Origin of the sequence: Janthinobacterium sp. SUN206 (assembly GCF_030587305.1) — a bacterium.
Classification (GTDB): Bacteria; Pseudomonadota; Gammaproteobacteria; order Burkholderiales; family Burkholderiaceae_D; genus Janthinobacterium; species Janthinobacterium kumbetense.
In genome coordinates this window covers 1-56,151 of record NZ_JAPWIB010000001.1, presented here as the reverse complement: position 1 = coordinate 56,151, position 56,151 = coordinate 1, and the positions used below count along the sequence as shown (strand labels likewise).

Below are 56,151 nucleotides of genomic sequence, written 5' to 3'. Positions count from 1 at the left end.
GCAGGCATCGAATACATTCACCAACGTGCAGGATGTGAAAATCACGTTCACCCGCGCCATGAGTGCCGCCGAAGCGCCCGTCACGCTGACCGTCGCCACCGACAACTCCGGCACCGCCGCCAACGTGCAAGCGTTCGTCGATGCCTACAACAAGCTGAAAACCCTGATGGATGGCCTGGCAAGCCCCGGCAATCCGGAAAAGAACATCGCCGCGGGCATCTTCGCCCATGATTCCGGTCTGAATGCCTTGCGCAGCAGCATGGGCGACGCCCTGCGCCTGAACATCAATGGCGTCTCGCTCGTGTCCTACGGCATTACGGCCCAGCGCGACGGCACCATCAGCCTCAACGCCGCCAAGCTGACGGCCAAGCTGGCCGACAACCCGACGGGCCTGGACAAACTTTTTGGCAACAACAGCCTGTCCGCCCCGGCCGGCGTGCTCGGCAGCCTGGACAAGGTACTGGGCCAGTGGAGCAATGTCACCAAGGGCCAGATCACCCAGCGCCAGGCCGCCACGGACAAGCTGCAGAAAAGCCTGGTCAAGAGCGGCGAGCGCCTCACGGCCCAATATGACACGGCATACAAACGCTTCCTCGATCAATTTACGCGTCTGCAAGTATTGCAGGAGCAAATGAGCAAGACGTCCGATATGTTCGATGCCATGTTTAGCAACAATAAATCCTAAGGCGGATGCGCCTGCCGCGCCGCCACAGTTAACATAGCGAGAATACAATCATGTTAAACAATGAAGCTTACGGCAACTACCACGCCGTCAACCTGGATGCCCAGACCGCCCGTGCAACACCGGTCGAACTGGTACTGGTGCTGACGGACGGCCTGCTGGAAGAACTGGCGCGCGCGCGCGGGCATATCGTGGGCAAGCGCTACGAACAAAAGGCCATCAGCCTGGATAAATGCACGCAGATCATCAACGGTCTGTCGAGCTCGCTCGATTTCGACAATGGCGGCGAAGTGGTCGTCAACCTGGCGCGCCTGTACGACTATTGCGTGGCGCGCCTGTACACGGCCGGCATCAAGCTCGACCCGACCCTGATCGATGAAGTGACGACCTTGATGACCACCATCAAGCGCGGCTGGGTGGGCGTCCAGGCCAACAATGCCTAGGCGCGCCGCGCTGCAGCAGCTGAGCCGGCAATTGAGCGCGGCCATCGCGCAGCCGGACTGGGAGGCGATGGAAAAACTCTCGGCCAGCCTGGTGAAAAACATTCCGCTGCTGGCTGAACGGGGCGCATGGAATGCGCTGGAACAAACAGAATTGTTGCAATTGCGCAAAATTCACGCGCAAGCGGTTAAAATTTGCTCTGAGGAAAAAGAACGCCTGGGGTTACACCTGGGTGCATTACAGGCAAATAAGGAAGGTTGGGTCGCCTACGCCGCGCTCGGCGAATACGACTCGGACGGGAATCAAGCATGATCATGAACTTCAACACGGCGCCGGCCGCTCCGGCACCGGCAGCCTCCGCTGCATCCGCACCGGCGCCAGCGCCGGCACAGACCGCTGCCTTGCCCGGCACGCCGGGCTATGGCAGCAGCGGGACGGCGCCCTCCGCCCTGCCCCTGTTTGCGCAGGTGCTCGATGTGACCGCCGTGGAAGCGGCCGACGCCGGCACGCCCGCGCCTGCACCCGCCAAGGACGGCGACAGCGACACCCAGGCCGACAGCAGCCTGCCGGCCATGGCCGCCCCCGTCATCGGCTTGCCGGTGACGATGCTGCCGCCAACGGACGCGGCCGCAGCCGAGGCGCGCGCCGCAGCCCAGACACAAACACAGACACCGGTGCAGGCGAATGCGGCGCAAGCCAACCCTGCACTCAACATCAGCCTGCATCCCGCGGCCGTCACCCTCACCGCGTCCGCACCGGCAATGGCGCCAGCGCCAGGGCGCGACACGCGCGAACCGCTGGCCGCCGCCAACCCGGCGACCGCCGCCAAGGGCAGCGCGCCGGCACAGCCGTTCGAAGCGCTGCTGCAACAGGGCGCTCCCGTGACGGCCGCCGCCGCCCCTGCCGCGCGCGAGGGCGAACGCGGCGCCGCGACGCCGGCCCCCGCCACGCCCAACCTGGGCTTGACGGGCGCGGTCGGCAATACGGCCACGGCGGCTCCGTCCGGCGATACCATCAAGCTCAACGGCCCTGCCCAGCAATGGCAGGAACCGCTGCGCGAAGCGCTGGGCGAACGCCTGCAGACGCAGATCGGCCGCAACAGCGAGCACGCGACGATCCGCCTCGACCCGCCCATGCTGGGCCGCATTGAGATTTCCATCCGCCACACGGCTGGCGCGCTGCAGGTGAACGTCACGGCGTCGAACTCGGAAGTGTTGCGCCAGTTGCAAGGCATCGGCGAAAACATGCGCAGCGACCTGGCGCAGCGCCAGTACACCGAGGTGGCCGTGAATATCAGCGCCACCCCGCGCAGCCCCGCCGCCCAGGCGTTTGCCGAAGGCGATGCGCGCGGCCAGCGTCAACCGGGCCGCCAGAACGACGACGCGGAACCGGGGCGCGCCCTGTCCGACGGCAGCCCTGCCGGTACCACTTACGCCATGCATGAGCGAGAGACTGCCTGATGAATATGAAAATGAAACTGATAGGCGGCTTTGTCGCCGTGGCCGTGCTGGCCGCCGGCGCCGCTGGCGGCGCCATGTGGTACCTGGCCAAGCCGGTTGCCGGCCATGCCGAGGTGGCCGAAGCCAAGACCCCGCCGCCGGCCACAGGCAAGAAGGCGCGCAAGTTCCTCACGCTGGACAAGGTCATCGTGATGCTGCGGCGCGGCCCCGGCGAAGGTGAAACGCATTACCTGTCGGCCGACCTGGTGATCGCCACCACCGAGGAAAAGGAAAAGCTGACCAAGGACCACTTGCCGCTGATGCGTTCGATCGCCGTCAGCACCCTGTCGAGTTTCCCGATGGACAAGGCACAGACGATGACGGTGGAGCAATTTGCCGAACAGATCAACAAGGCCTTCAATGTCAGCTATGAACGCGAACAGATGGAAAAACCGTTCACCGAAGTCATGGTCGGCAAGCTGATCATTGAATAAGCCAACACGCCAGCCGACCTAGTGGGAGATCCCTTGGCCTATGTAGAGCAATACCAGGAAGCGTATGGCGCCGGCGAATATGCCGCCGCCAGCGCTTGCGCGGCAGTGCTCAGTGTTGCCGAAGAACAACAACATCTGGTGGCGTACTCCCCTTTGGTGAAACGCATCGTGCGCCAGCTCAATTCGCAGGTGTCGGGCGCCATCGACCGCGACGACATGGAACAGATCGGCCTGATGGGCTTGCTCGAAGCCTTGCGCCGCTACGGCGTGCCGGACCAGTCGTTCGGCAGCTATGCCAGCCTGCGCATCCGCGGCGCCATCCTCGATGAATTGCGGCGCCAGGACTGGCGTCCGCGCGCCGTGCGCCAGGAAAGCCACCGCCTGCGCGACAGCGTGCGCGCCCTGACCCGGCGCCTGGGGCGCGAGCCGCTGGAAGCGGAAATCATGGCGGCCCTGAAGCTGACGCCGGAAGCCTTCCAGGAGTACCAGCTGGCGGAAAACGCCGAGCTGATCGCCAGTTTTGATGAAGTGCTGCAGGAAAGCCTGGGACAAGCCGACAGCGCACCGAGCCCGGAAGAGCAATTGATGGTGCGGCGCAGCCTGGAACAGGCGCTGCGCACGCTGGACGAACGGGAACAGCGCGTGATCCAGATGTATTACGAATTCGAACTGAGCTATAAAGAAATTGCCGCCGTGCTAGACCTGAGCGACGCCCGCGTCTGCCAGTTGAACAAGACGGCGCTGGGCAAGATGAAAACCATGCTGCAAGACGCATAAGTTTCAGCACTATCCATCAAATTGACGCAGCACAATGACGCAGAAAGGCAGTTGACATGGTAATTATCGGTATCTTAATCGTGATGGGGTGTGTATTCGGAGGCTTCGCCCTGATGGGCGGCACCGTCCACGCGATCTGGCAACCGGTCGAGTTGATCATCATCATCGGCGCCGCCGTCGGCGCCCTGGTGCTGGGCAACCCCAAGCATGTACTCGGTGAAATGCTGCACCAGATGCGCAAGATCGTCACGCACAAGAAGCAAGGCTCGGAATTCCAGCGCCAGTTGCTGCTGCTGATGTATGAACTGCTGCAAACGGCCGCCGGCGGCCTGAAGGCGCTCGACGCCCACGTCGAGGCGCCGCGCGAAAGCGCCCTGTTCCAGCGCTATCCGCTGGTGCTGGAAGAGCCGAAACTGCTCGCCTTCATCGTCGACAACTTCCGTTTGATGGCGATGGGCAAGATCAACGCGCATGAGCTCGAAGGCGTGCTGGAGCAGGAACTGGAAGCCATCCACGACGAATTGCTGCAACCGTCGAAATCCTTGCACAAGATCGCCGAAGCCATGCCCGGCTTCGGTATTCTGGCCGCCGTTCTGGGCATCGTGATGGCCATGAATTCCGTGGCCGACGGCGCCGATGCGGCGGAAATCTCGGAAAAAGTGGGCGCCGCCATGGTCGGTACCTTCATCGGCATCTTCTTCTGCTACGGCGTGCTCGATCCGATGTGTAACATGATGAAACAGCTGGTGGGCGAGGAAGGCTCGACCATGGAATGCGTGAAGGTCGTGCTGGTCACGCACGTGGCGGGCAAACCGCCCCTGCTGGCCATCGATGCGGGCCGCCGCCTGGTGCAGCTGAACATCAAGCCTAGCTTCGCCCAGCTGGAAAGCTGGATCAATGCGCTGGAAGATGGCGGCGCCGAACAAGAGCAAGGCCAAGGCCGGGGAGGCCGCCGTGCTAAAGCCGCATGAGAAACATGAACAGGCCATCATCAAGCGTGCCGGCCGCAAGCACGACGACGATGGCCATGGCGGCGCCTGGAAAGTAGCGTTCGCCGACTTTTGCCTGGCCCTGCTGTCGCTGTTCCTCGTGCTGTGGCTGATGGCCGCGCGCGAGCAGCAGGCGATGAAGGAAATCATGATGGATGCGTCGGCAGGCAGCCGCCAGGGCGAAGGCCAGGGCGTCATGCCGGAACAGAAAGGCGGCCCGCGCGGCAGCCTGATCGAGCGCTTCCCCATGCCCCGCAAAGGCACGGGCGACACGCGCACGGAAGGCAAGCAGATGCAGGACGGCAAGGCCGGCACCGCGCCGCCCAACCAGACCAAGGTCAGCTACCAATCGCCGGAAGACTTGCTGAGCCTGTCGCGCGCGCTCGATAAGCTCAGCGATGAAGCGGGATTGAAGAGCAATTTGCAATCCGTGATCACGCCGTACGGCTTGCGCGTCATGCTGCACGACACGGACAAGCAAGGCATGTTCGTGCGCGGCAGCGCCGTGCCGACCGACCGTTTCCGCAAGCTGCTGCGCCAGATGGGCCCCGTGTTTGCGCAAATGGATAACCAGATGCTGATCGTCGGCCACACCGATTCGATGCAATACGCCAATACCGGCTATGAAGGCTTTTCGAACTGGACCCTGTCGGCCAACCGCGCCATGTCGGCGCGCGCGCAATTGTTGATCGGCAGCATGAGTCCGGACAGCGTGCTGCAAGTGGTGGGCATGGCCGACCGCGCGCCGCTGGACGTAAAAAACGCCAGCGCCGGCATCAACCGCCGCATCGAACTGTTAATATTGACGCGTGGCCAGGCTGACAGCATCGCCGCCATGTTCGGCATGGCCGGACAAAAGCCGCAGGGCGAAGAATTGCAAGTGGGCGAACCGGACTCGGGCACCTTGCAGCGCCTGCGCGAGAAACTGGGCTTGCCCGCAAAGAAGGAGCGGGATGAGCATGCAAATTAAGGGCAAGGGACAACGTATGAAAATCTCCTCCGGCAATACCGGTGCTGCCGTACGCAGCAGCGCCGTCGCGCCGGCCGAGGCGATCGCCGAGAACGCGGGCGCCGCCGGCGCCATGGGCGGCTCGTCGGCCGGGGCGGAACTGCAATCGGCCGTGCTGCAACCGGCCATGGCCGCCCTGCGCGCCATGCCCGAAATCGACCATGAGCGCGTGGCCATGCTGCGCGATGCGCTGGCCAAGGGCGAATTGCCGTTCGATCCGTCGAAACTGGCAGGCTTGATCCAGCGTTTCCACGGCGGCGAATCGTGACCGCGCCGCGCAAGGGCATCACGCGCCAGGAAGCCATGCGCCGCGTGCTGCAAGGCATGAAAGACGACAGCATCGGCTATGCCGCCCTGCAAACCGTGCTGGAAGAGCAATTCCAGGCGACCTTGCACCATCAGAGCGCGCAATTGACGGCACTGGCGGACCAGGTCATCGCCGCCGTCGAGCCCCTCGATGCGCGCCGCCGCCAGCGGGTCAGCCTCGTCACTGCCCTGCTGGGTCCGCAAGGCGATATGCCGCAATTGTTTGCGTTATTGCAAGATGACGCGCGCGTCACCGCCGAGCGCGACTGGGCTGCGCTCGAGCAGATGGTGCTCGAATGCAAGCGCCTGAATGCCCGCAACAGCGATTTGTTAACAGAGCAGTACAGCATCATGCAGCGCGTGCTGCATGGCGAGGAAGATACGTATGCACCAGGCTGATTTTTCACAGATGCGCGCCATGGCGGCCACGCCGTCGACGATGGCGACGAATGCCGTGCAAAGCAATATGCACGCAACCCCTGCCACGGCAGGCGCCGGCAGTTTCAGCAGCGTGTTCCGGCAAGTACAGGGCGAAGTGGCCCGCTTCATCGAACAGGGCGGCGGCAACGCCACCAGCCTGAACCCGCAAGGCCGCGCCTACCTGGAACAGAGCCAGCCCGTCAATGTGCTGGGCAGCATCAACCAGGGCGGCGAGATCGGCGAAACGCAGCAGCAATTCCTCGCCTCGATCAAGCCATGGACGCAGGAAACGGGCGCGCGCCTGGGCGTGGCGCCGGAAATCGTCGCCGCCCACGCGGCGCTGGAATCGGGCTGGGGCCAGCGTCCGCTGCGCCAGGGCACGGGCGCGGACACGAATAATCTGTTCGGCATCAAGGCCGGCGGCAAATGGCAAGGCGACGTGGCCAGCAATGTCACCACCGAATACGAGGCGGGCAGCGGCACGGCCCTGAAGAAAACGGAACGTTTCCGCAGTTATCCGGACCAGGCCAGCGCCTTCCGCGACTATGCGCAAGTATTGCTCGACAATCCACGCTACCGCGCCGCCCTGAACACGGGTGCCGACGCGGGCGCTTTCGCGCAAGGCCTCGCGCGCGGCGGCTATGCCACCGACCCCAACTACGCCGCCAAGCTGACCCAGCTGGCGACGCGTCTGCAGCGCACGGCCGCCGCCGAGTAGTTTCCTTAACGGCCGGGAAGTTCGGCCGGTTCCACCACGCCCGCATCGACCACCCTGGCACGTATCACCGTGCCGCTGGTGGCGTTGCGCACGCGAATCACCTCGCCCAGCGCGCCCGGATCCAGCGCTTCGCCGGCCATGCTCACTTCCACCTGCTCCTTGCGGGCCACGATATTCACCGCACTGCCCCGCTTGATCAACACGGGCGACGCCAGTTGCCCTTGCCGCAGCACTTCGCCGGCACGCAAGCTGCGCCGGCTCGACAGGCCTACGGCGCCGGGCAAGGAGGAAATACTGTCCGGCACCATCGTCACATCGCGCCGCGCCAGGGTCACGTCGCCCGCCTGCAACGGCGTATTCGCCGTCACGGGGGCGCTCGTCACCGCGACCTGGGCCGTGATGCTGCCGCGCGCCAGCATTTCATAGCGCCAACCGTTGCTTCCAGGACACACTGCCACGAAGCGCATGCGCTGCGCCGAACGGCTGTCCGCCGTTTCCAGCGCGACGGGCGCCGCGCACGCCGGCACGGGGCGCGTGCTTTTGACCACGGCCACTTGAAACTGCGGTTCCAGCAGTCCCGCCGAGGCTGCTTGCTGCACCAATTGCTCGCGCGCCAATTGTTCCACACGCGAAAATATATTGTCGGCTGGCAATTCTGCGCATCCTGCACTACTATATAGGCTGGTCAGTAAAAAGAGGCCCGGAAGCAGTATGTGACGACATTGCGCCTTGTTCCACATCACGGAATAGTTCTCAAAGTAAATCATTGCTAACCTTAATCAAAGATACTGAAGCGGCATGACCTTACCATGCGTCAACATGACCAGGCTGGGATTTTACCTCTGCACCACCTATTTTCTGGCCCGAACCGCAAAAAGCACGATCGAATTCAACACAAAGGATGACCATGGGGATTAATTTCAAGGATGCGCTGGGCGTGCACGCCGATGCACTCGCGCTGCGTGCCGACCGTACACGCGTACTGGCCGCCAACATCGCCAATGAAAACACGCCCGGCTTCCAGGCCATGGACATGGATTTCGGCAGCGCCCTGCAGCAGTTGCAGGACAACGAGGCGGGCCTGCTGTCGACCGATGACGATGCCAGCGCCCTGTACCGCGTCCCCTACCACCCCAGCCGCGACGGCAACACCGTCGAAATCGGCGTCGAGCAGGCGGCGTTCTCGCAGAATGCCACCGACTTCCAGACCAGCCTCACTTTCGTCAACATGAAACTGAAGGGTCTGTCCAAGGCCATTTCCGGACAATAAGGATCAGCATGAGCTTCCAGGACATTTCCAAGATCGCCGGTTCGGCGATGGCGGCGCAAACCGTGCGCCTCAATACCATCGCCAGCAACCTGGCCAATGCCGATTCCGTTGCCGGTTCCGAAGGCGAAACCTACCGCGCGCGCAAGCCCGTGTTTGCGGCCGTGATGGACGGTCCGGGCGCCAGCGGCGCCGGTGGAAGAGTACAGGTACTCGACGTGGTGCAAAGCGATGAGCCGCTGCGCAAGGTCTATGAACCGGGCCACCCGATGGCCAATGCCGATGGCATGGTGTTCTATCCCAACGTCAATCAGGTTGCCGAGATGACCGACATGATGTCGGCCTCGCGCGCGTTTGAAACAAATGTCGAAGTTCTGGGCCGCATCAAGTCGATGCAGCAATCGCTCCTCAAATTAGGTGAAGCATAATCCATGGAAACCAACCTCTTTACAAACAACACCAGCGGCAGCAATAGCAACAGCAATGCCGTCAAGTCGCAAAGCAATGCCACCCAGGATATGTTCACCAAGTTGCTGGTCGCACAGATCAAGAACCAGGATCCCCTCGCGCCGACCGATCCGAGCCAGTTCGTCAATCAATTGACGCAGCAGGCGCAGACGGAAGCGATGCAAAACCTGTCGGCGCTGACCAGCGCCAATGCCAGCGTGCTGCAATCGATGCAAGTGCTGGCCCTGGGCGCGCAAGTGGGCTCGGAAGTCATGGTCAACACTGAAACGGTCCAGCTCGACAAGAGCAAGGTCAGCGGCACCATCGCGCTGGCCGCCAGCACCACCAAGACCACCGTGACCCTGAAAGGGCTGGACGACAAGGAATACAAGATCGAACTGGGCGCCAAAGCGCCCGGCACGGTGCCGTTCACCATCGATCCCGTGGCCTTGGGCTTGCCTGCCGGCACCTACAGCATGACGGTCAGCACCAGCGGCGCCGAAAAACCAACGGTCGACATTGCAGGCAAGCTCAACAGCGTGCGCCTGTCGTCCAGCGGCAGCATGATTTTGAGCGTGTCGAACCTGGGCGAAGTCAACCCTGGCGCGATCACCGGCTTTAACGGCAAGACGGCCTGATCCGCTCGCCCCTTCGTTTCCTGCACACTAATCTCGTCCTTCACTAAAGGAAGTCAACATGAGTTTCGACATCGCCCTGTCCGGTATCCAGTCCATCAACCAACAGTTGAACAGCACCAGTAACAATATCGCCAATGCCGGCACCTACGGTTTCAAGAGCAGCCGCGCCAACTTTTCGGCCATGTACGCCGGTTCGCGCGCCACGGGCACGGAAGTGGGCTCGATCACGCAAAGCATGTCGCTCAATGGCGGCGTGCTGAACACGGGCCGCGCGCTCGACGCGGCCATCGATGGCCGCGGCTACTTCGTCACGCGCGATGCGCAAAACACCATGACCTACAGCCGCGTCGGCATCTTTTCGGCCAGCAATGAAGGCAAGCTGATCGATTCGAACGGCCGCCTGGTGCAGGGTTATGCCGCCGTCAAGGGCAGCACCACCCTGGGCACCATGGGCGACATGAACATTCCGACGGGCCAGATTCCCGCCGTGGCGTCGACCAAGCTGGCGTATGCCGCCAACATGTCGTCCGAATGGACCATCAAGACCCCGGCTTTCGACAAGACCAATGAATTGAGCTACAACAGCGCCAAGTCCTCGATCGTCTACGATTCGCTGGGCGCCAAGCACTCGGTGGGCCAGTACTTCGTCAAGACGGCAACGGGCGTGGACGTGCACTACACCCTCGACAACGCCGATCTGGGGACGGTGACGAGCATGACCTTCAATACCTCCGGCAAGCTGAACCTGACCGCGCCGGTCAACCTGGCGCTGGGCACGCCGACAGGCGCCGCGCCGCTGTCGATCGCCATCGACTACACGGGCACCACCCAGTTCGCCGGCGAAGCGACCACCTCGACCGACCGTGCCGACGGCTATGCCTCGGGCACCTACACGGGCGTGGAACTGGCCGATGACGGCTCCGTCGTGGCGAAATACACGAACGGCCAGAAGCAAAGCATCGGCGTGATCGCCCTGGCCACCTTCCCCGACGAAGGCGCATTGACGGCCGTCAACGATACCAGCTGGGTCGCCTCGACCACGTCCGGCACCGCCATGTATGACCGTCCGGGCGTCGGCATGGCCGGCAAACTGACGACGAGCTCGCTGGAACAGTCGAACGTCGACATCACCTCCGAACTGGTGGGCCTGATGACGTCGCAGCGTAACTACCAGGCGAACTCGAAGGTCATCTCGACCGAGAACGCCATGCTGCAATCGCTGATGCAAGCGCTGTAATCCACGATACGCAAAGGTAAAGAGCAATGGATGCGCTGATTTATACCGCCATGAGCGGGGCCGACCGTGCCCTGCGGGCACAGCAGGTACACGCCAACAACCTGGCCAACATCGAGACGGGCGGCTTTCGCGCCAACCTGGAAGTGTCCACTGCCCAGCCGTTGCAAAACGGCTATGGCTACGACGACCGCCACATGACGCAGACGCAGTCGAGCGCCGTCGGCACGCGCACGGGCGCCATCAAGGAAACGGGACGCGAACTCGACGTGGCCGTCACGGGCCCCGGCTTTCTTGCGGTGCAGTGGCAAAACGGCGAAGCCTACACGCGCGCCGGCGCCATGGATCTCGATGAAACGGGCGCGCTGACCATCAATGGCCGGCCCGTGCTGGGCGAAGGCGGCCCGATCACGATTCCCGAGCACACCAGCCTGTCGATCGGCAGCGATGGCACGATTTCCATCCAGGTGCCGGGCACCGCGCAAATGCAGACGGTCGACAAGCTCAAGCTGGTCAACGCCGAAGCGGGCGAGCTGACCAAGAACGAGGCGGGCCTGATCGTGGCGCGCAGCGGCGAAGACTTGCAGGCCGATCCGGCGGTACGCATCCGCGACCGCCACCTGGAAGGCAGCAACGTCTCGGCCGTCGAGGAAATGGTCGCCACCATGAGCCTGAACCGCAGTTTCGAGATGCAGATGAAAGTATTCAAGGCCAGCGATTCCATGACGGAATCGGGCAACCGCCTGCTGGGCGCCTGAGCCCCACGCCAATCTATTACTAGGAGCAACACATGAATCCAGCAATGTGGATCAGCAAGACCGGCGTGCAGGCACAAGATGCCAAACTGCAAGCCATCGCGAATAACCTGGCCAACGTCAACACCGTCGGTTTCAAGCGCGACCGCGTCGTCTTCGAAGACCTGTTTTACCAGGTCGAGCAGCAGCCGGGCACGCAGCGCGCCGACAACACCCTCTCGCCTTCGGGCGTACAGCTGGGTAACGGCACGCACATGGTCGGCACGCAAAAGGTGTTTACCACCGGCAGCCTGCAAACGACGAGCCGCGAATTCGACGTCGCCATCACCGGCAACGGCTTCCTGCAGGTGCTGCGCCCGAACGGCGAAGCGGCCTACACGCGCGCCGGCCAGCTGGGCATCAATGAAAACGGCGTGATGGTCAACGCCCAGGGCCTGCCCCTGGTGCCGCAGATCACCGTGCCGAACAACGCCACGGCCATCACCATCGGCGAAAACGGCATGGTCACGGCCACCGTGCCGGGCAATGTCAACGGCACCCAGCTGGGCCAGCTGAACCTCTCCAGCTTCGTCAACCCGACGGGCCTGCTGGCACTCGGTGAAAACCTGTTCCAGGAAACGGCATCGAGCGGCACGCCGACGGAAGGCCGTCCCGGCGAAGGCGCCCTGGGCAAGCTGAAGCAGTTCGCGCTGGAAGGCTCGAACGTGCAGGTGGTCGAAGAGATGGTCGACATGATCGCTGCCCAGCGCACCTATGAAATGAACACCAAGGTGCTGTCGGCCGCCGACAATATGCTGCAATACCTGGCGCAAGCGGCACGCTGATGACAGTCGCCATGAAAGCCACGGCAGCCATGCTGCTGGTATTGATGGCCGGTTGCGCCAGCCAGCCGGCCGCGCCGGTGGCACCGAGCTTTTCCGACACGCCGCTACCCGTGGCGCCGCGCAGCGCTGCGCGCGGCGGCGTGGCCGGCGGCGTGTTCAATCCCGACGCAAGCCTGGACCTGATCTCGGACAGCCGCGCCTTCCGCGTCGGCGACGTCGTCACGGTGGCGCTGCAGGAAACCACGCAGGCCAGCAAGAAGGCGGGCACCTCGTTCAACAAGGGCTCGTCCGTCGGCGTGAAGGCGGCCAATATCCTCGGCAAGACCCTCCCCAAGACGGGCGTCGACCTGTCGGCCGACCGCAACTTCGCCGGCGACTCGACCAGCACGCAGCAAAATGCGCTGTCCGGCGCCATCACCGTGATCGTGCAGGAAGTCCTGCCGAACGGCTTGCTGCGCGTACAGGGCGAGAAAACCCTGACCCTGAACCAGGGCGAGGAATTCGTGCGCCTGCGCGGCTACCTGCGCGCGGCCGACATCGATTCCAGCAACCAGGTCTCGTCCTTGCGCATTGCCAATGCACAGATCGCCTATTCCGGCCAGGGCACCCTGGCCGAAGCCAATACACCAGGCTGGCTGACGCGCTTCTTCGTCGGCCCATGGATGCCGTTTTAAGGTGACCTCATGAAATTTCGTTCCGCCCTGCCCCTGGCAGCCATGCTGGCCGCGCTCTCCGGCTTTGCCCTGCCCGCCAGCGCCGCGCAAGTGCTGCGCAACCTGGTCAGTATCGAGGGCGTGCGCGACAACCCGCTGGTCGGCTACGGCCTCGTCGTGGGCCTGAACGGCAGCGGCGACACCACCCAGGTGAAGTTTTCCAGCCAGTCCGTGGTCAACATGCTCAAGCAGTTCGGCGTGAAGATGCCGGACGGCGCCGAAGCGAAAAGCAAGAACGTCGCCACCGTCATGGTCAGCGCCGTGTTTCCACCAGGATACCGCCGTGGCCAGGCCATCGACGTCACCGTGTCGTCGCTGGGTGATGCGAAAAGCTTGCGCGGCGGCACCCTGCTGCTGACGCAATTGCGCGCGGCCGACAATGAAACGTATGCGCTGGCGCAAGGCAACGTCGTCGTCGGCGGCCTGAACGCCACCGGCAAGAGCGGCTCGTCCGTCACCGTCAACACGCCCACCTCGGGCCGCATTCCCAACGGCGCCAACATCGAGCGCGAGATTCTCAGCGATTTCTCGACCAAGCCGACCGTCACCCTGAACTTGCGCCACCCGCATTTCGAGACGGCCATCAATATCGTCGAAGCCGTCAACCGCCGCTTTGGCGCCGTCGCCACCACGCGCGACGCCACCAGCGTGGAAGTGCTGGCGCCGGAAAACCCGACCCAGCGCGTGGCCTTCATGGCCAAGCTGGAAGCCTTGAGCGTCGACGTCGGCGTCGATACGCCGAAAGTGGTCTTCAATTCGCGCACGGGCACCGTCGTCATCGCCGAAGGCTTGCGCGTGAAGGCGGCCGCCGTCACGCACGGCTCGCTCAAGGTCGTCATTTCCGAAAGCTCGGCCGTCAGCCAGCCGGCGCCGTTCGGCCGCGGCCAGACCACCGTCACGCCGCAATCGAAGGTGTCCGTCGACCAGGGCAACGGCAATATGTTCAAATGGCCGGCCGGCGCCAAGCTGCAATCGATCATCGACGTGGTCAACAGCCTGGGCGCTTCGCCCGATGACATCATGGCAATTTTACAAGCCCTCGACCAGGCTGGCGCCATCGAAGGCGAACTGGTGGTCATATGATGAATATCAACGACAGCAGCAGCGCCCTGCCCTCGGCGCTCGACGACCGCTCCCCTGCGGCCGCCACGCCGGCCGACCCGCGCTATGCGGCCAAAGCCACCGAGGCGGCCGTCAAGTTCGAAGCATTCTTCATCTCGCACATGCTGCGCCAGATGCGTTCGGGCACGCGCGAGATGGCGGGCGAAGACAGCGTCTTCAAGGACCCCATCAACAGCGACATGCTGGAAATGGCCGACAACCTGGTGGCCGACAAGATGGCCGGCCAGCGCGCCTTCGGCATCGCCGACGCCATCCTGCGCCAGCTGCTGCCTGCGGCCGGCGCCCCCGTGGCCGCCAAAAGCACTGTCAATACCGACAATATTGCGGCACCGCTTAATAAATCCGTCTGAAGCGTCGCCTGTACAAGGTAACAACGATTCAATGCTTGCCCACCCGCACGCGCCACACTCTTCACGAAAGAAACTTGCCCAATGAGCATCATCAGCAATGCATTGTCAGGCAGCATCGCCGCCCAGGCCGCACTCAATGCGGCCAGCCAGAACATCGCCAACCTGCAAACGGCGGGCTACACGCGCCAGGGTGTGTTGCTGTCATCGCTGGGCGCCACCGCCGGCGTACGCTCGGCCGGCAATGGCGTGGAAGTGTCCGCCTTGCTGCGCTTTGCCGATGCATATAAAAGCCAGCAAATGTGGCGCGCCGCGTCCGACCAGGGCGCCCGTTCGCAGACCCAGCCTTACCTGACCCAGCTCGAGCGCGTGATGGGCGACGATGCTTCCAGCATCAGCAACGGCATCGACGGCTTTTTCGCCGCCCTCAACGCCTCGGCCGTCGACCCGACGTCGACGCCGCTGCGCCAGCAGATCATCACCTCCGCCGACTCCATGGCGCAGCGCTTCAACAGCATCAGCACCGTGATGGGCAACCAGTTGCTGTCGTTGCAACAGCAACGGGCAGCGATCGTGCCGCAAGCCAATACCACCCTGGCCAATATCGCCGCGCTGAACCAGCGCATCAGCACTGCCACGGCCTCGGGCACGAACGTGTCCTCGCTGATGGATGCGCGCGACCAGCTGATCGACGGCCTGGCCTCGCAAATGGGCATCGACGTCCTCGACCAGCCGGACGGCTCGCGCAATATCGCGCTGAAATCGGGCCAGCCGCTGGTCATCGGCAGCCTGGCCGGCACCTTGACCAGCAGCATGACGAACACGGGCGACCAGGTCCTGAGCCTCGATTTCGCCAAGTCGTCGTACAACCTCGATCTGGTCGCCATCGGCGGCCAGATGGGTGGCCTGGGCGAATTCGAGAAAAATACCCTGAAACCGCTGCAGCAATCGCTGCAAGACATGGCCACCCAGCTGACCAGCAAGGTCAACGCGCAACTGGCCCTGGGCAAGACCATGGCTGGCACATCCGGCGGTCCCCTGCTGGCCTACGCGAATGGCAAGCTGAGCATTACCCCCGGCTTCAACGCCAAGGACCTGGCCCTGTCGTTGACAGGTGCGGCCGGCGACAGCGGCAATTTGCAGGAATTGATCAATATCAAGAATCAACCGATCAGCGTCAGCTGGGTGGGTTCGGTCCTGATGAGCGATGCGGACACGCAGCTCGTCGGCAAGCTGGCCATCTACAGCCAGCAGAACCAGGCCCTGCTGAAGACTTCCAACACGGTGCGCGCGCAAGCCATCGACGACTGGAAGTCCACCAGCGGCGTGAACAAGGACGAGGAAGCGATGAACCTCGTCGAATTCCAGAATATGTACCAGGCAAACATGAAAGTCATTTCCGTGGCGAATACCTTGTTTGATGCCACTTTGCAAATGATGGGTTAAGGAGAAGATCATGCGTGTCGCCAGCAGCCAGTACCAATCACTGATTAATATTTCTCTTCAGCAAAATCAAGAGCGCATCAATTACCTGACCCAGCAGATGGCCTCGGGCTTGCGCATCCAGCTGCCATCGGACGATCCGATCGGCAACGTGCGCATTTCGCGCCTGACGCGCGAGCAAGCCATGGTCACGCAATACCAGGACAATATCGCCACGGTGAAAGTGCGCCTGCTGAAAAACGAAAACTATCTGACCAGCATGGTCACCGACATGGGCCAGGCGCGCGACCTGCTGGTGTGGGCCGCCGACGGCGGCAATGCGCCGGATGACCTGAATGCGATGACGCAATCGCTGATCGCCATGCGCGACAGCGTGCTGTACACGGCCAACCTGAAGGACCAGGAAGGCCGCTACATGTTTTCCGGCACGGATACCGACAAGCCGGCCATCGCGTTCAATCCCGCTGCGGCCCCCGGCTCGCGCTACACGTACAACGGCAACACCGCCACGCAGACCGTGGTGGTGGGCAATGGCGTGACGCAGGCGGCCAACGTCGACGTGGACAAGCTGGAAGTGTGGCTGAACAAGATCGACCAGGCCATCGATACGCTGGGCAAGCCAGGCGTCAGCCCGAACGACCCGGCCGTACGCAGCGTGGTGGGCGCGGCGCTCGATGGCACCGATGACGGCATGGATTTACTCTCTGGCAAGATCGCCATCTTTGGCGGCGCGCAAAACATCCTGACCACGCTCTCCGGCAACCTGGCCAACGTCTCGTTGTCGAATGACATGGCCTTGTCCGACTTGAAGAAGACCGACATGGGCGCGGCCGCCATCGAGCTGAACGGCTACCAGACGGCCCTGCAGGCAACATACAAGGCGTACGCCAAGGTTGGCACCCTTTCCCTGTTTGATCTTCTCTGACCATCATGCAAATCGTTCAGACTTCCTCCTCGTCCGGCGTCAATGCCAAAGGCGCCGGCACAGCCCGCGTCGTCGATGACGCGTCCGCCGCGGTCAAAAGCGGCGCCAGCGCGCGCAGCGAGGCGCCGGCGGCGAGGAGTTCGACGGCGAGCCTGCAGCGTGGCCTGAGCAACTGGGACCACCAGCTGCAGGGAGAAATTTCTAACGCGCAACAAACCCTCGACTACCTGGACCGCAGCAGCAGCCAGTTGCAAGCGCTGAAGAGCGAACTGGCGGCCAAGCTGGCCGCGCGCCAGGGCCGCGAAGGACAAGTCGAGGCCAGGGTACGCCAGTTCAGCAATACCTGGCGCCAGCGCGCCAGCGCCTCGGGCGGCACGCTCGACGCACAGCTCAGCTATACGAGCCCGCAGGCGGCGCAACAGAACTTCAGCATCCGCGGCCTGACCATGGCCAGCCTGCAGGAAGGCCCGCAGGAAGTGCTGGCCTTTTCCGTCGGCGGCGCGAACCAGGCCTTGCGCTCGGTCAACATCGAACCTGGCTTGAGCCAGAGCGAAATCGTTTCCCGCTTCGACCGCGCACTGATGCCGTCCGGCATCGGCGTCAAGCTGGGCGAGAACGGCGAACTGGTGTTCAGCACCTCGGAAGCGGCCTGGGCCAACGTGCGCGACAGCCTGTCCGTGCGCGGCAGCGGCATCCGCTACCCGACCGGCCAGATGAGCCGCGTGCGCACGGATGCGGAACCGGCCGCCATCGCCCCGGAAGAATGGAATACCGGCGACACGGAAGCCCTGCGCGCCACCTTGCAGCAAGTAGTGCAGGCGCTGGCGCAGTTGCAGGCGGCGCGCAGCTCCGTCAGCCTGGCCCTGGCGCAAGCCACGGGACGGGTGGCCCGCGCGCAACCGGTACAAGTGCACGTCAGCATGGATACCTTGGCGGAAAACTTCATGGAAAAAGCCCGCCAGCCCGGCTATGAATCGCTGCTGGCGATCAGCTCCGCGCTGGTCGGTATCAGCCGCGAACGCGTCGTCGCGCTGCTGGGCCTGGATTAGAAGCGCCGGCCCGCGGCCAGCATTGCACTCAGCTGCTCCACAGGCACCGCGCCTGAAAATACATAACCCTGCGCATAATCGCAACCGGCGGCCCGCAGCAACTCACGCTGCGCGGCCGTTTCCACGCCTTCCGCCACCACTTTCAGGCCCAGCCCCTGCGCCAGGCTGATGATGGCCGCGCAGACGGCCAGCGCCGCGCCTCCCGCCCCCAGTTCCCGCACCAGCGAAGGGTCGAGCTTGAGTACCTCGAGATCGCCCCGCTTCAGGCAAGCCAGCGAAGTGTTGCCGGCGCCAAAGTCGTCGAGCGCCAGCGCCAGGCCCATGGCGCGGAACTGGCGCAGACGGTCGGCCACCGGGCGCGTCTCGTCGAGCAGCACGGCTTCCGGTGCCTCGATGACGATGGCGCCCGGCGCCAGGCCCGCCCGCGCCAGCGCATTGCCCCAGTCCTGGTAGAGCGCGGCATCGCAGCGAAATTCCACGGCCGACTTGTTGATACAGATCTGAAACACGGCGCCATGCGCTGCTTGCCACTGCCGCGCCTGGCTTACGACCTGGCGGAAGACCCACTCGCCGATATCAATGATCAGGCCGTTGGCCTCGGCGAAGGCGATGAAATCGGCGGGCAGCAGCAAGCCGCGCAGCGGATGGCGCCAGCGCAGCAGCGCCTCTGCCCGCTCGATGCTGCCATCGCACAGGCGGATGATGGGCTGGTAATGCACTTCGAACTGGTCCTGCGCCAGCGCCAGGCGCATCTCGCGCACCGTCGCGCGGCGCAGGTCGGCCGCCTGCTGCAAGGCCGGCGTGAAGTAGCTGTAGCCGTTGCGCCCCGCGCTCTTGGCCGCATACATGGCCTGGTCGGCATGCCGCAGCAAGCTGTCCGTTGCCTCCCCGTCGGCCGGATACAGCGCCACGCCCACGCTGGCCGACACGTGCGCCGTGTCGCCGTCGAGCACGAAAGGCAGGGCCAGCGCCGTCGTCAGCTCCTGCAGCACGCGCTCGATGCCGCCCAGCTGCCGCACGCCGGCCAGGATGACGGCAAATTCGTCGCCGCCCAGGCGCGCGACCGTATCGCTGGCGCGCACGCGCTCGCAGATGCGCAGCGCCGCCTGGCGCAGCAGCATGTCGCCCTTCTCCTGGCCCAGGCGGTCATTCACCAGCTTGAAATAGTCGAGGTCGATGAACAGCAAGGCCAGGCAACCGCCTTCGCGGCTGGCGTGGCGCACCTCGTGCTGCAAGCGGTCGAGCAACAGGTGGCGGTTCGGCAAGCCCGTCAAGGGGTCGAAATTGGCTTGCCGCCAGAGGCGCTCGGACGCCGTGCGCTGCAGCGTGATATCGCTGACCAGCGCCAGCGCCCCCAGGTAGGCGCCGCCGGAGTCGAAGATGGGATTGGTGACCAGGGTGGCCCACAAGGTGCTGCCGTCACGCCGCAGGAACTTGAATTCGTGGCGCTCGACGATGCCATCCTGACGCCGCGCAATGTTACGCTCCAGGATGGCGCGCCCCTCGTCATCCATGAAGGCGGCCAGCGGCTGGCCCAGCATATCCTCGATCTGGCAACCGAGCATCTGCGCCATCTTCGGATTGACAAAGCTGGTCAGCGCCTGCGCATCGATTTCCCAGATACCCTCCTCGGCGCTGTGCACGATGCGCCGGAAACGCTCTTCGCTGCGTTCCAGCGCGGCCAGCTTGCCTTCGGCCTGCTCCAGCACCAGGCGCAGCGCCTGGCCGTTCGGATCGGCGCTGCCCAGCAGGCTGACGGGCAAGCCGGCTTCGCGCGCGCCGGGACGCAGCCGCACCTGCAGCTGGATACGTTCGGGCTCGCTGCTATTGAGCACGCGCTGCACGAATTGCTCGAAATCGTGGCGGAACGCCTCGTGCACATACGAACGGAACAGCACGTGGCCAAGGCGCTCGCGCACCAGGCCGAACAATTCGGCCGCCACCAGGTTGACTTGCACGATCACGCCATCGAGACCGAGCACGAAATAGGCGACGGGCGCCAGCAGGTATAAATCGTTGAAATAGGCTTGCTCGCGCTCGGCCTTCACCCGTTCAGGGCTGAAGACGCCATCGTCAAGCAAGGGAGTGGCCGGCCACGGCACGGGGTCCTGGCCATGCAGGGAGGAATCAGGAGCTGAGACCGCATGCGGTGTATTGTCCATGGCTATCCTTTGCACCACCGCCCAGGCGATCAGGCGGATGCTGTCCCGAGACTAGCATGCGCAAGGCTCAGTGTCGAGCGATGCATGGCGGCAGCCGGCCCGGCGGCAGCCAGGACGGCTAGGCGCGCGGCGACGCTGGGCGCGAGCGGGCGTGCGTGAGCGCGTGCATGCCTGTACGCAAGGCAAGCAGGCAGGCATCGCCGAATAGCGCCGCGCCGCCGTTGATGCGCCGGCGCAATATCCGGGCCGCCATCCGGTAGCGGCCGGAGCGATACAGCTGCTTGATCAGCCCGCGCGCGGTTGGCGCATGCATTATGGCATCGTCGCACTTGCGCAGGTAATCTGTCAGTTCCGTGTCGTCCAGCACTTCGCCAAAGTTGAAAAAACCATGGAAACCGAACGTGGGACCGGCCGGCATGATGCCTTCGAAGGCAAAGCTGGAGGCCAGGCCCGCATCGGCGAACCGCACGCCGAACTCCTCGCGCAGCCGGTCGCCATGCAATTCGCAGATCGCATAATCTTCCGGGTGGGGTTGCGTGATGGCCAGCTGCGGCAAGATGTCATACAGGCGCCGCGAACGCAGCGAGAAGCCGCCATTGCCGACGGCTACCGGGCGATGCGACCACGGTGCGCCGATATAATCGCAGTCGAGGAAAGCGCTCTGCCATTGACGCGCATCAACGATGAAACTGTCCCACTGCATGACGAGCGCGTGCGTGCCGCTGAAATGGGCGCCCAGCTCATGCACCATGAATGCCGAATACGCTTCCACGCTCTCGATGGGGGCGATCAGCACCTGGCGTATATGCGGGGGCAAGTCATGCAGGCGGGAAGTGAACAGCAGGCATTCCTTGAAATCGGCGCCGGCAAGGCAGCGCTCGATGGCAAAACTGGCCAGCTCGGGATAACGCGTTTCCACGCACACCAGGCTGATGTCGCGGAGGTCCAGCTTGTCTTTGTGCATTACAGGCTTTTCATCGAATGTAGGCGGAAGGCATGCCAGGCGCGGGCATGGCATATTTTGCAACGTCCGCATGATACAGCGCAAACGGGAGCGGGACAAGGGGCATGGAACATGGCCGCCCGGCCCCGGCGGCGCGCGAACGGCTCAGCGGCCCATGCCGCGCCGGCGCAAGCCGAAATCATGCCCCACCACCAGCAAGGTGCTGGCCACCAGACTCGATAGCCCCACGATCAGCTGGATCAACTTATCGTCAGGCAAGATCCACAGCGACCCATCCGGCGTCTCGCAACCCGTGGCCGCGCTGATCAGGGGAGAGACCCAGGCCGCGTCCGGCGTCACGTCGAGCACGACGGCGCCGTCGGCGCTCGTCTGCATATAGATATCGCCCCCTTCGGCCAGGGTAAAGCAGATGCCCACGCCCGTTTCCGTGGCGCGGATATTGTCCTGCATGCTGCGGTTATGTTCTTCGATCCACACTTCCACGTCGTACGGCGTTTCCAGGTGCTCCCACGGACGGGGGCGGAAACGGGGACGCTCGTCCGCGCCGGCGGGGGTATCGGCGGGGGTATCGGGGATGTTGCTGTCTGCTGCGCCTTGCATGCTCGTTGACCTTTTCTGCGGTGATGCGGCGGGACCGGTTGCCTGCCAGCCGCCATTATCCACCGTTCGCGGCACGCACGGTATTCCCACAGCGAATCTATCAGAAAAACTGACAGCTATCGACTTCAAACATCAGCACACCTGACTTAAAATATGCGCCATCTCTTCTTTACAGGCTTTACATGCAAGGCATCAAACGCAAAATCGTCTACGTCACCGCCTTTGAAATCATCGGCATGGCCATTTCCACGGCCTGGCTGACCCTGCTTTCGGGCGAGTCGCCCACCAGCACGGGGCCGCTGGCGATCATGATCACCACCATCGCCGTGATCTGGAACCTGCTCTACAACACGGCCTTCGAATACTGGGAAATCCGCCAGGTGTCGCGCACGCGCACCGTCTGGCGCCGCATCCTGCACGCGATCGGCTTCCAGATCACCCTGGTCATCTACCTGATCCCGCTGATCGCCTGGTGGCTCGATATCAGCCTGTGGCAAGCGTTCGTGCTGGACTTCGCGCTGATGCTGATCATCCCGTGCTACAGCTTCATTTTCAATTACTTCTTCGACGGCCTGTTCGGCGTGCCCCTGTCGGCGCAGCAGCCGAAGGAAGAAGCCACTGACGTTCAAGCTGCTTCGCTGAGCAACTGAAGAAAGGACCGCGCCGCCATGCCCAGCGGCCGGTCCTTCATCCACACCAGGTGGATGGGCACGACCAGGCCATTGCCCGTATTCTTGAACGCCACGCAACGCACCCGCCCCGCCGCCAGAGAATGCTGGATGGCCGAGGCGGCAAAGTTGCCCCATCCCAAGCCCGCTTCCACCATGGCCAGCGCCATCGGCAAGCTGTCCGTGCGCCAATAGGACAGCCCCACCACGGGGCGCGCATCGGCCAGGTCGAGTTCGCGGCTGGCGACGATGATCTGGCGCAAATTCACCAATTCCTCGATATACAAGGGCTGGCCCGCCGCGCTGGGCGGATGCTGCGTGGAAATAATCGCCAGCAAGGCATCGCTGCCCACCAGCTGGAACTGTTCTTCGTGATTGATGCGCCCGCCTGCGAAAGCCATGCAGGCGCTGATGCGGCCCCGGTGCAGCATGTCGAGCACATCGTCCTGCGGCGCCGTCAGCACTTCGATGTCGAGCAGCGGATGGCGCTGCGACAGCGCGCGCACGGCGGCCAGGAAAGGCGCATGGTCAAGCTCGGCCGCGATGCCCAGCGAAATGCGGCTTTCCAGCCCCTGCGACAATTCCTGCACGTGCAGGTGCAACTGTTTCAACTGCTCGGCGATCAGGCGCGCGTGGGGAAGCAGGGCCAGCGCGGCCGGCGTGGGCACGGCTTCGCGCGCGCCCCGGTCGAACAGGGTGATGCCCAGTTCCGCCTCGATGTTGGCCATCGCCATGCTGACGGCCGACGGCGCCCGGCGCAAGGCGCGCGCGGCGGCCGAGAACGAGCCGCCGTCGACGACGGCCAGGAACAGTTCGATGTTATGGCTGGAGAGTTTCATGGGAAGCTGGAAACGGGCGGCGCTTTTCCGCCGCTGGCGATAGAATGAAAGAAATGTCAACAGCAGGAGGAGCCATGACTCGTCCACTTCCCTACCGCCGCGGCGGCTATGTCTCGGAATTCACGCGCTTCATCGACGCCTATCTGCGCGAGCATCCCGAGGCGCAAACGAGCCAGCGCTTGGGCTGGCGCATTTACTGGGAACGCCCCGTGAATTTCGACGCATGGCGGCGCGCCGGCAACGACAGCGTGCCGGAACCGCCGTATCACTATGACTAGCGTGACTAGCGCTCAGTGCTAACGCTTAACCCTTCCAGGTGCGCTGCAGGCCCGTATCCGCATGGATCCAGCCGCCACGGGGGCCAGAGCGGTAATAGAAGCCCACGCCGCCCTGCTTGAAGCTGCGCACGAGCGAACCGAGCACTTCCGCGTTCAAATTCGCCACGCGGATGTCGGCGGCGCGGCCCGAGATGTGCAGCGACTGGCGCGCGGCCGGCACGCCCGCTTCGCGCAGGCGGCTGTTCGACTCGGCCGTGCGGTAGCCCGACAAGATTTCCAGCGGCTGCTCGATGCCGTAGCGGGCCACGAACGCCTGCGTGCCCCACAGGGTTTCCAGCAGTTTCGGGTCGATGGGCGCCGTCTTCTTGCCGTTCACGTCGCGCAGCAAGTGGCACAGTTCCTGGTAGGCGGAATCGATGACTTCGCCATCTTTCCAGTACAGCAACCTGGCTTTTTCATTGCTGGCCGGACGCACCACTTCCAGGGTGCGGGGCTTGAGCCAGAATTCCAGGTCCAGCGCCTGCGCGTCGAAGATGTCGGGAGGCGGTTCCATCTCGGTGATGGCCGCGCGCTGCTGCGAGGTGATCGAGCGGTCGATGCTGGCCAGTTGCGTCGGCTGGGGCGGTACGCCCGTACGCGGCGCGCGCGGCTTGGCGCTGGCCGAAGCGGAGGCGGGAGCGGCCGTGCGCGAGGCGCAGCCGATGAGAGGAGTGGCAACCAGGCCCAACGCGGCCAGGCCCATACCGTGGTGTAGAAAATTTCTGCGCGATGCCATAGTCAGTCCAATATAACGATGGGAATACTATAGCGTATTGTGCTGCGAAGAAAAACCCTCATTTTCTATCGTCTCTGCCTGTTTCTCACGTATTTTCCGCTGAGCTGGCTTAAGCGGGAAACCGCTCACGCGGCGGCGCCGGCGGCCTCGTCCTGCTTTGCCTGCGCCAGCGCCGTCAATGGCTTGTCGAGCAGATAACCCTGGGCCACGATGGGCAAGCCCGTGATGGCGGCGATGCGCTGCAGCGCAGCCAGCGCGGCCGGCGTGTCGAGGCGCTTGAAGACGACGCGGATTTTCGCTGCATGGCACAGGGTGACGAAGCTGGCGACGGCCTGCTCGTCGCTGAGGTTGCCCGCATCGAGCTTGAACGCATGCGGGTGCAAGCGCTCCAGCATGCCCGTGGCTTCATGCACGCTGGCCACGTTGATGGCCAGGCGGAAACCGTTACGGCGATAATTGTCGGCCACATAGTTGAGCAGCCAACCCTGGTTCGGCGTGACCGTCGGCAATTGCAGCACGATGCGCTCGATGGGCAAGCCCAGCGCGTCGAGGATGCGCTGGAAGGCGTGGCCGTGATTGCTGCTGACGGCGCTCAACAGGCGGTCATGCACGTTCAGGTACAGGTCGGCCTGCTCCGCTTCCGCCTGCCGGAAAAAATTAATGGCGTGCAACATGCGGCACAGTCGGTCCAGTTCCACGGATTCATCGTCGCTGGCCGCATGGTCGAGCAAACGCCACAGCGACAAACCCTCGTCCGCCTTCGACACGCTGCGCGCCAGGCCCTCGAACGCCACCAGCTTGCCGCTTTCAAGTTCGCGCAGCGGCTGGAAGGCGCTGGTCATGGTGCAATTGAAAAAGCGCCCCAGCGCCCTCCCCTCCCCGTCGAGCCAGACGCTGGTGCCGGCCTGGGTTTGGTGCGACAGGCGGGCCAGGTAGTTTTTCAGGACGGGAAATGGCATACGTGCTCCTTCATCGGGCTGCGCCGGCTGCCCTCATGGGGAAGGCGGCGCCAAAGTGTGCAGAGTAAGGCAGCGCCAACCAAAGGAGAACGAATGGTTTCGCCATTTGATATGCGCCCAGCATATATGGCCGCAACGGCGGACAGCGCATAACGATAGTCGGAAACATTCCTTCCCGCCCCTGCCGCCCGCCTTTACTGTGGGCGTGTACCGATACCATCAGGAAGGGCCGCCATGTGCCAGTTACTCGCAATGAACAGCAGCAAGCCGGCCGCGCTGGGATTTTCCTTTGCCGGCTTTGCCGAACGGGGCGGACGCACGGACGAGCACCGCGACGGCTGGGGCATCGCCTATCATTCCAGTAGCGGCTGCACCTTGCTGACGGATCACCTGGCGGCCATCGATTCGCCGCTGGCGGCCCGGGTGCAGCAGCATCCCGTGAAAGCGAAAAACATCGTCGCGCACATCCGCAAGGCCACGCAAGGCCGCATCGCGCCGGAAAACACGCACCCGTTCGCCCGCGACCTGTGGGGCAAGACCTGGTCCTTCGCCCACAATGGCGACTTGAAAACGTGGCGCGCACCCGCCAATGCGCACTACCACGCCAGCGGCGACACGGACAGCGAACAGGCGTTCTGCCACTTGCTGGCCCGCTTGCGCACGCAGTTTCCCCTGGGCGAACCCGCGCGCGCCCACTTGCGCGCCGCCATCGGCGAAGTGGCGCGCGAGATTGCCGCGCACGGCACCTTCAATTTCATCCTGTCGGACGGCGAACTGCTGTTTGCCCACTGTTCCACGCATTTGCACTATGTGATACGCGAATACCCGTTTTCCGTGGCGCAACTGATCGACTGCGAGCGCAGCATCGACTTTCGCCAGCATAATCACCTGGACGACCGCATCGCCGTCATCGCCACGCATCCATTGACGCAAAACGAGGATTGGCTGGCGTTCGCCCCCGGCGAACTGAAACTGTTTGCCGGCGGCACCTTGCTGCCGGCAAACGATAGCGCGCAACAAGGCGTGTATATCCAGATCAGTTACTGAAGGGAAATATTCAAAGAGAGGAAATGGCCCGCCGCCGGATGGGCGGGCTGAGGTGCAAGACCGGCGTCAGGCCGAATTGCAGTTGCAAAAGCGCTTGCGCTTGGGGTCGCCGCTGGCGATGCCTGCGGGGTCAATCTGTTTCCAGCAAAAAATCGTTTCCACGCCATACGGCGAGCGGACATTGCCCGCCTCGACATACCCCTGCTTGACGAAAAAGGCCTGGCTGCTGGCCGTGCTGTGCAGTTGCAAAGCCTTGATGCCCCACTCGCGCGCCTGCGCTTCCAGCTGCTCCACCAGCGCCTTGCCGGCGCCGCGGCCTTGCGCCTCGGGCAGCAGGTAGCACAGGGCCAGCTTGCCGGCGCGCGTCAGCAAGCCGACGCCGACGACGGCGCCAGCTTCGACTGCGACCAGCGAAAAATTGGTGGGCGACGCGAACCAGCACGCCACCATCTGCGGTGTTTTATTACCCAGCCAGGCTTCCAGGATGGCCGGATCGTCCCGATGATCGAGGCTGCAGCATTCGACGATGGAGCGTCGTAATACGTTGCACGCCTCGAAAGCGTCGGTCGATGTTGCAATACGAATTTCAAGACTCATGTACGCTCACAAAATATTCCAGTTGCCGATGCAGGCGGTTTTACCCCTGTATCGTGCGATTCGACTATACACCAAGCGGCGCTTTCGGGTTTTTTGCCGCACGCCACGGACCGGTTTTGCCTATGGCGCCATGCGTGCAGACTAAGTGCTGATGCGCATCTTGCCCACGAATGTTTCCAGAAATCGATATATGTTTTTTAGCGCAAACGGGAATCGAATCTAAGAGCCTATCCCGCAGGGAGCGTCTTCTGCTGGCAGCGCATCAGGAGCGCGGACAAGGCGTGAGGAGGACGCGTGGCGAGCCACGCGACGACGATCAACGCAGTCCCCGCTTCTGAGGGGCGCCAGCAGGGGATGTATTCATCTGCTGGGATAGGCTCTAAGCATATTACGAAAAATTCGTTTCTTTTCCGGCCGGAATTTTAGACTATGTCTATCTATTCTCACAACAAGAGTTCAAAATGACCCATTCCAACGCCGTATCGACTGCCGCAGCAACGCTCACCCAACGCTCGCGCCGCTGGTTCCTGGCCAGCGCCCTGGCCGCTTCCGCTGCCGCCATGAGCCTGCCGATGGCCGCCAGCGCCGCCGAACCGGTGGTCTTGCTGAACGCGTCCTACGACGTGATGCGCGAACTGTTCAAGGACGTGAATCCCGCATTTATTGCAGATTGGAAAGCCAAAACGGGCGAAACCATCACCATCAAGCAATCGCACGGCGGCTCCAGCAAGCAGGCGCGCTCCGTCGCCGATGGCCTGGAAGCGTCCGTCGTGACCATGAACCAGGCCAATGACATCGACATTCTCGTCGACCGCGGCCTGGTGGTGGCCGACTGGGCCAAGAAATTCCCGAACAATGCGGCGCCGTTCTACTCGACCATGGTGTACCTGGTGCGCAAAGGCAACCCGAAACACATCAAGGATTGGGACGACCTGGCCAAGCCCGGCATCAAGGTCATCGTGCCGAACCCGAAAACCTCGGGCAATGGCCGCTACACCTACCTGGCGGCGTGGGGCTATGCCGTGAAAAAAGGCGGCAGCGAAGCGCAGGCGCGCGAGCTCGTTACCAAGCTGTTCAAGAACGTGCCCGTGCTCGACGGCGGCGGCCGCGGCGCCACCACCACCTTCACGCAGCGCGAAATCGGCGACGTGCTGGTGACGTTTGAAAACGAAGTGCAACTGGTGCGCGCCGAATTCGGCGACAACTTCGAAGTCGTGTATCCAAGCATCTCCATCCTGGCCGAGTCGCCGGTGGCCGTCGTCGACAAGGTCGTCGACCGTCGCGGCATCCGCAAGGAAGCCACGGCCTACCTGCAATACCTGTACTCGGAACCGGGCCAGGAACTGGTCGCCAAGCACTATCTGCGCCCCCGTTCGGCGGCAGTGGCGAAGAAATACGCAGCCAGCTTCAAGCCGATCACCCTGTTCACCATCGATGACGTCTTTGGCGGCTGGAAACAAGCGCAAAAGAAACATTTTGACGATGGCGGCGAGTTCGACAAGATTTATCAGAAGTAAGCTTGCGCTACATCAATAAAAAAACCGGGACGAGTCCCGGTTTTTTTTATTGGCAGCGCCGCGTCACTGTTTTTTCAGCAGCAGCTTGAATTGCGGCAGCCAGCGCCCGTCCACCAGCATCTCGCTGGCCGCCTCATAGGCATCGCCCAACGGCGTCCAGCGCACGCGGTACGTCAGCGCCTTGCCGCTGGCGCCCACGTATTGCGTGGCAGGAAAGTCGAGGCCGCCGTCCGCCGGCAACATCGTGCCGCGGCTGTAGCCGCCGCTGTTTTCCACATACAGAAAGGCCACCTTGCCTTCGGCGGCATCGTGGTAATACGTGGTTTCGCCCACGTAATCGGGCTTGCCGGGGCTGCGCACCGTGTGCACGTCGCGCAGCATCCGGCCGCCATACAACCACTGGAAACAGTGCTCATCCGTCTGCTTACCACCAGGAAACTCTCCCTTCCAGCAATGCCCGGCCAGGAAAGCCATCGGTTGCAGGGCAGCGGCCGGTTGCGCCAGCGCGGCAGAGGTGGGCAACAGCAGGGGCAATAACAGGAACGACAGCAAGCATGGACGCATGGCAAACCTCCGCGTGGATAGACGGACGAGTATAGGCGAATAATATGCTTGCGGCGGCATCCGCGCACCATTTCCGCATATCGATATGCGCATCGATTCGTGGTCAAAAGCGCGCGCGCGCCGTACTCTGGCCATGTCGCGCCGCACGGCGTATTACGGGTACAAAGGAAATATCATGGCTATCTCGGAAGTAAATGTACGCAACCAGTTTCGCGGCAAGATCAAGGAAATCATCTTTGGCCCCGTGGTGTCGGAAGTGGACGTGGAAACGCCGCACGGCATCGTCACGTCGGTGATCACCTCGCGCTCGATCAAGGACCTGGACCTGAAAGTGGGCAGCGAAGTCATCGCGCTGGTGAAATCGACGGAGGTGTCGATCGCCAAGATCCAGTAAGCATCGCCTGTCCATGCGCCGCGCCCTTGCCATCTGGCAACGGCGCGTGCATCAGGGCTTGATATACACATAGCCTTCCTGCGCCTGCAGGCGGCTCAGTTCGGCCACGCCCGACGGCACGATGACGGCTTCGGGCAGCACGCGCTGGCGGTCGATATTGCGTCCTTGCAAGGTGTTATTGCAGACGCGAAAGCTCACTCCCCGCTTGACCAGCTCGCGCACCACCACGTCATACGGAGTGCCCTGCTTGTCGATGGCGCCGTCGAGCAGGAAGTCGATGCCGGGACCGTGGGCGACCAGCACGATGGTGGCTTGGGGGCTGGCATCGAGGTGGTTGCGGATATTCCTCAGCGCAGCCGTGGCATTGCTGGCGTCATTGACGTGATACACGACCTTTTCCTCCTTCTGCGCCCCCTGGGCGGCAGTACAGGAGAGCAAGGAAAGAAGGATGGCGGCGAACCAGCGGCGTAGAATTGTCATGAAAAGTCCATATGGTGGCAGATTAAAAACATTGCCATCATATCAATCCCTGAACAAATAGGTAAACGTGCGGCTGACGGGCAGCTTTTCCGCGCTGCCGCGCAGCAGCACCTGCATGCGCTCGGCGTCGATGCGTTCGGCCGCCTCGATGGCTTTCACGTTGACCATGGTGCCGCGGTGGATTTGCCAGAACTGCGCGGGATCCAGCCCGCCCAGCAAATCCTTCAGCGGCGTGCGCACCAGCGCTTCCGAGCCGGCCAGCACCACGCGCGTGTACTTGGTGTCGGCCTGGAAGAACAGCACGTCGTCGATGTCGATCAGGCGGATCTGCTTGCCCACGCTGGCCTTGATCCATTTCAGTTTTTCGCGCGGCGGCGCCGGCAGCGCCGCGCGCAGCGACTGCAGCAGATGAGCCATGTCGGCCGGCTGGGCGCCCAGCTTGTCGCGCAGCCGGGCCAGCGCGCGCTGCAAGCGCTCGGCCTGCACGGGTTTCAACAGATAATCGACGGCGCCCGCGTCGAAGGCGTCGACGGCATACTGGTCATACGCGGTGACAAATACCACGTGCGCCCGCGTGCCGATACGCTCGGCCACTTCCAGGCCAGACAGGCCCGGCATGCGGATGTCGAGGAAGACCACGTCCGGCTCATGCTCGAGGAAACCGTCCCAGGCATCGTTGCCGTTTTCCGCCACCAGCACGATGCGCGCCTCGGGCCAGGCCAGCGCCAGCATCGTTTGCAGGCGTTCGCGCATCAGGGGTTCGTCTTCGGCGATCAGGATGGTGGCATTCATGCGGCGGTTTCCTTCAAATCCATCGGCAACACGATTTCGGCGAGCACGCCCGCTTCCTCGCCATTTTGCACGTGCACGCAGGCAGCGGCCGCGGCCAGCTGCAGCCGGCGGCGCACATTCTCCAGGCCCAGGCCGCCTCCGGGCGCACTCGCGGCGCCCAGGCCCACGCCGCTATCCTGCACGCGCAAGCGCATGGCGCCGTCCCCGTCCAGTACGGCCGAGACGACGATCTCGCCGCCCCGCAGCGAGGGCTCGATGCCATGCTTGATGGCGTTTTCCACCAGGGTCAGCAAGATCATGCTGGGCACTTGTATCTGCGCCAGGCCGGGCGGCAAGTCGAGGCGGAAAGACAGGCGCGCGCCCATGCGTACCTGCATCACTTGCAGATAGGCTTGCACCACGTCGAATTCCGTTTGCAGGGGCACCTGGTCGGCGCGCATCTCGGCCAGGCTGGCGCGCAGGAAGGCGATCAGGTTGGCCGTCAGCGCGGCCGCCTGCGCCGCCCCGTGGGCGCCCTGCTCGGCCAGCTGCTGCACGGCGCCCAGGGTATTGAACAGGAAATGCGGTTCGATTTGCGCGCGCAGCAGGCGCAGCTGCGATTCGCTCAGTTCGCGCGCCAGGCGGTCGCGCTCGGCATCCTGCTGCAGCTGCAGGGCCAGCGCCTCGTACTGGCGGTTGCGCCAGAGCACGACGATAGTCATCGGCACCATATACACCAGCCCGGCCGTCAGCGCGGCCCAGCCGCCCACGCGCGCGCCCCGCTCGAGCGCCACGCCGATGGAAGCATGGCCTTCCAGCATGGCGCGCAGCACGCCGATCGCCACACCGGCCAGGGCCGGCACCAGCAGCAGCAACAGTACCTTGAGCTTGCGCTGCGCCAGCTTGCGGTAATTGAACCAGACCCCCAGCACGCCCCAGGCCATCGCCAGGCCCAGGACATTGCTGAATACCACAGCCTTGGCCCAGCCGACCTTGTCGGGCAGCAGCAAATGCAGCACGACGCCGATGCAGCTGAACAGCAGCATCAGCCTGGCCGCCGCCAGGTAAAAGCCGGCGCCCCGGTACTTGAGCATGAAGGCGTGGAATTGCTGACGCTCGATCGGCGTCAGGGTGATGAGCCGCAACGCCACCCAGCGCCGCCAGCCAGGCGGCAACTGGGCCGCCGTGTCCGGATGCGCAAGCACCCTGAGGGTTTCATCGTCGTAACAGCGATACCATCCGGCAAATTTTTCCCACATGCTGCGTTCTCCTTGTCGTATCAATCAGGCATGAACGCAGTCTACGGCGCCCCTGTTGCAGGGCATAGCGCGGGGCGACGAAGCACGAAGCGGCAGGCATCAACGACGAAGCGCGCGGCGCCTGCCGGACCATGGCTGCCAATATTGCTGAAATAATACGAAGTTTCCAAGACGAAATCAATAATCGCGCAACAATTTTCACTACGGCAAGAATAGCCCCGTTTATTTGCCAAATTGGCCGCTACACAGCCTGTGGCGCCCTTATCCCGTAGACATCGCTTGATCTTTAATGGTATTGTTTAAGCTTGGCAAATATTGCCTCCGAGATACACGCCGCGTCCCTGCGCGGCCCGCTTCCGGATTTGCGCGCAGCGCCCACGATGGCGCCCCAAAACTGCTTTCCCACATACAATCCCATGCTCAAAAAAATGTTCGCCGCGGTGCTGATGACGCTTTCGACAGCGGCCATCGCCGTGCCCTTCGGTTCCCAGTCGATCCTGGTGGTCGAAGACGGCACAGGCAAAGTCTTGCTTGAAAAAAATTCCAACGTGGTGGTGCCCATCGCCTCGCTGACCAAACTCATGACGGCCATGGTCGTGCTCGACTCCAAGGCGAATATGCAGGAAGAGATCAGCATCGACCGCGAGGATGTCGATACCTTGAAGCACAGCACCTCGCGCGTGCCCGTGGGCGCCACCCTGAGCCGCCACGACGTGCTGCAGCTGGCGCTGATGTCGTCCGACAACCGCGCCGCCGCCTCGCTGGCGCGCACCTTCCCCGGCGGCCCGACGGCGTTTGCCGTGGCCGTCAACGCCAAGATCAAGGCCCTGGGCATGCGCCAGACCGTGATCGAGGAACCGACGGGCTTGTCGCCGAACAACCAGTCGACGGCGGCGGACCTCGTCAAGATGGCCGTGGCCGCCTCGCATTACCCGGAAATCAGCCGCATCACCACCGATTCGAAGGACGTGATCCAGATCAAGGGGCGCGACGTGGAATACCACAACACGAACCGCCTGGTGGGCGCCAAGGGCTGGGATATCGGCCTGTCGAAGACGGGCTACACGAATGAAGCGGGCCGCTGCCTGATCATGCGCATCAAGTCGGCCGGCAAGTTCGCCACCATGATTTTGCTCAACGCGCGCGCCAATTCCGTGCGCGCCATGGACGCCGTCAACATCCGCCGCATGCTGGCGGCCGAGAACGGCATCGAAGAGCCGAAAGTGATGCGCGCGTCCGTCAGTCGGCACAAGAAGGCGCCGGCGAAGCCATCCAAACGCCGCCGCGCAAAATAGTTATTTCGCTTGCCGGTTGGTCATCACCACACCGGCAATCGTCACCGCGCCGCCCACCAGCATCGAGACGAGCACGGGTTCGCCCAGCAGCCCCGCCGCCAGCACGATGCCGAACACGGGCACGAGGTTGTTGAACACGGCCGTGCGCGACGGTCCCAGCGCTTTCACGCCTTCGTAATACCAGACAAAGCCGATCACCGTGCCGAACACGCCCAGGTAGCCGATGGCGGCCCACACTTGCCAGCCGAAGCTGCGCCATGGCACGGTCGGGAATTCCACCACCGCCCCCACCAGCAAAAAGGCCAGGCCCCACATCGACGCATACGTGGTGGCGGCAATCGGCGACAAGCCCTTCAGCGCCACGCGGCCGATCAGGGTGTAGGCGGCCCAGCTGGAAATGCCGCAGAACATGAATACTTCACCCATGCCGATGCCGCCGCCCGTCCCGTGCAGCACGCCGGCCAGATCGCCGCGCGTGATGACGATGGCCGTGCCGCAAAACGCCAACATGATGCCCAGCCACTTGAAGGAACCGAGCCGTTCGCGGAACAGCATGGCCGAGGCCAGCGCCGTGACGATGGGATTCAGGGCCACGAACAGGGCCGTGCGCCCCGCCGGCATGCGCGACAGGGCCGCCAGGAAGCACAGGTTATATAAAAAGATGCCCGTCAAGCCCAGGGCCGCCGTCGTCGCCAGCTGCTTGCGGTCCAGGCGCGGCAAGCCCCCTTCCAGCTTCCACGCCAGCACGAGCAGCAGCAGCACGGCCACGCCGAAGCGGCCGCTGGCGGCCGTCATGGGCGGCATCTGCTGCGCCAGCACGCGCCCCGCGATAAAGGTGCCGCCCCAGAACAGGGCGACGAAGATCAGTTTGATGTAGACGAGCGGCGACTGCGCGGCGAGCAGCGGAGCCTGGGGTACGGCGGAAGAAGACATGGGATATCCTGTAAAGCCGCTTGTGCGGCGAGTGGTGTGCGTATATATTAATACTAATATCAACTCATGAAATAATGAGTAAATACTCATAACCCAACAAAACCACACCATGACCTTCACGCAACTGGAAATTTTTACCCTGGTGGCCGAACTGCACGGCTTTTCCGCCGCCGCCGCGCAGCTGGGCATCAGCCAGTCGGCCGTCTCGCATGCATTGAAGGCGCTGGAAAAGGAGATGGGCGTGGACCTGATCGTGCGCCACCAGGCCTCGGCCGAGCTGACGGACGTGGGCCGCCAGCTGCTCGTGCGCGCGCGCGAAATCCTCGGCCTGTCGGAAGCCATGCGCCAGGAAGCGGCCGACGTGCTGGGTCAGCGCCAGGGCAGCCTGCGCATCGGCTCCTTCGGCCCGACGTCTTCCTTGAATCTGCTGCCGGCCATCACGGCGCAATTTCGCCTGCGCTATCCGGGCATCGACCTGCGCATCGACGAGGGAGCAGACCATGAGGTGGTGCAGTGGATACGCGAACGCCGGGTCGATGTCGGCTTCGTCGTGCTGCCCGACGAGCGTTTCGACACGGCGCCGCTGGTGGAAGACCAGATGATGGCGCTGGTGCCGCGCAGCCATGCGCTGGCCAGCGAAACCGCCATCACCCTGGCGCAGCTGTGCGAAGGGCCGTTCATCATGTCCGAGGCGGGCTGCGCCTGCCTGATCGAGCCGCTGTTCGCCAACGCTGGCTTGCAGCCGCACGTGCCCTACCGCATCAGCCAGGTGATCACCATCCTCGACATGGTCAGCCGCGGCGACGGCCTGTCCATCGTCGCGGAACTGGCCCTCCCGCAGCGCCTGCGGGAACAATATCCGGAACTGGCCGCCCTGCCGCTCAATCCGCCCGTCAGCCGCAAGGTGGGCCTGGCCGTGCGCGACCGGCGCCAGAACACGCCGGCCACCAACGCCTTTTTCGAGGTGGCGAAGCAGATGGCGCCGACCCTGGCGCCCCGGCGGGTCTGAACACGACTTAAAAAGTCTCCCACTCCTCGGACTGTTCCGTCTTGCGGGCAGCCGCATTGGCGGCAGGACGGCTGGCGATGCGCTGCACGACGGGTGGGCGCGCCACCGGTTTGACAGGCGCCGGCGCCTGCCCCTCATCGAGCTTGAACACGCCGACCACCTGCGCCAGCGTGCTGGCCTGGTCTTGCAGGCTTTCCGCCGCAGCGGCCGCCTCTTCCACCAGGGCCGCATTCTGCTGCGTCACCTGGTCCATTTGCGCAATCGCCTGGTTCACCTGCTCGATGCCCGAACTCTGCTCGGCGCTGGCGGCCGTGATCTCGCCCATGATGTCGGTGACGCGGCGCACGCTGTCGACGATTTCCTGCATCGTCGCACCAGCCTCGTCGACCAGGCGCGCGCCCGAATCGACCTTGCCCACCGAATCGTCGATCAGCAGCTTGATTTCCTTGGCCGCGCCGGCGGAGCGTTGCGCCAGGCTGCGCACTTCCGTCGCCACCACGGCAAAGCCCCGTCCCTGCTCGCCCGCGCGCGCCGCTTCCACGGCCGCATTCAAGGCCAGGATATTCGTCTGGAAGGCGATGCCGTCGATGACGCTGATGATGTCGACGATCTTCTTCGACGAATCGTTGATCGAGGCCATGGTATCGACCACCTGCGCCACCACTTGCCCGCCCTTGCTGGCCACGCCGGACGCCGATTGCGCCATCTGGTTGGCCTGGCGCGCATTGTCCGCATTCTGCTTCACGGTGCTGGTCAGCTCTTCCATCGAGGCGGCCGTCTCTTCCAGCGAGCTCGCTTGCTGTTCCGTGCGCGACGACAGGTCCTGGTTGCCGGCGGCGATTTCCGAGGACGACACCTTCACCGATTCGCTGGCCGTGCGGATTTTCACGAGAACGGCGGCGATCTTGTCGATGAAGCGGTTGAAGGCGCCGGCGATCTGCGCCAGTTCATCCACGCCGGAAGCGTCGAGGCGGCGCGTCAGGTCGCCTTCGCCCGAGGCGATATCGTCGAGCGCATCGCGCACCAGTTCCAGGCGTTTGAGCATTTTGAACACCAGCAGCGACAGCAGCAGCGCCGCCAGCCCCGTCAGCAGCGCGGCCGTGACGGTGGCCGTCGTCAGCATCGTCTGCAACGCTTGCATGGCTTCCTGCTGGTCCAGCACCACGGCCAGCAGCCAGTCGGTGCCGGCCACGCGCGTGACATACAGCTTGCCGTCACGCTCATCGAGGCGCACGGCATCGCTCGTGCGCGTGCTTTCCAGGCGGTTGACCTGCGCGGCCGACAGCGCCGCATCGAGTTTCGCCACCGGCTGCAGGCTCAAGTCCTTGTTCGCATGCGCGATGATGGTGCCGCTCTGGTCGACGAGGAAGGCAAAGCTGTGCGGCGTCGGCTTGATCGCCACCACGTTGGCGATCACCGTATCGAGCAGCACGTCCGCGCCGGCCACCCCGCTCAGCGCCTCTTTCGGCCCGACGGGCGCCGTGAACGACACCACCAGCTTGTGGCTGGCCGCGTCCACATACGGCGGCGTGAGCATCGGCACGCCCGCCTTGACGGTGTCCGTGTACCAGGCGCGCGCGGTGGGATCGAAATCGGCCGGGCGGCCCGGATGGGTAAACACGGAGCGCTTGTCCGCGTAGCCGATGAACACTTCCGCAAAATCGCCGGCCTTTTCCGCGATCTGGAAGGCGCGCAGCGGATCGGGCGTCTCGGCGGACATGACGATGGATGCCATGACCTTTTTCTTGCCATCGACCCATTGCGCCAGCACGGCCGACTGGCTTTGCAGCAGTTGCTGCATCTGCTGGTCCGACGACGCCAGCATGCTGCTGCGCGTGGTGACGTAATTGGCGACCGACAAGGCCAGCATGGACAGCACGACGATGGCCACGCAAATGAGTACCAGCCGCGTGCGAAGGGAAGACAACATGATGGACTCCTGGTTTTGATGTTAATGGAATGACACAGCGTTTTCACCCTGCCACCCTGCCTTTGCATTTTCACACAAAAATTGGAACGATATTATCCAATATTCGGAATAATAAACATTTATTACATCAAAGCAACACCATCCAACATTGACGTCCTATTATGATTGCCTTATAGTTAATTTTTCAAGGGAGCGTCCATGCGTTTGCACCAAGTCATCCTGGCCTGCGCCAGCTTCGCCGCCGCCGGCGCCTTCGCCTCGCCGCAAGCGCCCGTGCCGGGCGCCGATTATCTGGTGCTGGCCACGCCGCAACCGGTACAGGCGGCGCCTGGCAAGGTGGAAGTGATCGAATTTTTCATGTACCACTGCCCCGCCTGCAACGCGCTGGAGCCTAGCCTGGCCCGCTGGGTCAAGGAGAATGCCGGCAGCGTGTCTTTCCGCCGCATCCATTTGCCGCACACGCCGGCAAATGATCCGGAAGCGCATTTGTTCCTGACACTGGAAGCGCTGAAGAAGGAAGAGGCGCTGCACGCGCAAGTCATGCACACCTGGCACGTGGAACGCAAGCGCCTGGCCAGCGACAGCGACAACCTCGATTGGGCGCTGAAAAATGGCCTGGACAAGGCCGCCTTCGAAGGCGCCTACCAGTCGTTTGGCGTGCAGACCAAGCTGAAAAACCTGCCCCGCCTGGCCGCCAGCTACCAGGTCGACAGCACGCCCACCCTGATCGTGGGCGGACGCTACCTGACCAATCCATCGATGGTCGCCGGCGCCAACCCGGGCTTGCCGCGCCAGGGCGTGGAGCAGGCGACCCTGCAAGTGGTGCAGGCGCTGGTGGCGAAGGCGAAGCTGGCGAAGTAAATCAGCCGATCAAGCCCCGCAGCCCGCTGGCCCGCTGCGTGCGGCGCAAGATCGCGTCGAACAGCACGGCCTGCGTGGGCGACACCAGCGTGAAAAAGTCGCGCGCGCGCGTGATGCCCGTGTAGACCAGTTCGCGCGCCAGCATGGCGCCGCCTTCCTGCGGCAGCACCAGCACCGTGTGGCGGAATTCCGAGCCTTGCGACTTGTGCACCGTCATGGCGAACGCCGTCTCCACGTGGCGCAAGCGCGTGGCCAGCACGCTGCGCACGTTCTCGCCTTCCAGGAAATACACGCGCAGGGAGCCGGGCCGCGCAGGGTCGCGCAAGGTCAGCCCGATGTCGCCATTGAACACGCCCGTGCCGTAATCGTTGCGCGTGACCATCACGGGACGGCCCACATACCACTCGCTGCGGCGTATCAGCCCTTCCTTTTCCAGCCGCAGCTCGATGGCCGTATTCAGGCCCGCCACGCCCCATTCGCCCTCGCGCACGGCGCACAGGATGCGGAACGCTTCAAAAGCGTGCAACACGGCGCGCACCCAGTCGTCGTGCTGCGCATAGCCCTCCTCGCCCGCATTCACCAGTTCCAGGTAGGGCTGGTAGCCGCCCGGCGCGTCGCTCCTGCCGCGCAGGGCCAGGCGCAGCACCTCGTCCGGCTGCGCGGTCACGCTCCACGCCAGCTGGCCGCCGCTGTCGCCGGCGAAGCAGGCCTTCGCCAGGTCCGGCCTGCCGCCATTCACGGCCAGCGCCAGTTCGCCAATCGGACCGCTGAAACGGTGGCTGTGACGCAGCATCACCGTTTGCTGCGCCAGCGCGCCCGCCGCTCCCGCAAAGGCAGGTGGAATGGCCACGCCGCTGGCCGCCTGCGCATACGCGATGGTGTCGGCCGTATAGCCGCCCGCCTGCGCGTCGTGGCACAAGTCGCCCAGCACGGCGCCCGCTTCCACGGACGCCAGTTGATCCTTGTCGCCCAGCAGGATCAGGATCGCCGTGGGTGGCAAGGCGTCGAGCACGGACGCCATCATTTCCAGGTGCACCATCGACGCTTCATCGACGATCAGCACGTCGACCTCGAGCGGATTGCCCGCGTGGTGGGCAAAGGCGCGCGTATCGGGCCGCGCGCCCAGCAAGCTATGCAGGGTGCGGGCCGCGCCCATGCGCCGCGCCAGTTCCAGCAAGGGCAAGGCATCGCCCGCCTTCGCCGCCAAGCCTTCCAGCGCCTTGTCGATCGACTGCTTCAGCCGCGCGGCCGCCTTGCCCGTGGGCGCGGCCAGCGCGATGCGCAGCTGCTCCGGCTGCGGCGAGACGGCAAACAGCAGGGTCAAAAGGCTGGCTACCGTGTACGTCTTGCCCGTGCCGGGACCGCCCGTGATGATGGCCACCTTGCCGCGCAGAGCGACGGCGCACGCCACCTTTTGCCAGTCCGGGCCACCGTCCCGGGTCGGCTGATCGAACAGGATGTCGAGCCATTGCCGCACCTGCGCCAGCGGCGGCGTGCTCAAATCCTGCGCGCGCAAGGCGATTTTCCCGCCCACCAGGGTTTCGTCGCGCCAGTAGCGGCGCAGGTACAGGCGGTCGCCATCGAGCACCAGCGGCTGGCGCACGTCCGGCGCATCCACCTGCCACACCTGCGGCGCGCGGGCCAGCAACGCGCGCCAGCCTGCGGCGCTGTCGGGCAGCGGGCCGGAAACGGCCAGCACGCCATGCCACAGCTCCTCGCTCCAGCCCAGCAGCTGCGACGGTTCGCCAGCCAGGTCAGCCAGCATCAAACAGCTGTGGCCCCGCCCTTCCAGCTCGGACAGCACCACGCACGCCACGGCCACGGCGGGCGCATCCGGCGCCTGCTCGCCCAGGCTGGCGATGAAGCGGGCAAAGGCGGCGCTCAGGCGGCGCAGATGGCCATCCTCGGCGACGCCGTCGACATGGGTAAACAAGGCGTTCATCTGTGCATCATGCTGCATGGTGTTCCGTTTCTTCTAACAGTTGATCGAGGCCGTCCAGCAGTTCCAGCTGCGGCGCCAGCCAGTAGCAGCCATGCGTGTCCGCATTCGCGATACCGCGCAGGAACAGGAAAATGGCGCCGCCCAGGTGTTCGGCCGGGTCGTAGGCGTCACCGAGGCGGCTTTTCAGCAGCCGGTGCAGGGCCAGCATGTAGATGGCGCCCTGGATATCGTAGCGGTGCTGCGCCATGCCGGCCGCCAGCGCGGCCGTGTGGTAGGCCGCGTCGTTGGCGCCCAGCGCATTCGACTTGTAGTCGAGCACCCAGTAACGGCCATCCTGTTCGATGACCAGGTCGGCAAAGCCTTTCAGCATGCCGTGCAGCTGGCGCCGCGGCAGCACGGGACGCGGCGCGCCCTCGAGCAGCAGGCGCGTGCACAGCTGGTCGAGCGCCCCCGTGGACAGATGCTCGCTGGGGAACCAGAACTCCATCTCGGACAGGGTGCTATCGAGCTGCGACAGCGACGCATCGAGCAGCGGCAGCGGCGTGAGGGCGATTTCCCTGAGCCAGGCGATGGCGTCTTCCTGGCGGTGCCCCCAGCCCGCCCGCTCGCAGCGCGCGGCCAGGCGCGTGTCGAAGTGCGCCTCGTGGACGCTGTCAAAACCTTCGCTGCCCATCCATTCGAGCTGCTCGTGCAGGAAATTGCCGGGCACGGAGCCGCGCGGGAAGCGGTGCCATGGCGCGTCGCCCGTCTGCAGCGGTGAGGCCGCTGGCACGCCCGTGCCATCTTCCAGCAGGGTCTCTTCCAGCGCCCGCTGCGGCACGTACGGGGCCGCCACGGCGCCGATCTGGCGCGTCAGCGACGTGAAGCTGCCCACCGACCAGTCGCGCTCGAATTCGCCCGCGAACACGGGGGCGGGACGCAAGTCAGGACGCCGCTCGACCCGGTCCAGCACCGTGCAGGCGTCGGGCTGCGCCAGGGAAGTCACGTAGATGGCGTCGCAGTCGCCCGCCACCTGCTGCCAGCGCAACAGCAATTGCTCCGCCGGCAGCTTGTCGCCGCCCGTCAGCAGGTAGCCAAGCGCCGATTCGTGCAAGGTGTTCTCGCCCGCCTTGCGCGCCGCCTGGGCGGCCACGCCCAGCCACAGGAAGTGGCGCGCGCGCGTCAGGGCCACGTACAGCAGGCGCAAATCCTCCTCGATGCGCGCTTCCTCGACCGCCGCCATGGCTTCGTCGGACAGCGACAAGTCGAGGCGGCGTTCGCCTTTGTCATCCGCATAGTCGAAGAAACTGCGGTTGCGCTTATCCACCTTGCGCGCCGTGACGGCAAACGGCAGATACACGAGCGGGTATTCGAGGCCCTTGGATTTGTGCACGGTGATGACTTTCACCAGCTCCGCATCGCTTTCCAGGCGCAGCACGCGCTCGTCGCCGCCCTCGCCTTCGCCGGCGATCTGCTCGGCCAGCCAGCGTATCAGCGCCTGTTCGCCATCGAGCTGGCGGCTGGCCGATTGCAGCAGTTCGGCCAGGTGCAGCAGATTCGTCAAACGCCGCTCGCCGCCCGTCTGCTGCAGCAGCATGGCGGGCAATTGCAGCTCGTGGATGAAGCGGCGCAGCATGGCCAGCACGCCCTGGCGCTGCCAGATCAGGTGCAAGGCCTTCAACTGCTCGACCCGGCGTTCCCATTCCAGTTCGTCGCTGGACAGGCGCGCCAGTTCGCCCAGCGACAGGCCGATGGTGCGCGTGGCAAACGCGGCGCGCGCCAGTCCCCCGTCGAGGGGATTGGCCAGCGCCGCCAGCCAGCGCAGCACGTCTTGCGCTTCCTCGCTGTCGACGACGGAATCCTTGTCGGACAGGTAGACGCTGGCGACCCGGCGGCGCGCCAGCGCGCGGCGGATGGCCGCCGCCTCCTTGCGGTCGCGCACGAGGATGGCGACGTCGGCCGGCTGCAGGCGCGTAAAACCGCCGGGGCCAGTAAAACCGGCTTGCGCATCGCCCAGCATGGCGACGATGTGCTCGGCGCAGTGCTGCGCGAAATACTCGCGGTAGCTGTCGCCGCGCAGCCCTTCATCGCTGGCGCAAGCGGCCAGCAGGGCCGGCAGCGGGCCGCCGGCGTTCACCAGGTGCTCGGCGCGGCCCTTGGCATCGACGGCTTCGAACGGCAGCGGATTGTCATCCCCTTTGCGGTAGCGGAAGGCACCAAGCGGTACTTCGTCGCGTTCGGCGTGCAGGAACAGCTGGTTGACGGCCGCCACCAGCGGCGCCGTCGAGCGGTAGTTGGTGCCCAGCTGGTAGTGGCGTCCCGTCGTCGCGCGGCGCGCCGCCAGGTAGCTCTGGATGTCGGCGCCGCGAAAGCCGTAGATCGACTGTTTCGGGTCGCCGATCAAAAACAGGCCCAGGGCCGGGTCATTGTCGGCGATGCGGTACAGCAGGTTGAAGATCTGGTACTGGGCCGGCGCCGTATCCTGGAATTCATCGACCATGGCCAGCGGATACTGGTCGATGATGCGCTGGCGCAGTGCCGCGCCATTCTCGCCGGCCAGCGCGTCGTGCAGGCGCTGCAGCATGTCGGCAAAGCCGAACTGGCGCGACTGGCGCTTCAACTGATCCATGCGCCGCGCGATGGCCGCCGCCGCATGCAGGTGCAGCTTGTGCGCCAGCGGCGTCAATGCGGCCAGGGCGATCCCCAACGCCTCCGTATGCGCGAAGCACTCGGGCACCTGCGCCGTGAAACTCTTGGCAAACGCATCTTCGATGCCGAACGGCGTCAAGCGTTCCCACGCCTTGGCCGTGATGGCCGGCTGCAGCAGCAGCGGGTCTTGCGCCCAGCGGCGCAAGCCGCCGAACCATTTCGCCAGGTTCTCCGGCTTCATCTTGACGCCGTTAAAACACTTGGGATTGACGGCGCGGTGATCGTTGATCCAGGCGGCCATCTGGTCGACTCGCTCGACCCAGCCCGCCTTCAGGCTGGCCAGCTGCGCGGCCAGTACCCGCTGTTCGCGCGCGATCAGGGCAGATAGCGGTTCTTCGTCGGCCATGCCCATGATATCCGCGCGGCGCGCCAGCTCGCGCGCGCCCTTCTTCAGCGCCCCCACGTCGGACCAGCAGGCCAGCAGCACGTCGAGTGCCTGCGGCGGCAAGGGATAGACTTGCTGGCGCCAGTAATCGTGGGCCGCATCCTCGAACAGCGCTTGCTCGTCGCTGACCAGCTCTTCGTCGAACAGGCTGCCGCTGTCGAACGCGTGCTCGCGCAGCATGCGCTGACACCAGGCGTCGATGGTGAAAATGGCCGCTTCATCCATCGTCTCGGCGGCCAGCATCAGCCGGTGCGCGGCCTTTTGCCGTTCGCTCTCGTCCGGATAGGACTCCAGCAAGGCGTCGAGAAACGGGTCGCTGCCGCCGGATTCAATGCCGAATTCATGGCGAAAATAGGCAGCCGCCTCGATCAGGCGCTCGCGCACGCGGTTCGACAATTCGCGCGTGGCGGCGCGGGTAAATGTCATCACGAGGATGTCGGCCGGCAACAGGGGACGCGTGAAACGGCTGTCGTCGTCGCCATGCCCCAGCACGAGCCGCACGTACAGCGCGGCGATGGTCCAGGTCTTGCCCGTGCCGGCCGAGGCCTCGATCAGACGTGAGCCATGCAGGGGGAACGCCAGGGGGTTGAGCAGATGGCTCGTCATTGTTCTTCTCCCGCGCCGTCATCGGGCGCGCTGATCGGGTCGATGGTGATGTGTTCTTGCAGCCAGTCGGCCAGCGGGCCATACAGCTCCCGCGTGCAGTCCTGCCACGCTTCTTCGGCGGCCAGCGCGGAAAACTCGGGCCACAGGCGCGCCAGGCACAGTTCATCGCGCTCGCCCGAGATATCGAAGCCGCCATCGTAGACGGCGCGCGGATCGCCCTGCTGCACCAGCGCCAGCCCCGTCTTGCACGCCGTGGGCAGCGGATGGTTCATGCCTTCGCGCCACAGCGCCAGCAAAGTGGCCAGCGCGGCGCGCGAAGCGGCCGGATCGAGCGGCGCCATGCTGACGATGGCGTCGCGCGCCACCAGATAGCCGGTGACGGGAAAGCCGAGGGCGGCGGCGGCCAGCTGGCGCAGCCACATCAGCATCAGCTTGTCGCCGCGCGCCTGGCCGCCCTTGTCCGTCACCTTCGAGGAAATCTGCATCAGCCAGGCCGTGTCCCGCCCGTTGCTGCACAATTTGTCGAGCCAGTCGTCGATCTGCACTTCGCCAAACGGCAGGTTGATGGCGCGCTTGTCGGCCGCGTACGGGAACGAGGCGCGCAAGGACAGCCACGCGCTGCGCACGGGCACCAGCGCCTCGACCAATTGGGCCTGCACTTGCTGGCCGATCAGGCCGATGGGCAGCACGCCTTCGCGCGCCAGCTTCGCTGCGCGCGCTTCCAGGCTGGCGCGCACGTCATCCGCCGCTTCCAGGGCCCCGCCGTCGTCCAGCATGGTGTCTTCCAGCAGATAGCGCTCGAGCGCATTCAGGCCAAACGGCTCTTCATCCTCGCCCAGCATGGCGGCGTCGGCGAAATACACGCTCAAGCGGCGGCGGAAAAAGTACTTGACGGGCTGGCGCAAAAAGCTGGCCAGCTCGCCCAGCTTCAGGCGGGTGCCGGGATCGAGCTCGTAAGGGCCCAGCGGCAGCACGGCAGCTGGCGCATCCGCATCGGCATGCGCGACGCGCCATTCGCGCGCATAGCTCAGCAAGCCATCGGCCTCGAAATAACGGCGGCTGAACGGCTGCAGCGCATGCTCGGTGGTCAGCGATACAAGGTGCCGGTCCAGCGACCAGCCGGCGGCCAGGTAATCGCGCAGCTGCGACACCAGCACGGACGGCGGCTGCTCGGAATTGTCGCGCACATTGCGCCCCACCCAGCTCACGTACAGCTTGTCGCGCGCGGCCAGCAAGGCTTCCAGCATCAGGTAACGGTCGTCGTCGCGGCGCGAGCGGTCGCCCGGGCGCGCCATGCCGGGCAGCGCCAGCAAGTCGAAATCGGCCTTCTGCGCGCGGCGCGGGAAGTCGCCATCGTTCATGCCCAGCAGGCACACCACGCGGAACGGCACGGCGCGCATCGGCATCAGGGTGCAGAAAGTCACGCCGCCGGAGACGAATTGATGGTTCAAGGTCGGCTCGTCCAGCGCGCCCAGCCACGCCACGCGCAGCACGGATAACGGCACCGGCTCGACGAAGCCCGCGTGTTCGCAGGTTTCCAGCCAGCCCTGCAAGGCGCCTTCGAGCTGCGCCAGGGTCAAGCGGTCGCCCTCGTCGTCGGCGTCGAAAAACGCGTCCAGCAGCGCGCGCGCCTGCACGCCCCATTCGGCTGGCGTGCGCGCGCCGGCCAGCACCGTGCGCCAGTGCAGCAGCGCCTCGACCAGTTGCGCCAGCGAGCCCGCCAGCGCCGCATCGAGGCCGCCCACTTCCGCATACGGTTCGATGCCGCCAAAGCTGGCGCCACTGCCGCTGGCATAGCCGAGCAGCATGCGCCGCACGCCGAAGATCCACGCATTCTGTTCCCCGGCCGCGCCCAGGCCCAGGCCGGCGCGGTGCGCCTGGTCCAGGCCCCAGCGCACGCCCGCCCCTTCGATCCAGGCGCCCAGGGTGGCCAAGTCGTCCGGCTGCAGGCCGAAACGTGCCGCCAGCGCCGGCACGTCGAGCAAGTCGCGCACTTCGCTCTGGCGGCAGCGCTGCTGCGGCAGCTGCAGCAGCCACTCGAGCGCGACGAGCAGCGGGTTGACGCTGCGGTCCTTCACGTCGCCGATCTCGAACGGGATGAAACGCTCGTCATTGCGCCGGTACTGGCCGAAGACGGCGTGGATGGCGGCCGTGAAGGTGTCGATGTCGGGCACCATCACCACCACGTCGCGCGGGCGCAGGCCCGTTTCGACGCTGTGCGCGAACATGGCCAGCAGCTGGTCGTGCAGCACTTCCACTTCGCGCTGCACGCTGTGCGCCACGTGAAATTCGATCGAACGGTCGGCCGCACCGGGCGGCGTTTGCTCGTGTTCGGCCAGCGGGCGCAGTTCGCGGATGGCCACCTGCACCTGCTGCAGCAGGGTCTCGCCCGTTTCCTCGCCAAACAGGTCGATGCGCAGGCTGTCGTCGCGCCCCTCGGCTTGCGCGTGTTCGTCGAACTCGTCGAGCATACGGATGAAATCGCGCCCTTGCCTGCCCCAGCTGGCCAGCAGCGGATGGCTGTGCGCATGCAGCGCTTCGAGCGGGATTTGCGCCAGGTCGGTGCCGTTGCGCTGCCGCTGGCGCTTGTTTTGCGCGCGCAGCAAGTCGCGCCCGTCGATGATGTCGCCCCAGTAGAACTGGCACGGATTGGGCACGGCCAGCACCACCTGCGTGTGGCGCGCCAGCGCGGCCAGCGCCTGCAAAGTCTGGTACGGCAAGGCCGACACGCCGAACAGCACGACACGGCGCGGCAGCTTGCCGGCAGGCGCATCGCCGGCGGCGATCGCCGCCAGGAAGGCGTCGTGGATGTCGGCGCGGCCCGTGTCGCGCTCGAAAGCCTCGACGTCGCAACCCACGGCGCGCCACAACTGCGCCTGCCAGCGCTGGTCGTCCTTCAGTGCGATGGTTTCATTGCGGGCCGTGCGCAGCTGGTCGCGCCCCGCCGCCCAGTCGGCCAGCCAGTCGGCGCGGTAGACCTGATACTGGTCGAACAAGTCGGCCAGGCGCTCGGCCAGCTGCAACCGGCGCTCGCTGTCGCCATCGGCAAGGAAGTAGCGCAGCGGCGCGAATACCGGGTCGGCCAGCAAGGACGGCAACAGGCGCATCAGACGCCAGGTCAGCGGGGATTTATCGAACGGCGACACGCGCGGCACGCGCTCGCGCCCCAGCATGCCCCGGTAGCTTTCCCACAGCAGGCGCGCCGGCAGCGCGATGCGCGTGGCGGCGCACACCCCCATCTCCTCGGCCAGGGCGATCTTCAGCCATTCGGCCACGCCGTTCGACTGCACCAGGAAGATATCCGTTTCCAGGGGCGCCAGCGGATGCTGGCGCAGCCACTGGAAGACGGCAGCGCGCAGCTGTTCCAGCTGGTTGCCATGCAGGATGAGGAGGCCGGGCGTGACGGGAGTATGCATGCTGATCCGATGGGTTGCCGCGTCTCCGGCCGGGTGGCCGGAGACGTCAAACGCGTATTATCGCCGCTGCCTGCGTCAGGGGGCGTCGCTGGCGGCAAATTCCACGGAAATTTGTTCCGCCACCTGCGCCAGGGCCGGCCCCAGGGCCGTCAGCAGGGCGCGCGCCTGCTGCAGGTCGCCGCCAAGGCGCAAGCCTTCGATCGACGCGCACAGGCCGGCAAAGGCATGGGCGCCCACGGCCAGCGCCGACGATTTGCTGCGGTGTCCCAGGTCGGCCAGGCGCCCCAGGTCTTCCAGCGCCATGGCTTGCTCCATTTCGGCGATGCCGTCGCGCGCCGTGTCGAGAAACAGCTGGGTGTATTTGCGCATCTTCACGGGGTCATTGCTGAACGTGAGCGCCAGGGTGGCCAGGTCGAGGATGGCCGTATCGCGCAAGTCCGGCGAGGCGGCCGATGGCGGCGCTTTCGGCACCGCCACCAGCCTGTCGCCCGCGCGCGCATGGCCGATGCCGCCGATGCCGCCAATCCCGCCACGCAGGCGAAACCATTTCGCCAGCAGGTGGAACAGCAGATTCGGGGCGATCGGCTTCGTCAAAAATTCGTCCATGCCGGCCGCCAGGCAGCGGGCGCGGTCTTCGCTGCCCGCATTGGCCGTCATGGCGATCACCAGCAGGCCGGCAAGCTGCGGGTCGGCGCGGATGCGGCGCGTCGCCTCGAAGCCGTCCATCTCCGGCATCTGCACGTCCATCAGCACGCAGTCGTAGCGCCGCTGGGCCAGCAATTCCAGCGCTTCGCGGCCATTGCAAGCGACGCAGACGGTGGCGCCTGCGTCTTCCAGCAATTCGCAGCCCACCTGCTGGCTGAAGACGTTATCTTCCACCAGCAGGATAGATGCGCCGCGGATCACGCCCAGCACTTCCGGTTCCACTTCGGCGATGCGCTCGTCGCTGGCCTGCGCACTTTTCTCCAGGCGCGCCGTGAACCAGAAGGTGCTGCCCAGGCCAGGCTGGCTGTACACGCCCACCTTGCCGCCCATGAGCTCCACCAGCTGCTTGCTGATCACCAGCCCCAGGCCGCTGCCGCCATACTTGCGCGTGGTCGACGGGTCGGCCTGGTGGAAGGAGCGGAACAGCTGCGCCACCTCTTCCTGATTCATGCCGATGCCGCGGTCCTGCACTTCGAAGCGCAGCATGCCGTGGCTGCCCCGCTCCTCGGACTGGCGCACGCGCACGAAGATGCTGCCATTGTCGGAAAACTTGATGGCGTTGCTGGTCAGGTTCAGCAGAACCTGCTCCAGGCGCAGCGGGTCGCCGCGCCAGCGCTGCGGCAGCTCCGGGGCGATATCGAACTGCAGCGCCAGGCCCTTGACGGCGGCCGCGTCGCCCAGCTGGCTGGCGATGTTCGCCAGCAGGGTATCGAGACGGAAGTCCAGCACTTCCAGTTCCAGCTTGCCCGCTTCGATCTTGGAAAAGTCGAGGATATCGTTGATCAGGCCCAACAAGTGCTGGCCCGAATGGAAGATCTTCTGCAGATAGTCGCGCTGGCGCGCGTCGGCCACGGATTTCAGCGCCAGGTGCGCCATGCCGATGATGCTGTTCATCGGCGTGCGGATTTCATGGCTCATGTTCGACAGGAAGTCGCTCTTGGCCTGGCTGGCCGCGTCGGCCTGTTCCTTCAGCCGGTGCAATTCCGTCACGTCGGTGGACAGACCGATCAGGCCCGTGACGGGGCCGGGCAAGCCCAGCGGTACCTTCACGCTCCACAGGTGATGCACCTGGCCCTGCGCATCGACGAAGCGCTCCTCGCCGACGAACTTGGCGCCGCTGTCGAACACCTGGCGCTCCGTGCGCTGCACGGACGCGGCCGCATCGCCGAGCATCAATTCGCCATCCTGGCGGCCGATCAGCTGCTCCACCGAACGGCCCAGTATCTTCGCCGTGCGCGCATTCACGTAGCGGTAGCGCAGGTCGGCGTCCTTCATGTAGACATAGGCGTCGACGCTGTCGAGCACCGTATCGAGCAGGGTGCGCTGCGCCACCGCGTTGCGGCGCGAACGGTACAGGGTAAAGATATAGCCATAAATGAGCAGGGTGCCGGCCACGCCGACGGCCAGCGCCAGCCACGGGAAATAGCGGTCGAAGGGGCTGTACAGCTCCGCCTTGCGCACGCGGAAATGGGCTTTCCACAGGCCGCCCTGGTACGCCACGGGCAGCACCTGGTCGAAATAGTCGGCATCGCTGCCCGGTTGCGGCGGCGTCGCCGCCAGGTCGCCGTCATCGTTGAACAGCAGGCGGTCCTGCGGCGTGATGCGCAGGGCGCCATCGGCGGGCGTCGCGTCGGCAGCGCTGTACAGGGTCAGGTGCAGCGGCTCCAGGGCGCTGCGTTCGAGCGCGCTGTGCACCAGCTGCGCCACGCCAAAGCCGATGCCGACGGACCCCTGGTAGGCGGCGCGGCGCTCGGCCACGCTGCCTTGCGGCATGCCGTTGCGGTACACGGGCAGGCGCATGCCCAGGCCCACGTGCGCGGGCGGCCCCTTGATCATGATCACCTGGCCAGACGCGCTGACTTCGCCGCTGTCGCGCGCCTGCGCCAGGGACTGCGCCACCAGCGGGTTGGCGCCGATATCGACGCCCATGCGTTCGGCCAGCAGCGAATCGGGTTCCAGATAGGTGAGCACCGCGTATTCCGGCCGCTCCCCCGCGGGACGGATGGTGAAAGCGGGATAGCCGCGCGGCGCCAGGCTGGTGTCGCGGCGCACGGCCTCGATGAAGGCGGCGCGCTGCGCCGACGGCACGGCCACCGCGTAATTGACCGATTCGATGGCCGGGAACTGGCGCGCGATATCGAGGCCGGCCACGTAATCGTGAAACTGCCGGCGCGTCAGCTGCTCGCTCGTGCGGAACAGGGCTTCGAGGCCGCGCAGCAGGTCGGAATAGCTTTTTACGCGCGTGATCAGGCTATGCTGGGCGCCATGCGTGAGGTTGTCGAAACGCTGTTCGGCATCGTCATCGACCGTGCGCGCCGCGCCCGCATACAGGGCGCCGCCCACCGCCAACGCCAGCAGCAAGCCCCCCGCCCATATCCTGATGCCTGATCCCGCCCCGCGCTTGCTCAAAGTGTGCATTGTCGATCGCTTATTCCGGTTTCCTTGAATGTGCGGCGCCCCGGCCGCCCAGCAAGTACGAGGATACTATCAAAGCCCCTGCGCGACGCACCTGTACATGAAAAAAAGCGCGTTCGATGGTTGCCCTGGAAAACACCTGGCGCCTAGGCACCCCGCAGCGCCCCGGCCAGGAAGTCGCAAAAGGCGCGCACCTTTTCCTGCACGTGGCGTCCGTCGGGCGTCAAGGCATACACGCCGCGCCTGGCCATGCCGTGCGACGGCAGCACGCGCACCAGGGCGCCGCTGGCCAGCAGCGGCGCGGCGACGAACGACGGCAGCGCACCCACGCCGATGCCCGCCGCCAGCATGTCGGCCAGCAGCAGGCTGCTGTCGGCGGAAAAGCGCACGGGCAGGACGATGCTGCTGTTCCCTTCCGGGCCGTCCAGCTGCCAGACGCCGGGGCTGTCGGCCAGCCGGTAAGCCAGGCAATCGTGGCCGTGCAAGTCCTGCGCCAGCCGGGGCGTGCCGCGCCGCGCCAGATAGGCGGGCGATGCGCAAATCATTTGCTCGACGTCGCCCAGGCGGCGCGCCACCAGGGACGAATCGGCCAGCGCGGCGCGGATGCGCAACGACACGTCATAGCCCTCGCCCACCACGTCGCGCAGGCGGTCGTCCAGGGTCATCTCGATTCTCACTTCCGGATGGCGCGCCATGAACACCGGCAGCAGCGGCGACAGCACCTTCAGGCCAAACGACAGCGGCGCATTCACGCGCAAGCGTCCCGCCACCTTGCCGGTGCAGCAGCGCGTGGCCAGTTCCAGCGCGTCGATTTCATCGAGCAGCCGGCAGCATTCCAGATAATAGGCGCGCCCGCCGTCCGACAAACTCATGCGCCGCGTCGTACGCACCAGCAGCACCGTGCCCAGATGTGCCTCCAGCTGGCGCACCTGCTTGCTGATGGCCGCCGCCGACTGGTGCAGGTCCAGCGCCGCCTTGCTGAAGCTGTCGCGCTCGACCACCTTGCGAAACACGCGCATGTGCGCCAGGACATCCATGATTCTTTCCTTGCAGTTGAATATCTTATTATTTTATCGCTGATTATCATTGGAATTGAAAATAATATGATGGCGGCTTCTTCATTCATGTCACGCAAGGAGTACCCCATGTTCAAACCATCCGCCACCCTGGCCACCCTGCTGCTGGCGCTGCTGGCCGGCGCAGTACAAGCCGCCCCGGCCACCGCCCTGCCCGAAGTGGGCATCAGCCCCTGGGGCCCGAAAGACGAGATCGGTCGCCTGAACCTGATGACGGCCGCCTCGCGCGCCGCCATCCTGGCCCGCATCGACGGCGGCAAGAGCTACGACCTGGCCGTCGATTTCTACATCGGCATGCCCAGCTGGCAGGCGGCAGGCGACCCGCCCTACCAGATGTGGATGACGCACACGCCGAAGGGCAACGTGGTGGCCGACTCGATGAACGTGGGCGAACAGATGAACCGCCACGTCAGTTACACGGGCTCGGCCGTGTCCATGTATGCGCACATGGGCACGCATATCGACGCGCTCAACCACTTCGGCTTGAACGGCAAGATCTGGAACGGTTTTACGGAAGAGCAATACCTGGGAGACCGGGGCTGGACCGTGACGGGCGCGGAAAAACTGCCGCCCATCGTCGCGCGCGGCGTGCTGATCGACGTGGCCGTGGCCAAGGGATTACAGCAGCTGCCCGACAATTACCGCGTGACGCGGCAGGATTTGCGCGCGGCGCTGGCGCAACAGAAGGTGACGCTGGAAAAAGGCGACGTGGTGCTGATACGCACGGGCCGCATGCAGCACTATGAGCAGGCGCAAGCCTACATGGCGAATCCGCCCGGCCTGTCGCTGGACGCGGCGAAATTCCTCGTGGAAGATGGCGGCGCCATGGTGGTGGGCGCGGACAACCTCAGTTTCGAGGCGTTTCCCTCCGAAGTGGCCGGCAATTACCTGCCCGTGCACACGTATCTGCTGGCGCAGCAGGGCACGCCCATCCTGGAACTGGTCGACCTGGAAGGCTTGTCGCGCGACAAGGTCTACCAGTTCGCCTTCATCGGCGCCTCCCTGAAATTCCGCGGCGGCGACGCGGCGCCCATCCGTCCCGTGGCCCTGCCGATCCGCTAAATCACACGGCCGCGGCCAGCAAGGCGCCATGGTCGTCCCAGGCATCGGCGCAGCGCACCACCTCGCCCACGACGATGATGCTGGGGCTGCCCAAGCCGCTGGCCAGCAAATCGTCCGGCAAGCGCTGCAAGGTGCTCAGCAGCTGGCGTTGCGCCGGCAAGCTGGCCGATTGCACCACGGCCACGGCTGTGCCGGGCGCCATGCCGCCAGCCAGCAAGCCGGCCTGGATGGCCGCCACCCTGGCCACGCCCATGTAGATGACAAGCGTCAGGCCGCTTTGCGCCAGCGCAAGCCAGTTCGGTTCGGACGCGCTATCCTTGCCGTGACCCGTGACGAAAATGGCGCCCTGGCTCCAGCCGCGGTGCGTCAGCGGCACGCCGATGCTGGACGGTGCAGCCAGGCCGCTGCTGATGCCAGGGATCACCTCGACGGCCACGCCGTGGCTGCGCAGGTAGGCGCGCTCTTCGCCGCCGCGCCCGAACAGATAGGGGTCGCCCCCTTTCAGGCGCACCACGTGCAGGCCGGCGCGCGCTTCGGCCAGCATCAGGCGCTCGATGAAGGCTTGCGGCGTGGAAGCACAACCGCCCCGCTTGCCCACCTCGACCACGCGCACGCCGGGCGCCGCATGCGCGAGGATGGCCGGATTGACGAGATCGTCGATCAGCACCACGTCGGCCCGCGCGATGGCCTTCACGGCCTTGATGGTCAGCAGGTCCGGATCGCCGGGACCGGCGCCGACCAGGGTCACGCTTCCAAGTTGCGCCATGATGAACTCTCCAATCAGAAAAAATGGCCGATGGCAAACGATGCCGCGTACGCTTCCGGCGCGCTGCCGTCCCACACGACGCCGTCGCACAGGGTCGAGCTGCGCAGCGGTGATGCCGGCAAGGGCGTGGCCGTCATTTCCGCCGCCTGACGGTACAGGTCGATGCGGTTGACTTGCCTAGCCACCGCCAGGTAATCGGGTTCGTCGCGCAGCAAGCCCCAGCGCCGGTGCTGGGTCATGAACCACATGCCGTCCGACAGGTAGGGGAAATTGACGGCGCCGGCGCCATAAAACTTCAAACCGTGCGCCTCATCCCACGTCTTGCCCAGGCCATCCTGATAATGGCCGAGGATGCGCGGCGCCAGCGTTTCCTGCGGCGTATTCAGATAAGCAGGCTCGGCCAGGGTGGCCGCCATGGCCAGCCGGTTGGCATCGCTGGCGTCTATCCAGCGCCCCGCCTCGAGCACGGCGGCGATCAGGGCGCGGCAGCTGTTCGGATGCTGGTGGGCAAACGCGGCGCTGGTGCCCAGCACCTTGCCCGGATGGTCGGGCCAGATGGCGCCGCTGGTGGTGGCCGTCACGCCCACGCCATCGACGATGGCCTTGTAGCCCCATGGTTCGCCCGCGCAAAAGCCATCCATCTGCCCCGCGCGCAAGGCGGCCACCATCTGCGACGGCGGCACCGTCATCACGCGCGCGTCGCGCAGCGGATCGATGCCCTGCGCGGCCAGCCAGTATTGCAACAGCATCGCGTGGTTGCCGGTCGGGAAAGTATGCGCAAACGCAAAGGGCCGCGCCGCGGCGCGCATGTGCCGCGCCAATGTGGGGCCATCGTGGGCGCCCTCGCGCGCCAGCGCCGCCGACAGGGTGACGGCCTGGCCGCTGTGATTGAGATTCATCAATACAGCCATGTCGTGCCGCTGCCCGCCGATGCCCATCTGCACGCCATACACGAGACCGTACAACACGTGGGCAGCGTCGAGCTCGCCGCTATTCAATTTGTCGCGCACGCCGGCCCACGACATCTCCCGGCTCAGTTCGATCTTGATGCCGTATTTTTCATCCAGGCCCAGCTTTGAAGCCATCACCAGCGAGGCGCAATCGGTCAGCGGCAGGTAGCCGATGCGTATCGTCTGTTTTTCCGGCTGCAATGGGCGCGTCGGGTGGGCATGGGCGCCCGCTTGCTGTGTCATACCATTCCTTGCTGATAAATACTGTTTTGCCGTGCCGACATGGGCAAGGTCATGCCCATCCAGCAGCAAGGACCGTGCCTGTGCATGCCCTGTCCCAGGCAGCTGGCAGCGCACCGGAATGGTGCACTGCACCAGCATGTGTCAGGAAATGGACGATTCATCCCAGCAAGTCCTCCACGTCGAGGATGCGCTGGGCAATGTCCGCCAGCTTGAGTTTCTTGTTCATGGCCATACTGCGCAAGCGCTGGTAAGCCTGGTCTTCCGTCAAGCCGTGATGCGTCATCAACAGGCCCTTGGCCCGTTCGATCACCTTGCGCTCAAACAACTTGTGCCGCGTGTCGAGCAATTCGGCGCGCAATTTTTCTTCCTGGCGAAAGCGCGCCAGCGCCACGTTCAGCACGGGCAAGATGCGCTCGGCATGCAAGCCGGCCACGATATAGGCGGACACGCCGGCCGCCATGGCCGCGTCGATGCTGGCCGTGGCGCCGTCTTCCGTAAACAGCACGATGGGGCGGCGCTCATCGCGCGTGGCGATGACGATGTGCTCGAGCACGTCGCGCGCATCCGATTCGGCGTCGATGATGATGAGGTCAGGCTGCAGTTGCGCGATGCGCTCGGGGAGGTAAAGGTCGGCTGGCAGGGAGGCGACGATGTCGAAGCCAGATTCCAGCAAGCCGATGCGCAGGGCATTGCCGCGCTGCACCTGGGCAGCCAGGGCCGCATTCTCGTGCACGCCGTGCTCGACAATGGTGTTGACGACAACGATGCGCAAAGGCTGGGTACGGCTGGACGTCATGGGAGCGATCTGCAATGGCTAAACAATTAACCATTGCAGTAAGCAAGAAGCGAACCAGCCGGTTTTACAGCGGATTTTACTTCAAGGTCGGCATGGCAAACTCGGCCCCCGCCGCCGTCGAGGCTGGCCAGCGCTGCGTGACGGCCTTCTGTTTCGTGTAGAAACGCACCGATTCCGGGCCGTGCGCATGGTGGTCGCCGAACAGGCTGCGCTTCCAGCCGCCGAAGCTGTGGAAGGCCATCGGCACGGGGATCGGCACGTTGACGCCCACCATCCCGACTTGCACGCGGTGCGTGTATTCACGTGCCGTATTGCCGTCGCGCGTATAAATCGCCGTGCCGTTGCCGTACTCGTGCGCGTTGACCAGGTCCAGCGCCGTGGCGAAATCGGGCACGCGCACGATGCAGAGGACGGGGCCGAAGATTTCCTCTTTATAGATCGTCATGTCCGGCGTGACGTGGTCGAACAGGCTGCCGCCTAGGAAAAAGCCCTTTTCGTGGCCGGGCAAGACGAAACCGCGCCCATCGCTGACCAGCTTGGCGCCTTCCTTGACACCCTTCGCGATGTAGCCGGCAATTTTGTCCTTGTGCACTTGCGTCACCACGGGGCCCATTTCCGCTGTTAAATCCATGCCTTGCGTGATCTTCAGGGCCGCGATGCGCGGCACCAGCGCCTCGACCAGTTGGTCGGCCACATTGCCCACCGCCACGACGACGGAAATGGCCATGCAGCGCTCGCCCGCCGAACCGAAGGCGGCGCCCATCAGGGCGTCGACCGTCTGCGGAATGTCCGCGTCCGGCATGACGACCATGTGGTTTTTCGCGCCACCCAGCGCTTGCACGCGCTTGCCCTGCGCGCAGCCGGTGGCATAGATGTATTCGGCGATCGGCGTGGAACCGACGAAACTGACGGCGCGCACGTCCGGGTGGTGCAACAAGCCATCCACGGCTTCCTTGTCTCCCTGCACCACGTTGAAGACGCCGTCCGGCAAACCGGCGTCCGTCAACAACTGCGCCAGCAGCAGGCTGGCCGACGGCTCGCGCTCGGACGGTTTCAAGACGAAGGTATTGCCGCAGGCGATCGCCATCGGGAACATCCACATCGGCACCATCACGGGGAAATTGAACGGCGTGATGCCGACGCAGACGCCCAATGCCTGG

General features: G+C 64.7%; 55 protein-coding genes (1 of these 55 only partly in view). 32 read left to right on the top strand and 23 right to left on the bottom strand.

The window, feature by feature from the left end; all coding sequences use genetic code 11:
• The 11 genes in view from fliD to O3300_RS00225 are tightly spaced (at most 56 nt apart) and all read left to right on the top strand, a layout consistent with a single transcriptional unit that may run on beyond the window.
• A protein-coding gene (gene fliD / locus O3300_RS00275; protein ID WP_099664384.1) for a flagellar filament capping protein FliD crosses the window boundary here: on the top strand, nucleotides 1-685 show its 3' portion. It extends 725 nt beyond the left edge of the window; 685 of the gene's 1,410 nt are visible here — the last part of the coding sequence; its start codon lies beyond the left edge, outside the window; the stop codon is at nucleotides 683-685.
• Between the two features lie 50 nt (nucleotides 686-735).
• A complete protein-coding gene (fliS, locus tag O3300_RS00270; protein WP_070219791.1) occupies nucleotides 736-1,125 on the top strand; it encodes a flagellar export chaperone FliS in 390 nt (129 codons plus the stop codon).
• 31 nt (nucleotides 1,126-1,156) lie between these two features.
• Complete coding sequence (locus tag O3300_RS00265) at nucleotides 1,157-1,435, top strand: hypothetical protein (protein ID WP_305051620.1); 279 nt, start codon at nucleotides 1,157-1,159, stop codon at nucleotides 1,433-1,435.
• A complete protein-coding gene (locus O3300_RS00260) occupies nucleotides 1,432-2,583 on the top strand; it encodes a flagellar hook-length control protein FliK (RefSeq protein WP_305051619.1) in 1,152 nt (383 codons plus the stop codon). The genes O3300_RS00265 and O3300_RS00260 overlap by 4 nt, the downstream gene beginning before the upstream one ends.
• Nucleotides 2,584-2,588: 5 nt before the next feature.
• Complete coding sequence (locus O3300_RS00255; protein WP_251349230.1) at nucleotides 2,589-3,056, top strand: flagellar basal body-associated FliL family protein; 468 nt, start codon at nucleotides 2,589-2,591, stop codon at nucleotides 3,054-3,056.
• 33 nt (nucleotides 3,057-3,089) lie between these two features.
• A complete protein-coding gene (locus O3300_RS00250; RefSeq protein WP_077403148.1) occupies nucleotides 3,090-3,833 on the top strand; it encodes a FliA/WhiG family RNA polymerase sigma factor in 744 nt (247 codons plus the stop codon).
• A gap of 56 nt (nucleotides 3,834-3,889) precedes the next feature.
• A complete protein-coding gene (gene motA / locus O3300_RS00245) occupies nucleotides 3,890-4,804 on the top strand; it encodes a flagellar motor stator protein MotA (RefSeq protein ID WP_034757817.1) in 915 nt (304 codons plus the stop codon).
• Nucleotides 4,731-5,792, top strand: a complete 1,062-nt coding sequence (locus O3300_RS00240; protein WP_289898372.1) for a flagellar motor protein MotB — start codon at nucleotides 4,731-4,733, stop codon at nucleotides 5,790-5,792. Before motA ends, O3300_RS00240 begins: the two co-directional genes overlap by 74 nt.
• 16 nt (nucleotides 5,793-5,808) lie before the next feature.
• Complete coding sequence (flgM, locus tag O3300_RS00235; protein ID WP_034757812.1) at nucleotides 5,809-6,099, top strand: flagellar biosynthesis anti-sigma factor FlgM; 291 nt, start codon at nucleotides 5,809-5,811, stop codon at nucleotides 6,097-6,099.
• The gene (gene flgN / locus O3300_RS00230; RefSeq protein ID WP_289898373.1) at nucleotides 6,096-6,536 is read left to right on the top strand and encodes a flagellar export chaperone FlgN; all 441 of its coding nucleotides are present in this window, start codon (nucleotides 6,096-6,098) and stop codon (nucleotides 6,534-6,536) included. Before flgM ends, flgN begins: the two co-directional genes overlap by 4 nt.
• Entirely contained in the window at nucleotides 6,523-7,275 is a 753-nt protein-coding gene (locus O3300_RS00225) for a glycoside hydrolase family 73 protein (protein ID WP_305051618.1), read from the top strand. The genes flgN and O3300_RS00225 overlap by 14 nt, the downstream gene beginning before the upstream one ends.
• Before the next feature lie 5 nt (nucleotides 7,276-7,280).
• Here O3300_RS00225 and flgA read toward each other — a convergent pair whose 3' ends face one another.
• Nucleotides 7,281-7,928, bottom strand: coding sequence for a flagellar basal body P-ring formation chaperone FlgA (flgA, locus tag O3300_RS00220; RefSeq protein WP_099664389.1), 648 nt, complete (start codon nucleotides 7,926-7,928; stop codon nucleotides 7,281-7,283).
• Nucleotides 7,929-8,182: 254 nt separating this feature from the next.
• Between flgA and flgB the strand changes: the two genes are divergently transcribed.
• The 12 genes from flgB (at nucleotide 8,183) to O3300_RS00160 (ending at nucleotide 18,039) form a co-directional block, all read left to right on the top strand.
• Nucleotides 8,183-8,545 (top strand): flagellar basal body rod protein FlgB, encoded by a 363-nt coding sequence (gene flgB / locus O3300_RS00215; RefSeq protein ID WP_034758109.1) that lies wholly within the window; start codon nucleotides 8,183-8,185, stop codon nucleotides 8,543-8,545.
• An 8-nt stretch (nucleotides 8,546-8,553) separates the two neighbouring features.
• On the top strand, nucleotides 8,554-8,970 hold the full coding sequence (gene flgC / locus O3300_RS00210; RefSeq protein WP_034757795.1) for a flagellar basal body rod protein FlgC: 417 nt from the start codon (nucleotides 8,554-8,556) through the stop codon (nucleotides 8,968-8,970).
• Between the two features lie 3 nt (nucleotides 8,971-8,973).
• Nucleotides 8,974-9,627, top strand: a complete 654-nt coding sequence (locus O3300_RS00205) for a flagellar hook capping FlgD N-terminal domain-containing protein (protein WP_099664390.1) — start codon at nucleotides 8,974-8,976, stop codon at nucleotides 9,625-9,627.
• Between the two features lie 58 nt (nucleotides 9,628-9,685).
• Nucleotides 9,686-10,864, top strand: coding sequence for a flagellar hook protein FlgE (locus O3300_RS00200; protein ID WP_099664391.1), 1,179 nt, complete (start codon nucleotides 9,686-9,688; stop codon nucleotides 10,862-10,864).
• Nucleotides 10,865-10,890: 26 nt separating this feature from the next.
• Nucleotides 10,891-11,619, top strand: coding sequence for a flagellar basal body rod protein FlgF (locus tag O3300_RS00195; RefSeq protein ID WP_099664392.1), 729 nt, complete (start codon nucleotides 10,891-10,893; stop codon nucleotides 11,617-11,619).
• Nucleotides 11,620-11,651: 32 nt separating this feature from the next.
• Nucleotides 11,652-12,440 carry a flagellar basal-body rod protein FlgG gene (flgG, locus tag O3300_RS00190; protein ID WP_171985002.1) on the top strand — a complete coding sequence of 263 codons (789 nt, stop codon included), beginning with the start codon at nucleotides 11,652-11,654 and terminating at the stop codon, nucleotides 12,438-12,440.
• 11 nt (nucleotides 12,441-12,451) lie between these two features.
• Nucleotides 12,452-13,114: a flagellar basal body L-ring protein FlgH gene (flgH, locus tag O3300_RS00185; RefSeq protein ID WP_180278556.1), complete on the top strand. Its 663-nt coding sequence runs from the start codon at nucleotides 12,452-12,454 to the stop codon at nucleotides 13,112-13,114.
• A gap of 9 nt (nucleotides 13,115-13,123) precedes the next feature.
• Nucleotides 13,124-14,236 carry a flagellar basal body P-ring protein FlgI gene (locus O3300_RS00180; RefSeq protein ID WP_070219890.1) on the top strand — a complete coding sequence of 371 codons (1,113 nt, stop codon included), beginning with the start codon at nucleotides 13,124-13,126 and terminating at the stop codon, nucleotides 14,234-14,236.
• A complete protein-coding gene (locus O3300_RS00175) occupies nucleotides 14,233-14,625 on the top strand; it encodes a flagellar biosynthesis protein FlgJ (protein WP_369812162.1) in 393 nt (130 codons plus the stop codon). The genes O3300_RS00180 and O3300_RS00175 overlap by 4 nt, the downstream gene beginning before the upstream one ends.
• An 81-nt stretch (nucleotides 14,626-14,706) precedes the next feature.
• The gene (flgK, locus tag O3300_RS00170; protein ID WP_099664394.1) at nucleotides 14,707-16,068 is read left to right on the top strand and encodes a flagellar hook-associated protein FlgK; all 1,362 of its coding nucleotides are present in this window, start codon (nucleotides 14,707-14,709) and stop codon (nucleotides 16,066-16,068) included.
• Nucleotides 16,069-16,078: 10 nt separating this feature from the next.
• Nucleotides 16,079-16,990 carry a flagellar hook-associated protein FlgL gene (gene flgL / locus O3300_RS00165; protein ID WP_099664395.1) on the top strand — a complete coding sequence of 304 codons (912 nt, stop codon included), beginning with the start codon at nucleotides 16,079-16,081 and terminating at the stop codon, nucleotides 16,988-16,990.
• Between the two features lie 5 nt (nucleotides 16,991-16,995).
• Nucleotides 16,996-18,039, top strand: a complete 1,044-nt coding sequence (locus O3300_RS00160; RefSeq protein WP_251349175.1) for a hypothetical protein — start codon at nucleotides 16,996-16,998, stop codon at nucleotides 18,037-18,039.
• Here O3300_RS00160 and O3300_RS00155 read toward each other — a convergent pair.
• The 3 genes from O3300_RS00155 to O3300_RS00145 form a co-directional block, all read right to left on the bottom strand.
• Nucleotides 18,036-20,201 (bottom strand): bifunctional diguanylate cyclase/phosphodiesterase, encoded by a 2,166-nt coding sequence (locus O3300_RS00155; protein ID WP_305051617.1) that lies wholly within the window; start codon nucleotides 20,199-20,201, stop codon nucleotides 18,036-18,038. The genes O3300_RS00160 and O3300_RS00155 overlap by 4 nt on opposite strands.
• Nucleotides 20,202-20,319: 118 nt before the next feature.
• A complete protein-coding gene (locus tag O3300_RS00150) occupies nucleotides 20,320-21,165 on the bottom strand; it encodes a DUF5672 family protein (protein WP_251349177.1) in 846 nt (281 codons plus the stop codon).
• Nucleotides 21,166-21,309: 144 nt separating this feature from the next.
• Complete coding sequence (locus O3300_RS00145; protein ID WP_099664398.1) at nucleotides 21,310-21,765, bottom strand: hypothetical protein; 456 nt, start codon at nucleotides 21,763-21,765, stop codon at nucleotides 21,310-21,312.
• 182 nt (nucleotides 21,766-21,947) lie between these two features.
• Here O3300_RS00145 and O3300_RS00140 point away from each other — a divergent pair, with 182 nt between their 5' ends.
• Nucleotides 21,948-22,415: a PACE efflux transporter gene (locus O3300_RS00140; protein WP_099664399.1), complete on the top strand. Its 468-nt coding sequence runs from the start codon at nucleotides 21,948-21,950 to the stop codon at nucleotides 22,413-22,415.
• Here O3300_RS00140 and O3300_RS00135 read toward each other — a convergent pair.
• A complete protein-coding gene (locus O3300_RS00135) occupies nucleotides 22,391-23,272 on the bottom strand; it encodes a LysR family transcriptional regulator (protein WP_305051616.1) in 882 nt (293 codons plus the stop codon). The genes O3300_RS00140 and O3300_RS00135 overlap by 25 nt on opposite strands.
• Before the next feature lie 74 nt (nucleotides 23,273-23,346).
• Here O3300_RS00135 and O3300_RS00130 point away from each other — a divergent pair, with 74 nt between their 5' ends.
• A complete protein-coding gene (locus O3300_RS00130) occupies nucleotides 23,347-23,550 on the top strand; it encodes a DUF3460 family protein (protein WP_305051615.1) in 204 nt (67 codons plus the stop codon).
• A gap of 25 nt (nucleotides 23,551-23,575) precedes the next feature.
• On the opposite strand, the gene O3300_RS00125 is transcribed toward O3300_RS00130, so the two are convergent.
• The gene (locus O3300_RS00125) at nucleotides 23,576-24,325 is read right to left on the bottom strand and encodes a YcbK family protein (RefSeq protein ID WP_369812161.1); all 750 of its coding nucleotides are present in this window, start codon (nucleotides 24,323-24,325) and stop codon (nucleotides 23,576-23,578) included.
• Nucleotides 24,326-24,450: 125 nt separating this feature from the next.
• Nucleotides 24,451-25,284, bottom strand: a complete 834-nt coding sequence (locus O3300_RS00120) for an EAL domain-containing protein (RefSeq protein WP_305051614.1) — start codon at nucleotides 25,282-25,284, stop codon at nucleotides 24,451-24,453.
• Nucleotides 25,285-25,518: 234 nt separating this feature from the next.
• On the opposite strand from O3300_RS00120, the gene O3300_RS00115 reads away from it, so the two are divergent.
• Nucleotides 25,519-26,331 (top strand): class II glutamine amidotransferase, encoded by an 813-nt coding sequence (locus tag O3300_RS00115; RefSeq protein ID WP_285817023.1) that lies wholly within the window; start codon nucleotides 25,519-25,521, stop codon nucleotides 26,329-26,331.
• Nucleotides 26,332-26,397: 66 nt separating this feature from the next.
• Here the strand turns inward: O3300_RS00115 and O3300_RS00110 are convergent, their stop codons facing one another.
• Complete coding sequence (locus O3300_RS00110; protein ID WP_099402317.1) at nucleotides 26,398-26,928, bottom strand: GNAT family N-acetyltransferase; 531 nt, start codon at nucleotides 26,926-26,928, stop codon at nucleotides 26,398-26,400.
• Nucleotides 26,929-27,389: 461 nt separating this feature from the next.
• Between O3300_RS00110 and O3300_RS00105 the strand changes: the two genes are divergently transcribed.
• On the top strand, nucleotides 27,390-28,445 hold the full coding sequence (locus tag O3300_RS00105; RefSeq protein ID WP_099664405.1) for a sulfate ABC transporter substrate-binding protein: 1,056 nt from the start codon (nucleotides 27,390-27,392) through the stop codon (nucleotides 28,443-28,445).
• Nucleotides 28,446-28,508: 63 nt separating this feature from the next.
• On the opposite strand, the gene O3300_RS00100 is transcribed toward O3300_RS00105, so the two are convergent.
• Nucleotides 28,509-29,009, bottom strand: coding sequence for a hypothetical protein (locus O3300_RS00100; RefSeq protein ID WP_305051613.1), 501 nt, complete (start codon nucleotides 29,007-29,009; stop codon nucleotides 28,509-28,511).
• 175 nt (nucleotides 29,010-29,184) lie between these two features.
• Here O3300_RS00100 and O3300_RS00095 point away from each other — a divergent pair, with 175 nt between their 5' ends.
• Complete coding sequence (locus tag O3300_RS00095) at nucleotides 29,185-29,403, top strand: molybdopterin-binding protein (RefSeq protein WP_034757699.1); 219 nt, start codon at nucleotides 29,185-29,187, stop codon at nucleotides 29,401-29,403.
• A gap of 51 nt (nucleotides 29,404-29,454) precedes the next feature.
• On the opposite strand, the gene O3300_RS00090 is transcribed toward O3300_RS00095, so the two are convergent.
• The 3 genes from O3300_RS00090 to O3300_RS00080 are packed head-to-tail and all read right to left on the bottom strand — an operon-like array spanning nucleotide 29,455 to nucleotide 31,913.
• Nucleotides 29,455-29,883, bottom strand: coding sequence for a DsrE family protein (locus O3300_RS00090; RefSeq protein WP_099664407.1), 429 nt, complete (start codon nucleotides 29,881-29,883; stop codon nucleotides 29,455-29,457).
• Between the two features lie 42 nt (nucleotides 29,884-29,925).
• Complete coding sequence (locus O3300_RS00085; RefSeq protein ID WP_099664408.1) at nucleotides 29,926-30,675, bottom strand: LytTR family DNA-binding domain-containing protein; 750 nt, start codon at nucleotides 30,673-30,675, stop codon at nucleotides 29,926-29,928.
• Complete coding sequence (locus O3300_RS00080; protein ID WP_305051612.1) at nucleotides 30,672-31,913, bottom strand: sensor histidine kinase; 1,242 nt, start codon at nucleotides 31,911-31,913, stop codon at nucleotides 30,672-30,674. The genes O3300_RS00085 and O3300_RS00080 overlap by 4 nt, the downstream gene beginning before the upstream one ends.
• Before the next feature lie 416 nt (nucleotides 31,914-32,329).
• Here O3300_RS00080 and O3300_RS00075 point away from each other — a divergent pair, with 416 nt between their 5' ends.
• Entirely contained in the window at nucleotides 32,330-33,208 is an 879-nt protein-coding gene (locus O3300_RS00075) for a serine hydrolase (RefSeq protein WP_305051611.1), read from the top strand.
• Here the strand turns inward: O3300_RS00075 and O3300_RS00070 are convergent, their stop codons facing one another.
• Nucleotides 33,209-34,141 (bottom strand): DMT family transporter, encoded by a 933-nt coding sequence (locus O3300_RS00070; RefSeq protein WP_305051610.1) that lies wholly within the window; start codon nucleotides 34,139-34,141, stop codon nucleotides 33,209-33,211.
• Nucleotides 34,142-34,250: 109 nt separating this feature from the next.
• On the opposite strand from O3300_RS00070, the gene O3300_RS00065 reads away from it, so the two are divergent.
• Nucleotides 34,251-35,150, top strand: coding sequence for a LysR family transcriptional regulator (locus O3300_RS00065; RefSeq protein ID WP_305051609.1), 900 nt, complete (start codon nucleotides 34,251-34,253; stop codon nucleotides 35,148-35,150).
• A gap of 7 nt (nucleotides 35,151-35,157) precedes the next feature.
• Here the strand turns inward: O3300_RS00065 and O3300_RS00060 are convergent, their stop codons facing one another.
• Entirely contained in the window at nucleotides 35,158-37,080 is a 1,923-nt protein-coding gene (locus O3300_RS00060) for a methyl-accepting chemotaxis protein (RefSeq protein WP_099664412.1), read from the bottom strand.
• Between the two features lie 198 nt (nucleotides 37,081-37,278).
• Between O3300_RS00060 and O3300_RS00055 the strand changes: the two genes are divergently transcribed.
• Entirely contained in the window at nucleotides 37,279-37,941 is a 663-nt protein-coding gene (locus tag O3300_RS00055) for a thiol:disulfide interchange protein DsbA/DsbL (protein WP_305051608.1), read from the top strand.
• Nucleotide 37,942: 1 nt separating this feature from the next.
• Here the strand turns inward: O3300_RS00055 and recD are convergent, their stop codons facing one another.
• The 5 genes from recD to O3300_RS00030 all read right to left on the bottom strand — a co-directional run bounded on the left by recD (nucleotide 37,943) and on the right by O3300_RS00030 (nucleotide 51,135).
• Nucleotides 37,943-39,901: an exodeoxyribonuclease V subunit alpha gene (recD, locus tag O3300_RS00050; protein WP_305051607.1), complete on the bottom strand. Its 1,959-nt coding sequence runs from the start codon at nucleotides 39,899-39,901 to the stop codon at nucleotides 37,943-37,945.
• Entirely contained in the window at nucleotides 39,891-43,562 is a 3,672-nt protein-coding gene (gene recB / locus O3300_RS00045) for an exodeoxyribonuclease V subunit beta (protein WP_305051606.1), read from the bottom strand. The genes recD and recB overlap by 11 nt, the downstream gene beginning before the upstream one ends.
• On the bottom strand, nucleotides 43,559-46,978 hold the full coding sequence (recC, locus tag O3300_RS00040) for an exodeoxyribonuclease V subunit gamma (RefSeq protein WP_305051605.1): 3,420 nt from the start codon (nucleotides 46,976-46,978) through the stop codon (nucleotides 43,559-43,561). The genes recB and recC overlap by 4 nt, the downstream gene beginning before the upstream one ends.
• A 75-nt stretch (nucleotides 46,979-47,053) precedes the next feature.
• Nucleotides 47,054-50,101: a CHASE domain-containing protein gene (locus tag O3300_RS00035; RefSeq protein WP_305051604.1), complete on the bottom strand. Its 3,048-nt coding sequence runs from the start codon at nucleotides 50,099-50,101 to the stop codon at nucleotides 47,054-47,056.
• A gap of 143 nt (nucleotides 50,102-50,244) precedes the next feature.
• Nucleotides 50,245-51,135 (bottom strand): LysR family transcriptional regulator, encoded by an 891-nt coding sequence (locus O3300_RS00030; protein ID WP_305051603.1) that lies wholly within the window; start codon nucleotides 51,133-51,135, stop codon nucleotides 50,245-50,247.
• A 108-nt stretch (nucleotides 51,136-51,243) separates the two neighbouring features.
• On the opposite strand from O3300_RS00030, the gene O3300_RS00025 reads away from it, so the two are divergent.
• Nucleotides 51,244-52,236 (top strand): cyclase family protein, encoded by a 993-nt coding sequence (locus tag O3300_RS00025; protein WP_251349193.1) that lies wholly within the window; start codon nucleotides 51,244-51,246, stop codon nucleotides 52,234-52,236.
• Nucleotide 52,237: 1 nt separating this feature from the next.
• Here the strand turns inward: O3300_RS00025 and cobA are convergent, their stop codons facing one another.
• The 4 genes from cobA to mmsA form a co-directional block, all read right to left on the bottom strand.
• Complete coding sequence (cobA, locus tag O3300_RS00020; protein ID WP_099664420.1) at nucleotides 52,238-53,002, bottom strand: uroporphyrinogen-III C-methyltransferase; 765 nt, start codon at nucleotides 53,000-53,002, stop codon at nucleotides 52,238-52,240.
• A 14-nt stretch (nucleotides 53,003-53,016) separates the two neighbouring features.
• Nucleotides 53,017-54,195, bottom strand: coding sequence for a CmpA/NrtA family ABC transporter substrate-binding protein (locus tag O3300_RS00015; RefSeq protein ID WP_305051602.1), 1,179 nt, complete (start codon nucleotides 54,193-54,195; stop codon nucleotides 53,017-53,019).
• A gap of 157 nt (nucleotides 54,196-54,352) precedes the next feature.
• Complete coding sequence (locus O3300_RS00010; protein ID WP_099664422.1) at nucleotides 54,353-54,991, bottom strand: ANTAR domain-containing response regulator; 639 nt, start codon at nucleotides 54,989-54,991, stop codon at nucleotides 54,353-54,355.
• Between the two features lie 76 nt (nucleotides 54,992-55,067).
• On the bottom strand, nucleotides 55,068-56,151 hold a 1,084-nt coding region (gene mmsA, locus O3300_RS00005; protein WP_305051601.1), incomplete at its 5' end, for a CoA-acylating methylmalonate-semialdehyde dehydrogenase.

Bases quoted from the DNA above. Each gene is read 5' to 3' on its own strand.
- O3300_RS00255 (WP_251349230.1), top strand. From the start codon at position 2,589: ATGAAAATGAAACTGATAGGCGGCTTTGTCGCCGTGGCCGTGCTGGCC.
- O3300_RS00110 (WP_099402317.1), bottom strand. From the start codon at position 26,928: ATGAGTCTTGAAATTCGTATTGCAACATCGACCGACGCTTTCGAGGCG.
- O3300_RS00260 (WP_305051619.1), top strand. From the start codon at position 1,432: ATGATCATGAACTTCAACACGGCGCCGGCCGCTCCGGCACCGGCAGCC.
- flgC (WP_034757795.1), top strand. From the start codon at position 8,554: ATGAGCTTCCAGGACATTTCCAAGATCGCCGGTTCGGCGATGGCGGCG.
- O3300_RS00080 (WP_305051612.1), bottom strand. From the start codon at position 31,913: ATGTGGGAAAAATTTGCCGGATGGTATCGCTGTTACGACGATGAAACC.
- O3300_RS00180 (WP_070219890.1), top strand. From the start codon at position 13,124: ATGAAATTTCGTTCCGCCCTGCCCCTGGCAGCCATGCTGGCCGCGCTC.
- cobA (WP_099664420.1), bottom strand. From the start codon at position 53,002: ATGGCGCAACTTGGAAGCGTGACCCTGGTCGGCGCCGGTCCCGGCGAT.
- O3300_RS00120 (WP_305051614.1), bottom strand. From the start codon at position 25,284: ATGCCATTTCCCGTCCTGAAAAACTACCTGGCCCGCCTGTCGCACCAA.
- O3300_RS00155 (WP_305051617.1), bottom strand. From the start codon at position 20,201: ATGGACAATACACCGCATGCGGTCTCAGCTCCTGATTCCTCCCTGCAT.
- O3300_RS00150 (WP_251349177.1), bottom strand. From the start codon at position 21,165: ATGCACAAAGACAAGCTGGACCTCCGCGACATCAGCCTGGTGTGCGTG.
- O3300_RS00075 (WP_305051611.1), top strand. From the start codon at position 32,330: ATGCTCAAAAAAATGTTCGCCGCGGTGCTGATGACGCTTTCGACAGCG.
- O3300_RS00240 (WP_289898372.1), top strand. From the start codon at position 4,731: ATGCGCTGGAAGATGGCGGCGCCGAACAAGAGCAAGGCCAAGGCCGGG.
- O3300_RS00135 (WP_305051616.1), bottom strand. From the start codon at position 23,272: ATGAAACTCTCCAGCCATAACATCGAACTGTTCCTGGCCGTCGTCGAC.
- O3300_RS00035 (WP_305051604.1), bottom strand. From the start codon at position 50,101: ATGCACACTTTGAGCAAGCGCGGGGCGGGATCAGGCATCAGGATATGG.
- flgH (WP_180278556.1), top strand. From the start codon at position 12,452: ATGAAAGCCACGGCAGCCATGCTGCTGGTATTGATGGCCGGTTGCGCC.
- O3300_RS00025 (WP_251349193.1), top strand. From the start codon at position 51,244: ATGTTCAAACCATCCGCCACCCTGGCCACCCTGCTGCTGGCGCTGCTG.
- flgK (WP_099664394.1), top strand. From the start codon at position 14,707: ATGAGCATCATCAGCAATGCATTGTCAGGCAGCATCGCCGCCCAGGCC.
- O3300_RS00175 (WP_369812162.1), top strand. From the start codon at position 14,233: ATGATGAATATCAACGACAGCAGCAGCGCCCTGCCCTCGGCGCTCGAC.
- O3300_RS00115 (WP_285817023.1), top strand. From the start codon at position 25,519: ATGTGCCAGTTACTCGCAATGAACAGCAGCAAGCCGGCCGCGCTGGGA.
- O3300_RS00130 (WP_305051615.1), top strand. From the start codon at position 23,347: ATGACTCGTCCACTTCCCTACCGCCGCGGCGGCTATGTCTCGGAATTC.
- O3300_RS00195 (WP_099664392.1), top strand. From the start codon at position 10,891: ATGGATGCGCTGATTTATACCGCCATGAGCGGGGCCGACCGTGCCCTG.
- flgM (WP_034757812.1), top strand. From the start codon at position 5,809: ATGAAAATCTCCTCCGGCAATACCGGTGCTGCCGTACGCAGCAGCGCC.
- flgB (WP_034758109.1), top strand. From the start codon at position 8,183: ATGGGGATTAATTTCAAGGATGCGCTGGGCGTGCACGCCGATGCACTC.
- flgL (WP_099664395.1), top strand. From the start codon at position 16,079: ATGCGTGTCGCCAGCAGCCAGTACCAATCACTGATTAATATTTCTCTT.
- O3300_RS00160 (WP_251349175.1), top strand. From the start codon at position 16,996: ATGCAAATCGTTCAGACTTCCTCCTCGTCCGGCGTCAATGCCAAAGGC.
- O3300_RS00145 (WP_099664398.1), bottom strand. From the start codon at position 21,765: ATGCAAGGCGCAGCAGACAGCAACATCCCCGATACCCCCGCCGATACC.
- O3300_RS00015 (WP_305051602.1), bottom strand. From the start codon at position 54,195: ATGACACAGCAAGCGGGCGCCCATGCCCACCCGACGCGCCCATTGCAG.
- O3300_RS00060 (WP_099664412.1), bottom strand. From the start codon at position 37,080: ATGTTGTCTTCCCTTCGCACGCGGCTGGTACTCATTTGCGTGGCCATC.
- O3300_RS00095 (WP_034757699.1), top strand. From the start codon at position 29,185: ATGGCTATCTCGGAAGTAAATGTACGCAACCAGTTTCGCGGCAAGATC.
- fliS (WP_070219791.1), top strand. From the start codon at position 736: ATGTTAAACAATGAAGCTTACGGCAACTACCACGCCGTCAACCTGGAT.
- O3300_RS00105 (WP_099664405.1), top strand. From the start codon at position 27,390: ATGACCCATTCCAACGCCGTATCGACTGCCGCAGCAACGCTCACCCAA.
- recB (WP_305051606.1), bottom strand. From the start codon at position 43,562: ATGACGAGCCATCTGCTCAACCCCCTGGCGTTCCCCCTGCATGGCTCA.
- O3300_RS00030 (WP_305051603.1), bottom strand. From the start codon at position 51,135: ATGGATGTCCTGGCGCACATGCGCGTGTTTCGCAAGGTGGTCGAGCGC.
- O3300_RS00055 (WP_305051608.1), top strand. From the start codon at position 37,279: ATGCGTTTGCACCAAGTCATCCTGGCCTGCGCCAGCTTCGCCGCCGCC.
- O3300_RS00225 (WP_305051618.1), top strand. From the start codon at position 6,523: ATGCACCAGGCTGATTTTTCACAGATGCGCGCCATGGCGGCCACGCCG.
- O3300_RS00010 (WP_099664422.1), bottom strand. From the start codon at position 54,991: ATGACGTCCAGCCGTACCCAGCCTTTGCGCATCGTTGTCGTCAACACC.
- flgG (WP_171985002.1), top strand. From the start codon at position 11,652: ATGAATCCAGCAATGTGGATCAGCAAGACCGGCGTGCAGGCACAAGAT.
- O3300_RS00140 (WP_099664399.1), top strand. From the start codon at position 21,948: ATGCAAGGCATCAAACGCAAAATCGTCTACGTCACCGCCTTTGAAATC.
- O3300_RS00090 (WP_099664407.1), bottom strand. From the start codon at position 29,883: ATGACAATTCTACGCCGCTGGTTCGCCGCCATCCTTCTTTCCTTGCTC.
- O3300_RS00065 (WP_305051609.1), top strand. From the start codon at position 34,251: ATGACCTTCACGCAACTGGAAATTTTTACCCTGGTGGCCGAACTGCAC.
- motA (WP_034757817.1), top strand. From the start codon at position 3,890: ATGGTAATTATCGGTATCTTAATCGTGATGGGGTGTGTATTCGGAGGC.
- O3300_RS00070 (WP_305051610.1), bottom strand. From the start codon at position 34,141: ATGTCTTCTTCCGCCGTACCCCAGGCTCCGCTGCTCGCCGCGCAGTCG.
- O3300_RS00205 (WP_099664390.1), top strand. From the start codon at position 8,974: ATGGAAACCAACCTCTTTACAAACAACACCAGCGGCAGCAATAGCAAC.
- recD (WP_305051607.1), bottom strand. From the start codon at position 39,901: ATGCAGCATGATGCACAGATGAACGCCTTGTTTACCCATGTCGACGGC.
- O3300_RS00100 (WP_305051613.1), bottom strand. From the start codon at position 29,009: ATGCGTCCATGCTTGCTGTCGTTCCTGTTATTGCCCCTGCTGTTGCCC.
- O3300_RS00085 (WP_099664408.1), bottom strand. From the start codon at position 30,675: ATGAATGCCACCATCCTGATCGCCGAAGACGAACCCCTGATGCGCGAA.
- recC (WP_305051605.1), bottom strand. From the start codon at position 46,978: ATGCATACTCCCGTCACGCCCGGCCTCCTCATCCTGCATGGCAACCAG.
- O3300_RS00125 (WP_369812161.1), bottom strand. From the start codon at position 24,325: ATGGCATCGCGCAGAAATTTTCTACACCACGGTATGGGCCTGGCCGCG.
- O3300_RS00200 (WP_099664391.1), top strand. From the start codon at position 9,686: ATGAGTTTCGACATCGCCCTGTCCGGTATCCAGTCCATCAACCAACAG.